At 30.0% G+C, this 57671-nt stretch carries 58 protein-coding genes (2 of these 58 running past the window's edge); 56 read left to right on the top strand and 2 right to left on the bottom strand.

The window, feature by feature from the left end:
* The 27 genes from flgK to pseG all read left to right on the top strand — a co-directional run.
* Positions 1-95: the end of a flagellar hook-associated protein FlgK gene (flgK, locus tag CA_RS11370; protein ID WP_010965510.1), read on the top strand. 1810 nt of this gene lie to the left of the window's left edge; the window shows 95 of its 1905 coding nt (coding positions 1811-1905); its start codon lies off the left edge, out of view; its stop codon occupies positions 93-95.
* A 14-nt stretch (positions 96-109) separates the two neighbouring features.
* Positions 110-1387, top strand: coding sequence for a flagellar hook-associated protein FlgL (gene flgL, locus CA_RS11365; protein ID WP_010965509.1), 1278 nt, complete (start codon positions 110-112; stop codon positions 1385-1387).
* Positions 1388-1403: 16 nt separating this feature from the next.
* Positions 1404-1829 carry a flagellar assembly protein FliW gene (gene fliW / locus CA_RS11360; protein ID WP_010965508.1) on the top strand — a complete coding sequence of 142 codons (426 nt, stop codon included), beginning with the start codon at positions 1404-1406 and terminating at the stop codon, positions 1827-1829.
* A 37-nt stretch (positions 1830-1866) separates the two neighbouring features.
* Positions 1867-2088 (top strand): carbon storage regulator CsrA, encoded by a 222-nt coding sequence (csrA, locus tag CA_RS11355; RefSeq protein ID WP_010965507.1) that lies wholly within the window; start codon positions 1867-1869, stop codon positions 2086-2088.
* A 24-nt stretch (positions 2089-2112) separates the two neighbouring features.
* Entirely contained in the window at positions 2113-2463 is a 351-nt protein-coding gene (locus CA_RS11350; protein WP_010965506.1) for a flagellar protein FlaG, read from the top strand.
* Positions 2464-2475: 12 nt separating this feature from the next.
* Positions 2476-2742 carry a hypothetical protein gene (locus tag CA_RS11345; RefSeq protein ID WP_010965505.1) on the top strand — a complete coding sequence of 89 codons (267 nt, stop codon included), beginning with the start codon at positions 2476-2478 and terminating at the stop codon, positions 2740-2742.
* Positions 2743-2753: 11 nt separating this feature from the next.
* Positions 2754-3134 carry a flagellar export chaperone FliS gene (gene fliS / locus CA_RS11340; RefSeq protein WP_010965504.1) on the top strand — a complete coding sequence of 127 codons (381 nt, stop codon included), beginning with the start codon at positions 2754-2756 and terminating at the stop codon, positions 3132-3134.
* 18 nt (positions 3135-3152) lie between these two features.
* Positions 3153-5069, top strand: a complete 1917-nt coding sequence (gene fliD, locus CA_RS11335) for a flagellar filament capping protein FliD (RefSeq protein ID WP_010965503.1) — start codon at positions 3153-3155, stop codon at positions 5067-5069.
* A gap of 59 nt (positions 5070-5128) precedes the next feature.
* Positions 5129-5473 (top strand): hypothetical protein, encoded by a 345-nt coding sequence (locus tag CA_RS11330; RefSeq protein WP_010965502.1) that lies wholly within the window; start codon positions 5129-5131, stop codon positions 5471-5473.
* Positions 5474-5598: 125 nt separating this feature from the next.
* Complete coding sequence (locus CA_RS11325) at positions 5599-6426, top strand: flagellin (RefSeq protein ID WP_010965501.1); 828 nt, start codon at positions 5599-5601, stop codon at positions 6424-6426.
* 112 nt (positions 6427-6538) lie between these two features.
* The gene (locus CA_RS11320; protein WP_010965500.1) at positions 6539-8317 is read left to right on the top strand and encodes a motility associated factor glycosyltransferase family protein; all 1779 of its coding nucleotides are present in this window, start codon (positions 6539-6541) and stop codon (positions 8315-8317) included.
* 78 nt (positions 8318-8395) lie between these two features.
* Positions 8396-8743 (top strand): hypothetical protein, encoded by a 348-nt coding sequence (locus CA_RS11315; protein WP_010965499.1) that lies wholly within the window; start codon positions 8396-8398, stop codon positions 8741-8743.
* Positions 8744-8753: 10 nt separating this feature from the next.
* Complete coding sequence (locus CA_RS11310; protein ID WP_010965498.1) at positions 8754-9971, top strand: motility associated factor glycosyltransferase family protein; 1218 nt, start codon at positions 8754-8756, stop codon at positions 9969-9971.
* Between the two features lie 51 nt (positions 9972-10022).
* Positions 10023-11777: an HAD-IIIC family phosphatase gene (locus CA_RS11305; protein ID WP_010965497.1), complete on the top strand. Its 1755-nt coding sequence runs from the start codon at positions 10023-10025 to the stop codon at positions 11775-11777.
* A 16-nt stretch (positions 11778-11793) separates the two neighbouring features.
* Entirely contained in the window at positions 11794-12015 is a 222-nt protein-coding gene (locus tag CA_RS11300) for an acyl carrier protein (protein WP_010965496.1), read from the top strand.
* Positions 12016-12030: 15 nt separating this feature from the next.
* A complete protein-coding gene (locus tag CA_RS11295) occupies positions 12031-12825 on the top strand; it encodes an AAC(3) family N-acetyltransferase (RefSeq protein ID WP_010965495.1) in 795 nt (264 codons plus the stop codon).
* Between the two features lie 50 nt (positions 12826-12875).
* On the top strand, positions 12876-14510 hold the full coding sequence (locus tag CA_RS11290) for a motility associated factor glycosyltransferase family protein (protein WP_010965494.1): 1635 nt from the start codon (positions 12876-12878) through the stop codon (positions 14508-14510).
* A gap of 16 nt (positions 14511-14526) precedes the next feature.
* Positions 14527-15831 carry a DUF4910 domain-containing protein gene (locus CA_RS11285; protein WP_010965493.1) on the top strand — a complete coding sequence of 435 codons (1305 nt, stop codon included), beginning with the start codon at positions 14527-14529 and terminating at the stop codon, positions 15829-15831.
* Positions 15832-15852: 21 nt separating this feature from the next.
* The gene (locus CA_RS11280) at positions 15853-16875 is read left to right on the top strand and encodes a UDP-N-acetylglucosamine 4,6-dehydratase family protein (protein WP_010965492.1); all 1023 of its coding nucleotides are present in this window, start codon (positions 15853-15855) and stop codon (positions 16873-16875) included.
* A gap of 13 nt (positions 16876-16888) precedes the next feature.
* Entirely contained in the window at positions 16889-18472 is a 1584-nt protein-coding gene (locus CA_RS11275) for a CgeB family protein (protein WP_010965491.1), read from the top strand.
* Positions 18473-18483: 11 nt separating this feature from the next.
* Positions 18484-18870, top strand: a complete 387-nt coding sequence (locus CA_RS11270) for a VOC family protein (protein ID WP_010965490.1) — start codon at positions 18484-18486, stop codon at positions 18868-18870.
* 12 nt (positions 18871-18882) lie between these two features.
* Entirely contained in the window at positions 18883-19554 is a 672-nt protein-coding gene (locus CA_RS11265) for an HAD family hydrolase (RefSeq protein ID WP_024026199.1), read from the top strand.
* 11 nt (positions 19555-19565) lie between these two features.
* Entirely contained in the window at positions 19566-20324 is a 759-nt protein-coding gene (locus CA_RS11260; RefSeq protein ID WP_010965489.1) for a cytidylyltransferase domain-containing protein, read from the top strand.
* Positions 20325-20339: 15 nt separating this feature from the next.
* On the top strand, positions 20340-21287 hold the full coding sequence (locus tag CA_RS11255; RefSeq protein ID WP_010965488.1) for an ATP-grasp domain-containing protein: 948 nt from the start codon (positions 20340-20342) through the stop codon (positions 21285-21287).
* 46 nt (positions 21288-21333) lie between these two features.
* The gene (locus CA_RS11250; RefSeq protein ID WP_014518963.1) at positions 21334-23505 is read left to right on the top strand and encodes a glycosyltransferase; all 2172 of its coding nucleotides are present in this window, start codon (positions 21334-21336) and stop codon (positions 23503-23505) included.
* A 19-nt stretch (positions 23506-23524) separates the two neighbouring features.
* Positions 23525-24577, top strand: coding sequence for a pseudaminic acid synthase (pseI, locus tag CA_RS11245; RefSeq protein WP_010965486.1), 1053 nt, complete (start codon positions 23525-23527; stop codon positions 24575-24577).
* 22 nt (positions 24578-24599) lie between these two features.
* The gene (gene pseG / locus CA_RS11240; protein WP_010965485.1) at positions 24600-25619 is read left to right on the top strand and encodes a UDP-2,4-diacetamido-2,4,6-trideoxy-beta-L-altropyranose hydrolase; all 1020 of its coding nucleotides are present in this window, start codon (positions 24600-24602) and stop codon (positions 25617-25619) included.
* 97 nt (positions 25620-25716) lie between these two features.
* Here the strand turns inward: pseG and CA_RS11235 are convergent, their stop codons facing one another.
* The gene (locus CA_RS11235) at positions 25717-26634 is read right to left on the bottom strand and encodes a DUF1919 domain-containing protein (protein ID WP_010965484.1); all 918 of its coding nucleotides are present in this window, start codon (positions 26632-26634) and stop codon (positions 25717-25719) included.
* 409 nt (positions 26635-27043) lie between these two features.
* Positions 27044-27961 (bottom strand): DUF1919 domain-containing protein, encoded by a 918-nt coding sequence (locus CA_RS11230; RefSeq protein ID WP_010965483.1) that lies wholly within the window; start codon positions 27959-27961, stop codon positions 27044-27046.
* A gap of 135 nt (positions 27962-28096) precedes the next feature.
* Between CA_RS11230 and CA_RS11225 the strand changes: the two genes are divergently transcribed.
* The 29 genes from CA_RS11225 to CA_RS11085 all read left to right on the top strand — a co-directional run.
* The gene (locus CA_RS11225; protein WP_010965482.1) at positions 28097-28270 is read left to right on the top strand and encodes a YjfB family protein; all 174 of its coding nucleotides are present in this window, start codon (positions 28097-28099) and stop codon (positions 28268-28270) included.
* Between the two features lie 531 nt (positions 28271-28801).
* Positions 28802-29050 (top strand): hypothetical protein, encoded by a 249-nt coding sequence (locus CA_RS11220; RefSeq protein WP_241393084.1) that lies wholly within the window; start codon positions 28802-28804, stop codon positions 29048-29050.
* 267 nt (positions 29051-29317) lie between these two features.
* A complete protein-coding gene (gmd, locus tag CA_RS11215) occupies positions 29318-30385 on the top strand; it encodes a GDP-mannose 4,6-dehydratase (protein WP_010965479.1) in 1068 nt (355 codons plus the stop codon).
* Between the two features lie 14 nt (positions 30386-30399).
* On the top strand, positions 30400-31329 hold the full coding sequence (locus CA_RS11210; RefSeq protein ID WP_010965478.1) for a GDP-L-fucose synthase family protein: 930 nt from the start codon (positions 30400-30402) through the stop codon (positions 31327-31329).
* A gap of 15 nt (positions 31330-31344) precedes the next feature.
* A complete protein-coding gene (locus CA_RS11205; protein WP_010965477.1) occupies positions 31345-32499 on the top strand; it encodes a DegT/DnrJ/EryC1/StrS family aminotransferase in 1155 nt (384 codons plus the stop codon).
* A 70-nt stretch (positions 32500-32569) separates the two neighbouring features.
* Positions 32570-33940 (top strand): CgeB family protein, encoded by a 1371-nt coding sequence (locus CA_RS11200; RefSeq protein ID WP_010965476.1) that lies wholly within the window; start codon positions 32570-32572, stop codon positions 33938-33940.
* Between the two features lie 251 nt (positions 33941-34191).
* Entirely contained in the window at positions 34192-37005 is a 2814-nt protein-coding gene (locus CA_RS11195; RefSeq protein WP_010965475.1) for a glycosyltransferase, read from the top strand.
* A 38-nt stretch (positions 37006-37043) separates the two neighbouring features.
* The gene (locus CA_RS11190; RefSeq protein WP_010965474.1) at positions 37044-38045 is read left to right on the top strand and encodes a glycosyltransferase; all 1002 of its coding nucleotides are present in this window, start codon (positions 37044-37046) and stop codon (positions 38043-38045) included.
* Between the two features lie 23 nt (positions 38046-38068).
* A complete protein-coding gene (locus CA_RS11185) occupies positions 38069-39079 on the top strand; it encodes a glycosyltransferase (RefSeq protein WP_010965473.1) in 1011 nt (336 codons plus the stop codon).
* A 50-nt stretch (positions 39080-39129) separates the two neighbouring features.
* Positions 39130-40131 carry a glycosyltransferase family 2 protein gene (locus tag CA_RS11180; protein WP_010965472.1) on the top strand — a complete coding sequence of 334 codons (1002 nt, stop codon included), beginning with the start codon at positions 39130-39132 and terminating at the stop codon, positions 40129-40131.
* 24 nt (positions 40132-40155) lie between these two features.
* Positions 40156-41505 carry a glycosyltransferase family 2 protein gene (locus CA_RS11175; RefSeq protein ID WP_010965471.1) on the top strand — a complete coding sequence of 450 codons (1350 nt, stop codon included), beginning with the start codon at positions 40156-40158 and terminating at the stop codon, positions 41503-41505.
* Positions 41506-41633: 128 nt separating this feature from the next.
* Positions 41634-42533, top strand: a complete 900-nt coding sequence (locus CA_RS11170) for a glycosyltransferase family 2 protein (protein ID WP_010965470.1) — start codon at positions 41634-41636, stop codon at positions 42531-42533.
* A gap of 22 nt (positions 42534-42555) precedes the next feature.
* Positions 42556-43041, top strand: coding sequence for a hypothetical protein (locus tag CA_RS11165; RefSeq protein ID WP_010965469.1), 486 nt, complete (start codon positions 42556-42558; stop codon positions 43039-43041).
* 46 nt (positions 43042-43087) lie between these two features.
* A complete protein-coding gene (glf, locus tag CA_RS11160) occupies positions 43088-44170 on the top strand; it encodes a UDP-galactopyranose mutase (protein WP_010965468.1) in 1083 nt (360 codons plus the stop codon).
* Between the two features lie 60 nt (positions 44171-44230).
* Positions 44231-45967 carry a motility associated factor glycosyltransferase family protein gene (locus CA_RS11155; protein WP_010965467.1) on the top strand — a complete coding sequence of 579 codons (1737 nt, stop codon included), beginning with the start codon at positions 44231-44233 and terminating at the stop codon, positions 45965-45967.
* Positions 45968-46074: 107 nt separating this feature from the next.
* A complete protein-coding gene (locus tag CA_RS11150; protein ID WP_010965466.1) occupies positions 46075-46926 on the top strand; it encodes a flagellin in 852 nt (283 codons plus the stop codon).
* A 131-nt stretch (positions 46927-47057) separates the two neighbouring features.
* Positions 47058-48056: a dTDP-glucose 4,6-dehydratase gene (locus CA_RS11145; protein ID WP_010965465.1), complete on the top strand. Its 999-nt coding sequence runs from the start codon at positions 47058-47060 to the stop codon at positions 48054-48056.
* Between the two features lie 214 nt (positions 48057-48270).
* Positions 48271-48675 carry a flagellar basal body rod protein FlgB gene (gene flgB / locus CA_RS11140; RefSeq protein ID WP_010965464.1) on the top strand — a complete coding sequence of 135 codons (405 nt, stop codon included), beginning with the start codon at positions 48271-48273 and terminating at the stop codon, positions 48673-48675.
* Between the two features lie 5 nt (positions 48676-48680).
* Entirely contained in the window at positions 48681-49112 is a 432-nt protein-coding gene (flgC, locus tag CA_RS11135; RefSeq protein ID WP_010965463.1) for a flagellar basal body rod protein FlgC, read from the top strand.
* A 13-nt stretch (positions 49113-49125) separates the two neighbouring features.
* Positions 49126-49461: a flagellar hook-basal body complex protein FliE gene (gene fliE / locus CA_RS11130; protein ID WP_010965462.1), complete on the top strand. Its 336-nt coding sequence runs from the start codon at positions 49126-49128 to the stop codon at positions 49459-49461.
* A 15-nt stretch (positions 49462-49476) separates the two neighbouring features.
* A complete protein-coding gene (gene fliF, locus CA_RS11125) occupies positions 49477-51111 on the top strand; it encodes a flagellar basal-body MS-ring/collar protein FliF (RefSeq protein ID WP_010965461.1) in 1635 nt (544 codons plus the stop codon).
* A 6-nt stretch (positions 51112-51117) separates the two neighbouring features.
* Positions 51118-52134, top strand: coding sequence for a flagellar motor switch protein FliG (gene fliG, locus CA_RS11120; protein WP_010965460.1), 1017 nt, complete (start codon positions 51118-51120; stop codon positions 52132-52134).
* A complete protein-coding gene (locus CA_RS11115) occupies positions 52118-52858 on the top strand; it encodes a FliH/SctL family protein (protein ID WP_010965459.1) in 741 nt (246 codons plus the stop codon). Before fliG ends, CA_RS11115 begins: the two co-directional genes overlap by 17 nt.
* A 13-nt stretch (positions 52859-52871) precedes the next feature.
* A complete protein-coding gene (fliI, locus tag CA_RS11110; RefSeq protein ID WP_010965458.1) occupies positions 52872-54188 on the top strand; it encodes a flagellar protein export ATPase FliI in 1317 nt (438 codons plus the stop codon).
* 12 nt (positions 54189-54200) lie between these two features.
* On the top strand, positions 54201-54638 hold the full coding sequence (gene fliJ / locus CA_RS11105; RefSeq protein ID WP_010965457.1) for a flagellar export protein FliJ: 438 nt from the start codon (positions 54201-54203) through the stop codon (positions 54636-54638).
* Between the two features lie 9 nt (positions 54639-54647).
* Positions 54648-56045 (top strand): flagellar hook-length control protein FliK, encoded by a 1398-nt coding sequence (locus CA_RS11100; RefSeq protein WP_010965456.1) that lies wholly within the window; start codon positions 54648-54650, stop codon positions 56043-56045.
* Between the two features lie 11 nt (positions 56046-56056).
* Positions 56057-56776 carry a flagellar hook assembly protein FlgD gene (locus tag CA_RS11095; protein ID WP_010965455.1) on the top strand — a complete coding sequence of 240 codons (720 nt, stop codon included), beginning with the start codon at positions 56057-56059 and terminating at the stop codon, positions 56774-56776.
* Positions 56777-56823: 47 nt separating this feature from the next.
* Complete coding sequence (locus CA_RS11090) at positions 56824-57222, top strand: TIGR02530 family flagellar biosynthesis protein (protein WP_010965454.1); 399 nt, start codon at positions 56824-56826, stop codon at positions 57220-57222.
* Positions 57223-57310: 88 nt separating this feature from the next.
* Positions 57311-57671, top strand: the 5' portion of a protein-coding gene (locus CA_RS11085; protein ID WP_010965453.1) for a flagellar hook-basal body complex protein. 911 nt of this gene lie beyond the right edge of the window; the window shows 361 of its 1272 coding nt (coding positions 1-361); its start codon is at positions 57311-57313; its stop codon lies beyond the right edge, outside the window.

The raw sequence follows: 57671 nt of genomic DNA, 5'->3' as shown, positions 1-57671 counted from the left end.
TAATACAGTATTCCCATGGGTATCAAGCAAGTGCTAAGATAATTTCAACAGTTGACCAGCTTTTAGATGTTGTTGTAAATAATCTTAAGAGGTAAAGGGTGGTATATAAATGAGAATAACAAATAGAATGCTTACAGATACTTTTTTGACTGATATGAATACTAATCTTCAAAATATGAGAGATATTCAAAGTCAGCTTACATCAGGAAAAAAGATCAGAAAGCCATCAGATAATCCATATGTAGCTACAAAATCTATGCAGCTTAATACGGATATAAGTATAAATAGTCAATATAATACCAATATTAACAATACTATATACTGGCTAAATCAAACAGATACAGCTTTGAATCAAGCGGGTAATATAGTTCAAAGGATTAAAGAACTTTTAATTTCTGCTGGAAATGGAGGATACACTCAAGATCAGAGGGATTCTATAAAAGCAGAACTTAATCAAAGAATTTCCGAATTTTCAAATGTAATAAATTCTAGCTTTAGTGGGCAATATTTATTTGGAGGAACTAGAGGAAATGAAAAACCTCTCGATATTATAAATAGTGCATCAGGAAATAAGTATTTGATGTACAGTAACCAAAGTATTGATTTGCCAGTAGCATCTGGAGCAAGTAATGTAGCATCTTTAGCAAGTGGCTGTGGAGATTTAGACATTAGGCTTGGAAGTGGATCCACAGTTCAGCTTCAAATAAATAACGGAGATTCAATACAAAATATACTTGATGGAATAAATTCTAAAATTGCTTCTAGTTCAAGTTTAAAAGGAAAGATTTCAGCAATATCTTATGTTAAAGGAAATCAAACCTATATAAGGGTAACAGCACTTAGTGACAAAGATATAACCATAACAAGTGGAACAAATATTACAGCATTAAGTAGCTTTAAAAATCAATATATAGGAGTAGATAAAATCAATCAGATAAGTAAAGATCTTTCTGTTGAGATATCACAAGGTGTTTTAACACAGTACAGTGTAAATGCTACCGAAATAATGAATTATAAGGGAGTATCAGCTAGTGGTATTGAAAAAAGCTATGATTTAAGGCAGGTATTTTCAGATATAGTAACAGATTTAAGCAGTAATTCGGGAGTATCAAATTTAAATACAAAGGATGCTGAGGCAGTAGATGCACTGCTTGAAAATATACTTGCTATACGTTCTACAGTTGGTGCTAGCCAAAACAGAATGGATAGTGCACAAAAAAATAATCAAGAAAATAACTATAACATGACATTAATATTATCCAATACTGAGGATACAGATATTACTGAATCTACAATGAACTATGCAGCACTTCAAACAGTTTATCTTGCATCACTTCAGACAAGTGCAAAAATAATTCAACCAACACTTATGGATTACATGTCATAAATTCGGAGGTTAACATATGAAACTTGAGACTCAATACCATGGAATTATAGAATATAACGAAAACAATATAATAAATCTTGTAAAGGGAATGTCTGGATTTGAAAATTTAAAAAAATTTATATTAGTTGGGATTGAGAATAACGAGGTATTCAGTTTGTTTCATTCTATGGAAGACAAGGAAACTGCTTTTATAGTATCGTCACCTTTTTATGTTAAGGCAGACTATGAAGTTAATCTAAGCGAAGAACTTGTTAAGGAACTTAAGATAGATAGTGAGAAGGATGTTCTTATTATAAATACAGTAAATCTTTCTAAAGATATAAAGAAAATGACGACTAATTTAGGTGCTCCTATAATTATAAATATAAATAAACATTTAGGGAAACAAATAATTATAAGCGATGATGAAAAAATGATAAAATATCCTATGATACATAGCTAAAATTTTTGTATACTAGGTATATAAAGGAGTGACTTAAATGTTAGTTATGGGAAGAAAAAAAGGCGAATCTATTTTAATAGGTGATGATATAGAAATAACTATTGTGAGTTTAGATGAAAATTCTGTTAAAATAGCTATTAATGCACCTAGAGAAGTAACTATTCTCAGAAAAGAATTATACAATAAGATTAAAGAAGAGAATAAAGAAGCCGTTATTAAGAGTAGTGAAGTTTTAAAGGAATTAACTCTAAAGAAATAAGTATAAAACGAGGTGTAAAATAATATGGATATTAATTTAGTATGTCAAGGAGGACAGTCGCTAGAAAATACACCTGTGGATAGTAAAAATATTAAGACTCAAAAAATAGAAATAGATGCAGTAAAAAATGTAGAGAATATTGAAATTAAGAATGAAAAAGAAACTAAGAATACAGGGAAAGACATTGATAAGCTCCTTAAGAAGGATAATACTCATGTGGAGTATTCGGTACACAAAGTCTTTGGTGATTTAATAATAAAAATTGTTGATAATGATACTAAAAAGGTAGTGGAAGAAATACCTCCTGAAAAAATTCTTGATATGGTAGCAAAACTTTGTCAAGCAGATGGTGTTTTGTTAGATAAGAAAGTTTAAGGAGGTAAAAAAATGGAGTTTCGTTTAAATAAAATAGAACCAGAAGTTCGAAAAAGGGTAAACGAAATAACCAAAGAAGGTAAGGTACACGATAAAACGAAGCAGGAGTTTAAAGTTAATCCCGAAAATCAAAAGAATAAGGAAAAAGGCAATTATAAGTTTTCTAAGAATGATAAAAAGATTTTGGTAAAAGCTGTGAAAGAAAAAAAAATAGAAGTAGAAGCTGTAAGAGATGATGAAACACAAACACTTGGAAAATTTCTAGATGTGAAAGAATAGGGGGTTCTATTATGTATGGTAGCAATGCATATAAGACATATAAAAATAACAGTGTAACTTATGCTTCTAAAGAGCAGCTATTGTTAATGCTTGTAGATGGCGCTGTAAAATTCGCTAAAATAGCAAGAAATTCAATGGAAGCTAAAGATATTAAAAAAACTCATGAGTATCTTATAAGAGTGGAAGATATCTTTACAGAATTAATGGCATGTTTAGACTTGTCAAAAGCAGGAGATTGGGGTGAGGATTTATTTAAACTATATAGTTTTATAAGTTCTCAGCTTGTTAAAGCAAATTTAAAAAAGGATATTAATATTTTAGATGAAACTATGCCACTTATTATAGAAGTTAGGGACATGTGGTATGAGGCATATAAGTTATCTAAAAGGTAGTTTGTAGGGAGGAATATTATGAGTAGTACAAGTGGTACAGGCAGTACATCCGCTTATAATTCACCAATGAGAATGACTGGATTGGCATCAGGATTGGATGTTGACAGTATAGTAAGTAAGCTTATGCAGCCTTATGAGATGAAGAGAGACACCATGAAGCAGGATGAAACTTATCTAGAGTGGAAAAGAGATGCGTATAGAGCAGTTACAACAAGTTCTGCTACACTCTCAAGCACATACTTTGATCAGTTAAATCAAGACAACTATATGTTAACACCCAATGCTTATGCTGATTATACAGGAATAAGTGATGACAATACAAATACAACAAGTGATGCAAGCAAGGATACTGGAGTAATTGCAAAAGGACATGAAGGAACTGCTGAAGGAAATTATTCAGTTACGGTAAATAGAGTTGGCACTACTGCTAGAAATGCTAATACGCTTACAGGACAAACTGTAACTGACGCAGGTGGAAAAACTTATACTCTTAGTGATTCAGGTTCCGCGGTTGCTGCTAATGGAGGAAATGATACATTAACTGTTGTTTTTAATGGTAAAACTCAAGATTTTAAATTGGGAAATATGTCAGTAGATGATACGCTTAAAAGTGTAGCAAGTTATTTTAATCTTACTGTAACTAGCAGTACGCTTGACGGTCAATATCATATAAGTGCAAATAGCAGTATTGGTGGAAATATCTTTCAATCAGGTACAACAGGAAAGGTAACATCAGGAGCTACTGTAGATAGTAGCGCTCCAGCAGATACTGTTGTTGGTGTAGGAGGTATAAGCGGAGGAAAAGGTGCTCTTGGTGCAGTAGATTATAATGCTAGTGGAAATAATTTTTTTAAAAATATATTTGGATTAAGTGGAACAAATACTAGTACAGCAGCTAGTGTTACAGCTATAGATGGGAATAGTAAAACTAAAACATTAAGTAATGTAACAGGTATTAATATGATAGATGGTGTTAATGCTAATGTTACTATAACAGAGCCTAATGGATCAAAGGGTACTGTAGAATCAATGAATAATGATTTTTCAGTAGATGGTGTTGAGTATGATATAAGTAAAATAAATTTAGCTGAGTCAGGTTCTGTATATACACCGCACAAAGCTAATATACAAATGACTCTTAATGTGGACAAGATATACAATAAAATAACGGGCTTTATTGACAAGTATAATGCTTATGTACAGCAGATCAATGATAAAATAAATGAAACTAAAACGTACAGCTATAAGCCGCTTACAGATGCTCAGAAAAAAGCAATGACCGATGATGAGGTGACTAAATGGGAGACACAGGCTAAACAAGGTATACTTGCAAATGATTCATATTTGCAGAGCATGGTTACAGAGTTTAGAAAGGCTTTTTATACTGGTGTTGATGGGGCAGGTTTTACCTTAACTGATTTAGGAATAAGTTCTTATAGTGGTGTTGGAGATGCTGTAAACAAGGCTGGACAAATGAAATATGATCCGGCTACGTTAAAAACTGCTATAAAGAAGTATGGGAGCAGTATATATAATATATTTGCAAAGCAATCTAAAGATGAGTCTTTATATATCAAAAATAATGATATTAATCAAAGCTCTGCTGATATAGCAAAAACTATGGCTAGAAGACAAACAAGATATTCTCAAGAAGGAATTTTTCAGAGAATAAACGATATTATGCAGGACTATACTAGAGTAAATACTTTTCCGCCAGGAACTTTAGTTCAGCTTGCAGGATCATCTACAAGTACAGATACTACAAGTACTTTAACTAAGCAAATAAAAGATAAGCTTCAAGCTATAAATGATTATGATTCTACATTATCAGATAAACAAGAACAGTTTTATCTGCAGTATTCAAAGCTTGAAAGTTATTTAGCACAAGCACAAAGTCAGCAGCAATCTCTTCAATCTCAATTATCAAAACTGTAGTATATAATTTAAGCTAATTGGTTATTTTTTAAAAATAATATATTAGAGGTAGTGAAATTATGAAAAGTTTAACTGAACTTTTAATGGAGTACAGGGATTTAACTATAAAATTATCTGATAAAATATACAAAGAAGAGTATGATGAAGATATCAGTGATTTTTTTAACAGAAGAGGAAATATAATAGAAGAGATTAAAAAAGAGAATTATGATTCAAAAGAGATTAGAAATACTTTTGAGAGCTTAAAACTATCTGATGAGGAAAAAAAGTTAGAACACGCTATAAGTTTAAAAAAGACTGAAGTCGAGAAATCAATAGTGGAATTACGTGGAGGCAAAAGCGCAAGAAGTACTTATGGAAAGAAATTCAGCGTAGGACCATTTTATGTAAGTAAAAAAATATAAAAAAAAATAAAGAAATATATAAAGTGATAAAGAAATGCTCCGATATATTTCTTGTAAGTTAATTAAACTTTAATAAAAAAATAAAGGCAAGGATGCCTAATTAAAAATCAGGGAGGAATTTTATTATGGTTATCAATCACAATTTAAATGCAATGAATGCATTAAGACAAATGAACATCAACAATGGTGAGGCAGCAAACTCTATCGAGAAATTATCATCAGGTTACAGAATAAACAAAGCTGGTGATGACGCAGCAGGACTTGCAATATCAGAAAAGATGAGAGCTCAGATAAATGGTCTTAACCAATCTACAAGAAATGCTCAAGACGGTATATCTTTAGTTCAAACTGCTGAAGGAAACTTAAATGAAAGCCAAGCTATACTTCAGAGAATGAGAGAGCTTGCAGTTCAATCAGCAACTGGTACTAACACAAGTACTGATAGAGCTAACCTTGAATTAGAGTTCAAACAACTTCAAAGTGAAGTTACAAGAATAGCTGTTCAATCAGAGTTCAACACTAAGAAATTATTAGATGGAAGTCTTACTGGAACTGCACAAATGACATTCCAGATAGGAGCTAATAGTGGACAGACTATATCTCTTTCAATAAACAACATGAGCGCAACTTCATTAGGAGTTAATACAACATCTGCTTCAATATCAACACAAACAGGAGCACAAGCTGCTATTACTTCAGTTCAAAAAGCAATAGATACAGTTTCAAGTGAAAGAGCTAAATTAGGTTCTGTTCAGAACAGACTTGAGCACACAATCAATAACTTAAACACAGATTCAGAAAACTTACAATCAGCTGAATCAAGAATCAGAGACGTTGATATGGCTAGTGAAATGATGAACTACACTAAGAGCAACGTGTTAGTTCAGGCTGCACAAGCAATGCTTTCACAAGCAAACCAAACACCAAACAACGTTCTTCAGTTATTAAGATAGTCTATTTAATAAAAGGATGCATAATGCATCCTTTTATTTTTTTAAAGAAATTTAGGGCCTTTTCGATAAATATACTAATACTAATATAAAAAATATATAAGGTGAGTGGAAAATGAATAATATAACACAAATTACTTTAAATAGTTTAGATAATAAAGAAGAGCAGTACTGTATAGAAAAAAGTACGGATAATAAAAATATTATAAAGGTTGAAAAAAATAAAAAAAATATATATTTAGGAAGTAAGTACAATGTAAAAAAAGATATAGATAAGTTTTTAAATGAAATGGGAGACTATAATAAGGAAAGCATTTTTGTATGCTTTGGACTTGGAGCAGGAGAACATATAAAGGAACTTCTTAAAATAACAGAAAACAATATTATAGTTGTAATTGAACAGGATAATAAAGTTATAAATACTCTTGTTAAAAATAAAGTAAATTTAGAAGTACTTCAAAGTGATAGAGTCATTTTAAGTAATTTTAGTGCAAACGATATAAAAGCTTTATTTCAATTACTTATTCCGAAAGAGGAAGTTAATAATACTAATTTTGCTTTTTATGCAAATTACAAAAGAGTCTATGAAAATGAAGCTCTTGAGACCTTAAAAGTTTATACAACTTTTTTGAGAAATGCATTGATTGAAGTAAATACGCTTATGGTTCATTCACAACATTTTTATAAATCATTTATGGGAAATTTAAAATATATATTAGACAGTGTTGCTGTAAATAAGCTAAAAAGTAACTACAATAAAGATATGCCTGTGGTGGTAGTTTCCGCAGGACCATCTCTTGAAAAAAATATTCGTTTTTTAAAAGATTGTCAGGATAAATGTATAATTATAACAGGAGGAAGAACTTTAAAAACTCTTTTAGATTTAGATATAAAACCTGATTATGTATGTGTTGTAGATCCAGATGTACCAGCCTATGATGTTATGAGGGGAACCTTTGATTGTACAGCACCTCTTTTGTTTTGCGAGTATACTTATTATGAAATACTTAGAGACTATAAGGGAGAAAAAATATTTTTTAATGATATAGGAATGCTTGGGTTACAAAAGGAATTTTTAAACTATGATGTTGATAACATATTCGAAGGTGGTTCTGTTGCTCATGTTTGCGCCGGTCTTGGAGTATATATTGGTGGTGATCCAATTATTTTTATAGGTCAGGATCTTGCCTATACTAATGACAAAGCTCATGCTGATTCAGCAGGTGATACAAATGTAGAAGGAGATAAAAAGATAGTATATGTTGAGGATATAAACGGAGATATTATAAAGTCAGATTCTGTTTTGAATTTTTATAGAATTAAACTTGAAGAAATGACACAGCTATTTAAAGAAAATAATTTTATAAATTCAACTGAGGGAGGAGCCAATATAAAAGGTACAAAAATAATTCCTCTTAAGGAAGTTCTTAAAAAATTTTGTTTAAATAAGAAAAAAGATTATACTTTGGGTGAAAATATAGGGAAATATGTGAGTAGAGAACAAGTAGTATGTAAGTTAATGGATGCTAAAAAAATAATGAATAAAGTAAAAAAAGAAATAGAAGCATCAATTGATTTATGCAGTGAATTTTTAGAGAAAGAGAATAGGTGGAATAAAACTATAATAGACAACATAAATAGAAAGCTTAGCAAAACTGATAAGCTTATAAACAGTAGCATTGGAGAAATGGAGTTTATGAGGAATTTAATTCTCCCTAATATATACGAATCGAGTATGAATAAAGAATATAAGCAAAAGTATAATGAAACTGAAAAAGAAAAGATAAAACGTGTTTATAAAAAAAACATATTGTTATATAATGGTATTAAAACATCAATAATGGAAGCTGGCCCTGAAATTGAAAAATGTATAAAAAGCTTGAAAGAATCATAAATATGTTTTCTTAAATTAAAGAAAATTTAAATAAATACGATATTATGTATAGAAAATGCTAACTTTAGGAGGATAAAGATGAGCGAAAAAATAGAAGCTTTAAGAACTGCGTTAGAGTATATACCTAAATTAAAAAAGGGAATAAAGGATATTTACGAATCATATGAAAGTGGAGAATATGAAAAGGGGGCAGAAATAATAACTGAAGCGTCAGATGGGTTTCAGTGGATAATAAATCTTATAGCGCTTACAAAAGATGTGCTAAAGGAAGAATTAGACGAAAGTGAACTTACAGAAAAGTTTTCAGAGGTTATAGAAGCCATGGAAAATGAAGACTATATATTAGTAGGTGATTTATTTCAATATGAAGTATACCCTATAATTGAAAACTATGAGAATGTAATAAGTAAAAGTCTTTTAAATTAGGAAAATGTATATGGAAAGAAAACTTGAAATTGTAAAAACCAAGACTGAAAATTATACCATAAAAGTAGACGGTGTATTCATTCACAGCAAATATGATCCTTTAAGGGAAGCAGAAACCTTTGCTATAAAAAATATAGAATTAATTAAAAATTCAAGGTACATTGTTATTTATGGTTTTGGCTTGGGATATCATATTGAGGCTGTGCTTAGGCACATGAACGAAGAAAGTATGCTTGCCGTTTTTGATGCGGATTTAGAAGTTATAAAGGAAGCTAAAAAACAAAGTTTGTATAAAAAACTAATTAAAAATCCTAGGCTTAAATGTTTTTTTGATTATGGTGATGAGTTTTTGAAGGAATTTTCAAAATCTCTTTCGCTAGCTAAAAATATTATTATATATAGACCTTCTCTTAAAGTACTTCCAGAGGAGTTTGGTCATATGGCAAGGTTACTTAAGGGTTATGAGCTTGCTAAAATAGAGATTGAGAAACATGGAAAATTAGCTGAGTATAACTATGATATGAATTTAAAGAAAACCCATAAAAAAATGCAGGATTTTTTAAGCTTTTATAGCTTTGGCTGTGAAAACATAGTTCTTGTTTCTTCAGGGCCATCGCTTGATTATAATATAGAAAGTTTAAAGAAAGTAAGAGATAGAGTAAAAATATTTTGTGCAGGTAGTGCTGCTGAATTTTTAATTAAGAATCATATCATTCCAGACATGATATGTATAATTGATCCTCAAGATATAGTCTATACTCAGCTTCAATCAATTCTAAATAAAAATATACCTCTTTGTTTTTTGTCTTCAGCATGTAGTAGAGTGGTTTCAGAGTGGAGTGGAGAGAAATTTCTATTCTTTAATGATTTTAACGCTGCAAGGGAAAATAACGATGTTGTGGTGGAAACAGGGAAATCTGTAGCTACTGCTATTTTAAGTATAGCTGTACTTAAGAAGCCTAAAAAAGTCATATTCATTGGTCAAGATTTAGCTTACTTAAATGGGAAGTCTCATCACGATAATTATGGAAGTTCACAAAGCAGCGGAATTAAAAAAGTAAGATCTGTTGATGGAGAATACCTTGAAACAAATGAGGGTTTTTTGTATTTTAAGAGTTGGATTGAACAAAAAATAATGAAATCTAAGGATATTGAATTTATAAATTGCAGTAGTGGTGCAGAGATAAAGGGAACAATAGCAAGCAAGCTTATAGATGCTATTAAATAATGAAGTATGCATTCTAAGAGTTTTAAATTACATTTTAATGGGGGTTAAGATATGACTACATCAGAATATATTAAAGAGTATAGGAAAATTAAAAATGACAGTTATAGTAAAACTATAAAAATTGCATATTTACCAGGGTCTACCCTTAGAGGTGTAAAAGAAACTCTAGGGGTTATGTGTGCTTATATGGGTATAAAAGCTCATACGTATATGAGTGAATACAATCAATATAGTCAGCAAATTTTAGATTATAGTAGTGACTTGTACAAATCAAATCCGGATGTAGTAATAATTGCAGTGGATTTAGAAACTGCAATTGGTGATGATTACTTTAAAGGTTTTACAATGGGAAGCGAGGAAAGAATAAAACTAAAGGATAAAATTTTAAAAGAATTTAAATTACTTATAAATACTATAAGAAAAAATTTAAATTGCAGTGTTATTGTACATAATTTTGAAGTGCCGTTTTATTCTCCTATGGGGATTTTGGAAAACAAACAGGAGTTTGGTTTTTCAGAAATGGTTGAAACTATCAATTTGGAATTAAGAAACCAATTTAAAAATGTTGATAGAGTGTATATATTTGATTATGATAAATTTTTAAGCAGAATTGGTAAAGGGATTGAAAGAGATTATAAGATGTACTATCTCGGAGATATGAAGCTTGATATGAAATATGTGCCAGAACTTTGTCGTGAATACATGAATTATGTAAAACCTATTATGTCATCTATAAAGAAATGTTTGGTTTTAGACTTGGATGGAACCCTTTGGGGTGGAGTTGTAGGGGAAGATGGCATTGAAGGGATAAAACTAGGTCCAACGGGGTCAGGAAAGCCTTTTTATGAATTCCAAAAATACATAAAGTCACTTTTTAAAAAGGGAGTAATTTTGGCTGTTAATAGTAAGAATAACTATGATGATGCCATGGAAGTAATAAGAAAACATCCATATATGGTGCTGAGAGAAGAGGATTTTGCAGATTTCGAGATAAACTGGCAGGATAAGGCATCAAATATGAGAGCAATAGCTAAAAAGCTAAACATAGGTATAGATAGCATGGTTTTCATGGACGATGATAAGCTTAATTGTGAAATAGTTAGAGAAAGCTTCAAAGGTGAGGTTAAGGTTGTAAATATGCCTTCGGACCCGTCGCTATATTTAAAGACAATTATGGATATAAGTGATGAATTCAACGTTTTATACTTAACCGATGAAGATAAGAAGAAGGGCCTTATGTATGCTCAAAACAGAAAAAGAGAAGAGTTAAAAGAAGAGATTAATAGTATAGATGAATACTTAAAAGCATTGAATATACGTGCAGAGGTAAAAATAGATGATGAGTTCAATATTTCTAGAGTAGCACAATTAACTCAAAAAACAAACCAATTTAATTTGACAACTAAAAGGTATTTTGAAAATGATATAGAGAATTTTATGAGGGATGAAAATTGTTTAGTTTTGTCTATTTCAGTTAAAGATAAATTTGGAGACAATGGTATTTGCGGGGTAGGCATAATAAAGAAAGAAAATAATATATGGGATATTGATACGCTACTTTTAAGCTGTAGAGTAATGGGGAGAAAAATAGAATATGCCATAATGAATTATATTGAGAGTAAGGCTTTAAATGAAGGGATTAATACCATAAGGGCAAGCTATGTTCCTACAAAAAAGAATATTCCTGTAAAAGATTTGTATGAAAGCATGGGGTTTAAGTGTATAAAAGAAGAAAATGGTACTAAATTTTATGAAAAGACAGCAGGAAATCAAGTTGATAAACCTGAATTTATAGATATAGTTTAATGAAAGGATGAAATATATGGATAAGTTAAAAGCAATATTTGCAGAGGTGCTAGATATAGATATTGAGGATGTTAAAGATAGCACAGAAAGAGATGTTATAGATGAGTGGGATTCTTTTAGTCACTTAATGCTTATAAATGAGCTTGAAAATAGATTGAAAATAAAATTTACAATGGATGAAGTTGAAAGTATTAAGACCTTTAAAGATCTTGAAAAGACTGTAAGTAAGAAATGTTAGAAGGTATGATATATTATGAATTTTCTTTATGAATTTAGCAATAAAAAAATAAGTAGCGAGGACTTTAAACTAGCATTTAAGAAATTAGGAATAAAAGAGGGAGATGTAGTATTTCTTCACAGTGATATAACTGTTTTTGGAAAGCTTATATTAACAGATAGAAAGAAATTTTTTAATGATATACTATCTTCAGTTAAGGATGTAGTTGGAAAAAAAGGTGTAGTTATAATGCCGACTTTTTCTTACAGCTTTTGTAATGGTGAAGTTTTTGATGTGAAGAAAACTAAGGGTACAGTTGGCGCACTAAATGAATTTTTTAGAAAAAGTGAAGATACAGTAAGAACTGTTCAGCCTATTTTCTCTTGCAGCGTATGGGGAGAAAGAAAAAATGAATTTCTAAATATTTCCCTGGATTCCTTCGGACAGGATTCCATTTTTGATAAATTGTTTAAAAGTAATGGTAAACTATTGTTCTTGGGAGCAGATTTTCACTCCTGTACCTATCTTCATTATATAGAGCAGAGTTTTGGTATTCCATATAGATATTTAAAGATTTTTAAGGGAAAGATAAAAGATGGGGAAAATGAATATCTTTCAGAATGTAAATTTTATGTTAGGTATCTAGACAAAAATGTTGTGCTAGAAACTGAAAGGTTAAAGAAGCATCTTTTAGAAGAAAAAATTATGAGTGAAACTTTAGTAGGTGATGGAAGTATTTTATCAGTTGATGCAAGAAAGCTTTATGATGAGGTATTTAAAATGCTTAAGAAGGATATATTTTATTTACTAAGGGAACCTGTGGAAATATAGTTTTAAAGCTTGTGTATATTTATTTTCCTAAGACTTTAGGAGGTAGGACAATGAATGAGATTACAAAAAATTCTATAGAAAAATCAAAAAAAGAAAATTTAGAAGTAAATTATGTTATAGAGAAAAGTAAAGACAACAAAAATGTATTAAAAGTAATTAAGGATGGAAAAAGTATGTATATGGGAAGCAAATATAATGCTTCTCGTGACATAGAAGATATATTTAACAAAATAGAAGATGGTCACAAAGACATAGCAGTTATTTTTGGTCTTGGTTCTGGAGAGTACATAAAACATATTTTACATATGAATAATAAATTAAAGAAGATTGTAGTAATTGAACCAGATTTCAATACTATAAAGGCTTTTACATTTACAGAATATTTTAATGAAATAGTAAACGATAAAAGATTTTACTTATGTCCTTTATTGAAGGATGAATTTTTTGTGAGTCTATCCAGCATATTAAAGGAAAACGAAGTGAGTGAAATAAATTATATTGTATTCCCAAATTACAATAGAATTTACGGTGATGAACTAAAATATTGTACCGAAATACTTCAGCATTATATAGACATATCTTTAAGTAATAAGGGCACTAATGAAAAGTTTTCTAAGTTGTGGTTTCAATGTTATGTTAAAAATTTAAGATACATAGTCAAAAGTACTCCAGTATACTATTTAAATAATTTATTTAAAGGTCTTCCTGCTGTAATTGTATCGGCTGGACCATCCCTTGAGAAAAATATATCTTATTTGAAAGAGTACCAAAATAAATGCGTAATAATTTCTGGAGGAAGAACATTAAAGCCTTTATTAGAACTTGGTATATCACCAGATTTTGTATGCATTATAGATCCAGCGGATATAGCCTATCAGCAGATTAAAGATTATGACTACAGCAGATTTCCTCTTGTATATTTTGAAAAAACAAATTGGAGGGTAGTAGAAAATCACAAAGGAAATAAGATAATAAATTCTTATGATGAAAATTTAAAGAGGTTACTTGGAACTGATGTTGGAGCACTTGACCATGGAGGTTCGGTTGCTCATAATTGTTTAGGCCTTGCAGTTAAACTTGGTTGTAATCCAATAATAATGATAGGTCAGGATTTTGCATATACAAATGATAAAACTCATGCAGGTATAGCTAGCTTAGAAAGTGAAATAGAGAGCAGTGAAGAGTTAGAGAATGAAATGTATGTTAAAGATGTATTTGGGGAAATGGTTAAAACGGATAGTGTTCTAAATATGTATAGAAAGACCATGGAAGAGATGATAAAAATTTATAGTGATAGAGAATACATAAATTGTACAGAAGGCGGGGCATACATAGAAGGAACAAAAATAGGGGAGTTAAAAAAAGTTCTTCATAATCACTGTAAATCAATTTTAAATAAAGATATATCAAGTGTATTTTTAAAAAGTAATAATGTTAAGGTAAGTGGTGTAATAAAAGAGTTAAAGAATACACTTAAAGAAGGCGAAAAAATAATTGAAAGCATAAAAGATATCAATAAAGAAGATAAAGGATATGAGAAAATTAGAAGTTATATTGAAAAGCATTTCCTTTTAAATTATGTGTGTGAAATAGGAGATGAAAACAAAAAAGACTATAGCAAATTATCTGAAGAATTGATGGAAGATTTAAAAATTATAGAAGATACTATTGAATTTATAAAATGACCGGGAGTGGTTTAACATGGAAGAAATAAATAAGTATATACAAAACAGTAGTGAGACTGGAGGAGAAATATATAATCTTATAGAAGAACTTTTTCCAATATGCAGGAGTATAACTGGAAATGGTGTCAGAAAAACTATGGATATTATAAGAAAGCATATACCTTTAGAAATACATGAAGTAAAGTCTGGAACAAAAGTGTTTGATTGGACGGTACCTAAGGAGTGGAATATAAAAGACGCTTATGTAAGAAATTCCAAAGGGGAAAAGGTAATTGACTTTAAAGAAAATAATCTTCATGTTATGAGTTATAGTGTTCCGGTACATAAAACTATGACACTTGATGAACTTAAACCTTATCTTCATACTATTCCAGGCAATAAAGATAGAATACCGTATTTAACATCTTATTATAAAGAAAATTGGGGTTTTTCGTTGACACAAAATAAATTTGATGAACTTTGTGATGACGATTATGAGGTGGTAATAGATTCGTCACTTGAAGATGGAAGTCTTACCTATGGTGAATACTATATTAGAGGTGAACTGGAAGAAGAGATACTATTAACAACCTATACCTGTCATCCATCTATGTGCAATGATAACCTAAGTGGTGTTGCTCTTATTACTTTTATAGCAAAAGCCTTAAGCAAGCTTAAGACAAAATATTCCTATAGATTTTTGTTTGCACCAGAAACTATAGGATCTATAACATGGCTTAGCAGAAATGAAGATAAGCTTAAAAATATAAAGATGGGTTTGGTTGCAACTTGTGTTGGTGATGCTGGAATAAAAAATTATAAAAGAACTAAATTTGGTGATGCTGAAATAGATAAAATAGTAGAGAAGGTTTTAATGCATTGTGGAAGTGAGTATTATGTAGCAGATTTCTTTCCATGGGGAAGTGATGAAAGGCAGTTTTCATCTCCAGGAATAAATTTGCCAGTAGGGTCTTTAATGAGATCATGCTATGGCTTTGATGGATATCATACATCAGCAGATAATCTTTGTTATATGAATAAAGATGGGCTGGCAGATTCTTATAAAACTTATCTTGAAGTTATATATACAATTGAAAATAATAGAACATATTTAAATCTAAATCCAAAGTGTGAACCTCAGCTCGGAAAGAGAGGGATTTACAGAATGATTGGAGGAGGAAGCGACTATCCTTTCGATGAATTTGCAATGTTTTGGGTATTAAATATGAGCGATGGAAAAAATTCATTACTAGATATAGCCTATAAATCAGGCATGGAGTTTAGGAGAATAAAATATGCTGCAGACGCTCTTTATAGGGTAGAACTTCTGAAATTGGTATAGAATACAAAGGAGGTATTGAAAATGGGATACTTTACAGGAAAAAATGTATTAATAGTTGGAGGAACAGGAACCATAGGGCATGGACTTATCAATGAACTTTTGAAAGAAAATCCAAAAGTAATAAGAATATTTAGCAGAGACGAGTATAAACAATTCTTAATGCAGAATGAATTTAGAGGGATTGCAGAAAAATTTAGATTTTTGATAGGTGATGTTAGAGATTATGATAGAGTAGAGAGGGCAATGAACGGCATTGATGTGGTATTTAACCTTGCTGCTATGAAACATGTACCAGCTTGCGAGTATAATCCAGAAGAAGCTATAAGAACTAATATAACAGGTATGGAGAATGTTATAAAAGCAGCAACATATCATAATGTGGAGTGTGTTGTTTTCACAAGTTCAGATAAAGCAATAAATCCTACTAATTCTTATGGAGCAACTAAGCTTTTAGCTGAAAAATTAGTGCAGGCAGCTAATTATAGTAAGGGAAATGTCAGAACAAAGTTTGTTGCAGTTAGATTTGGTAATGTAATGGGATCGAGAGGATCAGTAATACCCCTATTTAAAAAGCAAATTGAAGAGAATGCGGTTATAACAGTAACAGATCCTACTATGAGTAGATTTATGATGACATTAAGTCAAGCTGTAAAGCTTATAATGACAGCAGCAAAAGAGGCAACTGGAGGAGAGGTTTTCATACTTAAAATGCCTGTCATAAAGCTTATTGATTTGGCTAAGGTTGTAGTAGAAGAAACCTCAAGAAAATTGGATATAAATCCTGAAAGAATAAAAATAAAAGAAATAGGCTTGAGAGCAGGAGAAAGATGCTACGAGGAACTTATGACAAGAGAAGAATCTGTAAATGCGTATGATTTAGGGCATTCTTACGTTGTAATTCCATCAAGCTTTTATATAACAGATTATAAGTCTAAATATAGTAAATATAAGAAAGCAGAAATTGGAAGCTATAATTCCTCTAGTATTGAACCTATTACATTAGATGAAGTAAGACAACTTTTGAAAAACTGTGGACTTCTTTAATAGAGGTGATTTTGTGAACATTATTTTTGAGAAGGCTAAAAATGGCAATACTACTTGCAAAATTGAGGAAAGTAATAAAGCAAAATATCTTTATTCAAAATATTCTCCTGAGAAAGTAAGTATTAAAAAGAATTTCAATAGTAATAGTCTAATCATATTTGGATTAGGTCTTGGGTATGAGCTAAAGGAAATTTTAGATACATATTCAGGTGAAATATATGTTATAGAATGTGAAAAAAGTTTTGTTGAAGAAACAATGAGAAACAAAGCTACAGATCAGATTTTAGATAAAGAGAATGTACACCTGTATATAGGTGAACAATATAAGGATATTTGTAAAATAGAAAATTATTGTATTTTTTATAATGATAAAGTAACTGATTTGTATAAGGAATTTTATTATGAGGTGTTTAATTTTATACAGAATAAAAATAGAGACATAAAAAGTAAGAAAATAATGGTTTTTGACCATGTTACTATAGCGAGAGATTGTATGGAGGCATTTGAAAAGCTTGGATACAAGGTTATCAGACTTAAAAATATTAGAGAATATAAAGTTGAGGAGATTTTTAACTTCATAAGAGAATATCTGCCTGACTATGTTTTTACCATAAATTTTATATCAGCACTGTCAAATGTTTGCAGCAGTATAGGTGTAAAATATATATCCTGGACAGTAGACATACCTGATTATAGTTTTTATAAGGAAGAAGTTTTTAATAGTGTAAATTATCTGTTTCATTTTGATGAGGGAATAATCTCTGAAATAAAGAATCTTGGTGTGAAGAATGCGTATTATCTTCCTCAAGCGGCCAATACAAATAGACTTGATAATGTAAAGGCAGATGATAATGCTTTTCTAAAATACTCATGTGATGCAAGTTTTGTTGGAAATACCATAATGAAAAATGAATTTAATTCTATAGCAAATGATCTTAAAGATGAAGAGCTCAATACGATAGATGCTATTTTTAACTTACAGAAAAAATGTTTAAATCAGAATAAGATAGATGAAAATTTAAATGATGATTTAGTAGAAAAACTGAAAAAATTTTTTAGTAAGGAAAAAATGCCGCTTATGTCAGATAGAAGATTCATGTACTTTATATTGTCTAGAAAATTTGATGAACTTCAAAGAATAGGCATGGCAAAAGTGATTTCCGAAAAATTTGATTTTAAGGTTTATGGAGATTCATTGTGGGGAAGAGTATTTCATGATAACAAAGTTTACATTGGAAATGCAGAGCACTACTTAGAAATGCCTCTTGTATTTAAATTTTCAAAAGTAAATATAAACCTAATAAGATCTAGTTTTGAGTCAGGGCTTCCAATGAGAGTATTTGATATTATGGGAAGTAAAGGTTTTATGGCAAGCAGCTATAAAAAGGATTTAGAAAAATTTTTTGTAGATGGTAAGGACATGGTTGTATACAGGGATTTTAAGGACCTTAGTGATATAATTAAATATTATATATGCCATGAAGATGAAAGAGTGAGAATAGCTGAAAGCGGGTATGAAAAGGTAAAAAAATATCATAATTATGAAGTTCGATTAAAAGACATGATGAACATTGTTGAGAAAAATTCTTATAAGTAGGAGGCTTTAGAGTGAAAGTACACCATATAGGGTATGCTGTAAAGAATATAGATTCGGCACTTAAAAAGTTTAAAAGACTTGGATATGTTGAAGAGAGCGAAGTTGTCAGAGATGAAGTTAGAAAGGTGTATATACAATTTGTTATAAATGGTGGGTACAGGGTTGAACTAGTAGCTCCAGATGGAGAAGATTCACCAATCAATAAAACAATAAAAAAAGGAAGTACACCTTATCATATATGTTATGAAGTTGAGGACATACAAAAGTCTATTGAAGAAATGTCACAAATAGGATATACTCTTTTCAAAAAAGCAGAAATAGCTCCAGCCATTGATAATCGAAAGGTAGCCTTTCTATTTTCAACAGATATAGGGTTGATAGAATTATTAGAAAAGTAGGAGGCGTTTAAAATAATAAAGGCGGTTGTATTTGATTTAGATGATACTTTATATAACGAGATGGATTTTGTAAAGGAAGGTTTTAGGTGTGTTGCAACCTATATTTCAAATAAATACAATATGGATAAAGATAAACTTTTAAGTGAAATATTAGATATATTAAAAGCATATGGAAGAGGAAAGATATTTAATATTATTTGTGATAGGTATAAATTTAATGAAGATGTAGAAAGGCTAGTTGAAATATATAGGAATAGTAAGTCAAGGCTTACAGTTTACTCTGATGCTAAAGAAATATTAGATTGTTTTAAAGATAAATATAAACTGGGAATAATAACAGATGGAAAGGCATCAGTACAGTGGAACAAAATAAATAGTTTGGGAATCAAAAATTACTTTGATAAAATAATAGTAACAGATGATTTTGGATTTGAGTTCTGGAAGCCAAATGAGTTTGCTTTTAAAGAAATAATAAAAGCTCTTAAATGTGAGGCAAAAGAGGCTGTTTATGTTGGTGATAATCCTAACAAAGATTTTATAGGTGCAAGGAAGGTAGGGTTATATACTATAAGAATAATAAGAGAATTTGGTGACAATATGAGTTTAAATGCTAAAAAGGGATATGAAGCAGATACTTCTATTAAGAGTCTGCTGGAGCTTCCTAATATAATTAAGAATATATAGAGGGTGATAGTATGGGAAAAATCTTTTGCATAGTACAAGCTAGAATGGGTTCAGAAAGGCTTCAGGGAAAAGTTATAAAACCTATCTTAAAAAAGCCAATGGTTATATATACTCTTGATAGATTAAAGAAATCAAAATACATAGATAAAATTGTCCTTGCAACTTCATCGATGGAAAGGGAAACTCCTCTTGTTGAAAGCTGTGAAGAATATGGATATGATGTATTTAAAGGTTCAGAGGCAAATGTTTTAAAAAGGTACGAACAAGCAGCGGAAAAATACGGAGCGAATATTGAGGACGCAGTAATAAGGGTTACAGGAGATTGTCCTTTAATTGATCCTATAATAGTTGATAATGTAGTGACTAAGTTTTTAAGCAGTGATTACGATTATGTAAGGTTAGATGTTCCTAATACCTTTGTAAGGGGCTTTGATGTTGAAATCTTTTCAATGAAGGCACTTAAAACAGTAAATAGCTTAATAAATGGAGGGAAAATTCCAAAAGAAGAGGCAGACATGTATAAAGAACATGTAACGCTTTATATGTATAAGCATCCTAATGAATTTAAGGTTGGTTACGTAAAAGGAGACGAGTTTTATTCAAAGGATTATAGACTTTGTGTTGATACTAAAGAGGACTTTGAGTTAGTTAAAAATATATACGAGCATTTTAACGATGAATTTGTTTCTTCAAAAAATGTAATTAATTACCTTGATAGAAATAGTGAAATAGCACAAATTAATAATGATATAAAACAAAAAGAAGTTTAAATAGGAGAGTTTGAAATGAACATACTTTTGACAGCTGTTGGAAAGAGAGTACAGCTTATAAAATGTTTGAAAGAAAATGCAAAAATATATGGGTGTGATATTTCAAGTTTAGCGCCGGCATCTAAATTTGTGGATGGTTTTTATAAGGTAAAAAAATATAACGAGCCGGGATATATTGAAGATATTATAAGAATATGCAGAAATGAAAATATAGATTTTCTTATTCCTCTTTTTGAAAGGGAATTTCTAGATCTTTGTTCATATAGACAGGAGCTTAAAAAAGTTGGCACAGAGCTTCTATTAAGCGGAAAAACTATAATTGAGATTTGCAACGATAAGTGGAAATCCTATGAATTTTTTAAAGAAAATCAAGTAAAGTGTCCTATCACATATTTAAGAGATGAAATTCCAAGTGTAATAGAATATCCACTTATTGTAAAACCATTTGATGGTATGGGCAGCAGCAGTGTATTTAAGGTTAACAATAAAAGGCAGCTGGAATTTTTCCTTGAATACGTTGAAAATCCTGTAGTTCAGCAGTTTATAGAAGGGAAGGAATATACTATAGATACCCTTTGTGATCTTAAAGGAAATGTTATATTTGCAATACCAAGAGAAAGGTTAGAAGTACGTTCAGGTGAAGTTTCTAAAAGTAGAACGGTAAAGAATGAAAAAATTATAGAAGCAGTTAAGGATTTATGCAGTAAGCTCCAAAACACAGCTTCAAGAAATGGGGAAAATTTAATTGGACCACTTACTATACAATGTATTGTGGATAATCTAGGGGAGATATATTTTATAGAAATAAATCCTCGTTTTGGAGGAGGAGTACCGCTTTCCTTTAAAGCAGGAGGAGATTATGGAAGATATTTAAAAGATATTAGTAATGATTTAAAGGTAGAGCCGCTAGATGATTTTGAGGAGTTAACCATGTTAAGGTACGATGATGCTGTATATGTTTGAAAAATAGGGGAGTTGAAAACAATGCTGCTTGGCAGTGTTTAATATTATGAAAAATATATTATTGTGTTTTATTGAAGAAACAAAGGATGAAAAGTTTAATGCTTGTATTCAGAGTTTTGAAAAGGATGGTTTTGAGATACATGTTTTCAATGGTATAAATGAAAATAGTATAAAACCTCATAATGTTTTAAATGTTATGGATGTTTTCTTTGAAGATGATATTGAAGAAAACAGGTTTTATTTTTTATCCAATATAAAAGAACTTTTTATTTTAACATATAAATTATATAATAGGGTTTTCTCTAATTTTATATATTATGAAAGCAGTGAAGCTCGTTATAATGTTCAATTAGATGAGATATATTTAAATCTGCTTATAAATAAAAAAATAGATTATAAAATTTCAAAAAATATTTTCATAACTTCTAATGAAAATCCATTTATTGATGATATTTGTGGAGAAAATGTAAAAAAATTAGAGGATACAAAAGAAATATTAATAGAGGCCAAAGAAGATAAATTCCAAAGATATTACTATTTCAAGGATAAGTACTATATGTTTGAACCCTATGATGGAGAGAAGAACATAATAAGGTTAGATAATGGCAGTAAAAATGAAAAAATTAATTACTATAATACTATATTTATAAATAGCAATTTTGCTTTGGATAAATTTATAGAAGCTTTAAAAAATATATCGAAGTCAACAAAATGTTTTATGGAAAACTATGAGGCTTTTTTTAAGCTTGCGACTGATATAAAAGATGAGTATTTTAAGCTTAAACACTTTCAAAAAAAGTTCTATATAAAGCAATTAGAAAGTCTAACAGTATCCTTTGATGAATATGTTTACATTTTTGCTAATTCAATTATAATGAGAATGAATAGAAGTAATACCTATATAAATAATATATTGAAATGCGCTATTAATAGTAGAAAGCTTTCTTGTAACGAAAAATATTTTATTTTTTATCAACTTATTAGGCTTGAGTTTTTAAATGAAAGTAAAGGGGATAGTACTACATCAATTTTATTAAGAAAATTATATAGCAATATTTTAAGGGGATTTAAAGAAATAATTCCTTATAAGCTAAAACGCATTTATAAAAATGAGAGAAATAAAGATTTTGTAATAGTTACGGTTTCACAATTTCTTTCTTTAGGGCATGGACCAACAAAAACGGCGTTGGACAGATGCTATACATTAATAAAATCAATGAATAAAAGAGCTATACTAATAAATACTAAGGATATGCTTACTTATAAAGGTGTTATTCCGTTCTATGATATAAGCCCACCTAATATATTAAATGAGTATGATGGTGATAAGGAATTTCAGTATAAAGACTGTAAAATGAAGTTTTATCAATGTAGGGGCATAATGCCAGATTTGAACGAAATTATAAATATAATAGATTTTGTAAATAAAGAAAAGCCGTATTTTATTTTAAATATAGGAGGAGGAAACATAATATCTGATTTATGCAGCAAAATAGTTCCTGTAATAACTGAAGCAACAGTGATGGGGATACCAATAACTGAATCACAGTTCGCATTAATGGGAAAAAGGAAAACTGAAGAGGATATAAATCTTTTAAAGGTGCTTGGTAAAACTAATGAGCATGCTATAGAAAGTAATTTTACATTTGCATTTAAAGAGCAAAGTAAACATTATACTAGAGAAGATTTGAAGCTTCCACAGGATAAATTTCTAATTTTAATTGTAGGAGTAAGATTGGATTTAGAGATTACTGAAGAGTTTATTGACGCTTTAAAAGATGCAGTTAATTATGGAGGACATTTTGTGTTTGCAGGATATTTCAGTAAGTATTATGAAATTATCAAAAGAAATCAGTTGTTTTCTAAGCACTCTACATTTTTAGGCTTTCAAGAAGATATGCTTGCTGTGTGCGAAGTATGTGATTTATATGTAAATCCACCAAGGGTAGGCGGACAAACATCGGCAGCGGAGGCTATGTATAAGGGACTTCCAGTGATTTCGTTAAACTATGGAGACACCGCTGTGTGCGCAGGAGAAGAATTTTGCTCTTCAAATTTAAAAGAAATGGCCGATAATTTAGTAAAATTCATAAAAGATAAAAATTACTATAAGCTCATGTCTGAAAAAGCAAAAAATAGAGCAAACATGCTTTTAGATACACAAGCAGAACTTAAAAGAAACTTAGAAATTATAGAAAATAGTAAGCTGTTTTTTTAAAAGCTAAAGGAGGGAAAAAATGAATAAAGTCATAGACATTGGAGGAAAAAAAATAGGTGAAGGACAAAGAACTTTTATAATAGCAGAAATGTCTGCAAATCATAATCAGGATTTTGATAGAGCGGTAGAAATAATAAAAGCAGCTAAAAGGTCAGGAGCAGATGCTATAAAGCTTCAAACCTATACACCTGATACTATAACATTTGATTCAGATAATGAGTATTTTCAAATAAAGCAGGGAACCATATGGGACGGTACAACCCTTCACAAACTTTATGAAGAGGCATATACACCATGGCAGTGGCAACCTAAGTTAAAAGAGATAGCTGAAGAAGAGGGACTTATATGTTTTTCATCTCCTTTTGATAATACTTCTGTAGATTTTTTAGAAAAAATGGAGGTGCCAGCTTACAAGGTAGCTTCATTTGAGCTTACGGATATACCGTTTATTGAATATATAGCTTCAAAGGGTAAACCTGTTATAATGTCAACAGGAATTGCAGAAATGGGGGAAATTTACGAAGCTGTGGCCGCCTGCAGAAGGCAAGGAAATGAAAATGTTATACTGCTAAAGTGCAGCAGCTCATACCCATCTCCGTTAGAGGATATTAATCTTAAGACTATTCCCAATATGAGAGAAGCATTTAACTGCAGCGTAGGATTATCTGATCATACTATGGGATATTCTGTTGCTACAGCAGCTGTTGCATTAGGAGCAACTGTAATAGAAAAGCATTTTACACTTAAAAGAAGTGATGGAGGACCAGATTCTGCTTTCTCAATGGAGCCAGAAGAGTTTTCAGCCATGGTTAAAAGCATAAGGGAAGTAGAAAAGGCTTTAGGAAAAGTCACATATGAACTTACAGAAAAACAAAAAAACAGCAGACAACATTCAAGGTCTTTGTTTGTTGTAAAAGATATAAAAAAAGGCGAGACATTTACAAAAGAAAATGTTAAGAGTATAAGACCAGCATTTGGATTAAAAACAAAGTATATAGAAGAGGTAATTGGGAAAAAGGCCAGAGTAGATGTTAAAAAGGGTACACCTTTGGACTGGAACTTACTAGAATAATAATTAAAAAGGTGTGGTATAATTGAGGATTTTAATCAGAGCCGATGGAGGCAGGGATATAGGTATGGGTCATATTATGAGAACCCTTACCTTAGCAAGAGAACTTAATAAATATTTTGAGGTTATATATGTTTGTAAAACTGAAAATGAGGACAGGAAGACTAGTGTTAATGGAAAATATGCAAAGGGTATCCACAAAATTTTATCCAGTGGATTTAAGGTAAAGATTGTAAGAGAAAATAATATGGTGGAAGATTTATACGAAATTAAAGGCGATATATTAATAACGGACAGTTATGATGTAAATGAAGAATATTTTAAAAAAACTAGTGAAATGTTTCATAAGACCATATACATAGATGATATGTGCCTTTACGATTTTAAAGATGTTGACATGATTATAAATCAAAATATAAATGCTGATAATTTAAAGTATGATGCAGCAGGTAATAAGTCACTTCTTTTAGGGTGTAGATACGTAATGCTGAGAGATGAATTTAAAGATTTAGGAGCAAAAATAATAAGAAGAAAAGTTCGTGATGTAATGATTACAACCGGAGGTGCAGATCCATTTTTGTTGACGCTTAAGCTCCTTTATTATTTGAAACAGGAAAATTACAATTTTCATGTAGTTGTTGGTTCCTCTTTTGATGACATTTATGTAGAGAAATTAAAAACCTATGAGGAGTTAAAAAATATAAATTTTTATTATAATGCAAATATGAAGGAATTAATGAAAAAATGTGATGCATGTATATCAGCTGCAGGAAGTACACTATATGAGCTTTGTAGCGTAGGTGTTCCGTCTCTTTCGATTACGGTAGCTGAAAATCAAAGCAAGGCAGCAGAAAAATTTGATGCTCTTAAGATAATAAAAAATCTTGGTTGGCACAATGAATTAACAAGAGAAAAGGTACTAGAAGAAATAAATAGTTTAAGTAATGATTATAATAGAAGAAAAAATGTTTCCATGACTTCTCAATCGATTATTGATGGCATGGGAACTCAAAGAATAGTTGAGAAAATACTAGATATGGTGTAGGTACACAGTTTAATAGAGTCTAAATATAAAATCCACTGGTTTCACCAGTGGATTTTATATTACAAGTAAAAAATGGATTATTTAAATGTATAAGATTTTATTTCTCGCGAATAAAATCTTCTTCACCACAAAGCATTTTTAAAATATCACACGATTTTTCTAACCAACTCATATCCATTGTATATTGTTCCAAATTACTGTTTGATGTTCGCGCAGCATAATTTATGCACCTCCAAATGTAACGAGGAAAAAATGCAACTGATTTATATTTCATAGGCTTAGGATGAAAACAAACTTTATTTTTGTATGGTAAATTATCAAATCTTTTTACAAGTTTCTCATTATCGTCTTTTATCAACATTTTTACGAATAGATTTTTTTTATTTATTCTAGTTTTTCTTTCATCCCAATCGTTTTTTGCCTCTGCAAATGAAGCTTGATGGTTAAAGTTTAATATAATTTTGTTATCTCCTGTGCCTAAAGAACCTTTTGGCATAGTACATGAATATACGTTTCCTTCCTGCTCAACCTTTAATTCTTGTTCTAAATAGTAATCCATATTTTCTAAAAATTTTATATAATCATCGTTATGTATATAAAAATTAATAAAAGGAGAATTAAATTTAAATCCTAAATAGCTGCTTACAAGCCCTCCCCAACAGTCATCAGATATTATAGTAATGGGGTTTTCAATTAGTTTGCAATATCTTTTAAAATCAAAATTAGAAATGAAAAAAAACTTACCGTTTAATATTTTCCTTTCTGGTATGCCTAGTTCAAGAGCCTCATTTTTAATATCTGAGTATCTTTCTTTATTGAATATTATTATATAGTCAAATTCATAATTTGATATTTCTGTTTTATCTATTACTTCCTTTCCGTCAATATATTTAGCGTATTTATCTTTTGATATTAGTGCTTCAATGGATAAATTTCCTTTTGATATTTCAAATAATAGTTTGTCGTATGCCAATGTGTATTCATCATTAACTCCCCAAATTAAGCATTTGTACATTTTATCTCCTCCTACTTACAAAACTATTAATATTATCGAATAAATTTAATATATAATTATAGTATACGTGAAATAAACTTATGAATACTATAGAATAATTTTACATATAATCGTTAAATGAAATAAAATATTACTATTTAGATTAAAGCTTAAAATTTTATATGAAAGTGCAGTGAAAGGATTTGAAAGTAAAGGTAAATTAAGTTGCAAATCTTGCTGTATTTGAAATGGCAATGAGTAATTATAAGGAAAATATAAAATACGAAGGATATGATAGAAGCTATGAACCCGAGATAGGGTAAATAGTATTGATGTTAGAGTATAGAATTAAAAAGTTATTCCATTAATATAAAAAGTGGTGCTGCTCTAAGATTAGTGCAATACCACTTTTGTTTACATATATAATAGTTTATTTCTCACGAATAAAATCATCTTCACCACAAAGCATTTTTAAAATATCACATGATTTTTGTAACCAATTTGTATCCATCACAAAATAAACTAAGTCGTAATTCGATGTTTTTCTAGCCATATTTTTGCATTTCCAAATGTAACGAGGACAGAATACAATGGATTTATACTTCATAGGTCTAGGATAAAAACAAACTTTATTTTTATATGGTAAATTATCAAACCTTTTTACGAGTTCTTCATTATTTGCCGGTAGAGTCATTTTTATAAATAAATTTTTTCTATTTATTCTTTTTTTTCTTCTTTCCCAATCATTTTTTGCCTCTTCGAATGATGCATTATGATTAAAATTTATTATAATTTTGTTATCACCTGAGCCTAATGAGCCTTTGGGTATATCACATGAGTAGACATCTCCCTCATCGTCAACTTGTAATTCTTGATCTAAGTAATAATCCATATTCTCTAAAAATTTCATATAATCATCAAGTTCTAAGAATAAATTAATGAATGGTGAATTAAACTTTAATCCTAGATGATTACTTATTTTTCCACCCCAACAATTATTAGAAATAATAGTAATAGGGTTTTCGATTAATTTGCAGTATCTTTTAAAATCAAAATTAGAAGTAAAAAAAACCTTACCATTTAGTATTTTTCTTTCTGGTATACCTAGTTCAAGGGCCTCATTTTTAATATCTGAGTATCTCTCCTTATTAAAGATTATTATGTAGTCAAATTGATAATTTGATATTTCTGTTTTATCTATTACCTTCTTTCCGTCAATATATTCGGCGTATTTATCCTTTGATATTAGTGCTTCGATGGATAAATTTTTCTTTAATATTTCAAATAACAGTTTATCATACGCCATAGTGTATTCATCACTAACTCCCCAAATTAAACATTTATACATTGAATCTCCTCCTAAGTACAAAACTATTAATATTATCGAATAATTCAAACATATGATTATAGCATATGTGAAACAATTTGATTATAAAGATAAAATATGTTATAACGATAATTAAATTGTATAAGGAGGGATTTTATGGATATAGCGCTTTTGGCAACAATTAATAGTAATGAAAAGGTAAATGAAGCTGCAAATCTTGCTGTATTTAAAATGGCAATGAATAATTGTAAACAAAATGGAGAAAATACGGCAGATATGATAGAAGCTATGGATCCTAATAGGGGAAATAATATCGATATTAGAGTTTAACAACTAGCAAATTATTGTTATGGTATGCTAATGAAATATATTTTTATTAGCATGCTATGCTTAAGTTTCATATAGTAACTTGAGTCATAAATACTATATTATATATGGGTGCATGGATAATAGATATAATATGTAGAAATAAAAAAGATTCCAGATATAAATATAAACAATGATATTTTCACATGTTATGATTATGAAAAGAACAAACCTCTTATATTTAGCACAAAGTAACAGGTAAGAGATTTATATATTAAAAAGAAAAAAGCTAAGTTAAATAGCAATTATAATATATATATACGGATATCAATAATGGAAAGGAATAAGATGAACATAAAATTTTTATTGGTATGCATGTGTATAATGGTGAAAGCGTATAAAGTATGCTATAGAATCAATTATCAGGCGAACATATCAGAACTGGAGTCTTTTTATATCAGATAATAATTTTACTGATTCAACATATCAAAATAGAGAGATTTTATTTTAAAATATTTGATGAGGTTATGCAGGCTGTATATTACCGTAACTATATTGGAAAATAAAATACTTGAGCTTGAAAAAATTGAAGATAGATTTGAGAAACTAATTAGAGATAAAAAGGATATATTATATACTGATAGATTTTTTAATGTAATATTGTCTGAGAGTGATAGAGAATATGCATGTAATTATGATTATACATATAATTTACTGAAAAGCACATGGTATCCAGTTTTTAAAAGTAAAATAAACATGTTAAATGGTAAGTTAGGTCAGTATAAAAATCAAAAAAATAAATAATAAGGAAGCTGCTTATGACAAATTAAGGTGTCATAAGCAGCTTTTTTATTATTTATTTTACAGTCTATGAAAATGTAGAAGAGATATATAAATAAATTTTAGTAGCAATAACGTATATATAAAATTCATAATGTCCTAACTAAGAAAAAAGTTTTAAAATGCAGAAAAAAATACGCAATTTAAATTTTATAATAAATAAATACTAATTTGAAAATAATATTAACGCAAATAAATAAATTTATAAAGCTTAACTAAGGAGGAATTGATTTGAAAAAAGCTATTATAACCGGAATAACTGGGCAGGATGGGTCTTATTTAACAGAGTTTTTATTAAAAAAGGGTTATGAGGTTCATGGGATAATAAGACGTGCCAGCTCTTTTAATACCAAAAGAATAGATTATTTGTTTGAAGATCCAAAGATAGGTAATAAGTTATTATTTCTTCACCATGGAGATTTAACAGATTCAAGTAATATTAACAGGCTATTAGAGAAGGTTCAGCCAACTGAAATATACAATTTAGCTGCTCAAAGCCATGTTCAAGTTTCATTTGAGGTTCCTGAGTATACAGTAGAAACTGATGCAGTAGGGACTTTAAGATTTTTAGATGCCATAAAGGAATTAGGAATTAAGTGTAAGTTTTATCAAGCGTCTACATCAGAACTTTTTGGTGGAATGCCAGGAACAGCGCCTCAAAGTGAAAAAACTCCATTTTATCCTAGAAGCCCGTATGCAGCAGCTAAGCTTTATGCATATTGGATTACTGTAAATTATAGGGAAGCATATGGTATTTTCGCTTGCAATGGTGTTCTTTTTAATCATGAATCCCCAAGAAGAGGAGAAACTTTTGTAACAAGAAAGATAACTAGGGCGATTGCAAATATTATAGAAGGAAACCAAGATAAAGTTTCACTGGGAAACTTAAATGCTAAACGTGACTGGGGATATGCAGGTGATTATGTAGAAGCTATGTGGTTAATGCTTCAGAAAGACACACCTAAAGATTATGTAATTGCAACAGGGGAAACTCATACTGTACGTGAATTTGTAGAAAAAGCCTTTAAATTTGCAGGAATAAAGATAAAATGGATTGGGCAGGGAATTGAGGAAAAGGGAATAGACTTAAAAACAGGTAAAACACTTGTGGATGTAAACCCTAGATATTTCAGGCCAACTGAGGTTGAACTTCTTTTAGGAGATCCATCAATGGCTGAAAGGGAACTTGGGTGGAGGCGCAAAGTGAATTTTGAGGAACTTGTTTACATGATGGTTGAGGAGGACTTGAAGAAAACACGTATAACTAATGTAGATAGGGTGAGAGAACTGTTAACATAAGGAAGGAGCATAATATGAAGGAAGATAGCAAAATATATATAGCAGGTCATACTGGTTTTGTTGGTTCTGCCATATTAAGAAATTTAGAGCGTAGAGGATATAAAAATGTTGTAGTGAGAACTCATAAAGAACTTGATTTGATGCACCAAGAAAGTGTTAAGAAGTTCCTTGAAGAAGAAAAGCCTGATTATGTAGTATTATCAGCTGCAAAGGTTGGTGGAATACAAGCGAATATTTCGAATCCTGTGGACTTTCTTATGGATAACCTAATAATAGAATATAATGTGATAAAAAATTCTTTTGAGGTAGGAATTGAAAATTTACTATTTTTAGGGAGTTCTTGTATATATCCTAAAGAAGCACCACAGCCTTTGAAAGAAGAATATCTGCTTTCAGGATATTTGGAGCCAACTAATGAAGGTTATGCTATAGCTAAGATATCAGGGCTAAAGATGTGCGAATATTATAGTAAGCAGTATGGATTAAATTACATAAGTGCTATGCCTTCAAATTTGTATGGTATGAGAGATAATTTTGATTTGAAAACTTCTCATGTTATGGCGGCATTAATAAGAAGGTTTCATGAGGCAAAGGTTTCCGGGTCTCAGGAAATATCCATATGGGGAAGTGGAGAACAGTATAGAGAATTTACATATATAGAGGATTTGGCTGATGGAATTATTTTTCTGATGGAACATGGCGAAAAAGTGAAGGGTTTTTTAAATATAGGTTGTGGCAAGGATATTAAAATAAAAGATTTAGCTTATAAAATAAAAGATGTAGTTGGATTTAAAGGAAATATAATTTTTGATAAGAGTAAGCCAGATGGAATGTTTAGAAAGGTTATGGATGTTTCTAAAATTAATAGTTTAGGATGGCATTATAAAGTTGAACTTGATGAAGGAATTACAAAAACATATAGGTGGTATTTAAATAATTGTTAGATAGGAGCTGTTAATATGAAATGGAAACTTCAAGAAAATGCATTAGTAAAAGAAGAAATTGAAAGCTTAGCAGAATTTATTAAAACAGCAGATAGACTTACGCAGGGGAGTAAAGTAAAGGAATTTGAAGCTGAATGGTCAAAATGGCAGGGATGTAAGTACAGCGTTTTTGTTAATTCTGGAAGCTCAGCTAATTTAGTTCTTTTAAGTGCAGTTAAGGATTACTATAACTTAGATAATACGTCTGAAGTTATAGTACCTGCAGTTACTTGGGTTACAAATATATCACCCATACTTCAATGTGGATTGAAACCTGTATTTGTTGATGTAAACTTAGAGGATTTATCTTTTGATTATGAAGAACTTAAGAAGAAAATAACAGATAAAACAAAAGCTATTTTCATAACGCATTTATTGGGTTTTCCAGCTAATATGGAGAAAATAAAAAATGTAATTGGAGAAAAAGATATAGTAATACTTGAAGACTGCTGTGAGAGTCATGGAGCAAAATATAAAAACATTAAAGTTGGAAATTTTGGTTTAGGAGGTACCTTTAGTTTTTATTGGGGGCATCACATGACGACTATTGAGGGAGGAATGATTTCTACTAATAATGAAGAATTCTATAAGCTTTGTCTTCTTAAAAGATCACATGGTTTAGCTAGAGAACTTCCTATTAAATACCATGAATACTATAAAAATAAATATAAAGACATTGATTTTAAATTTTTATTTTTAACGGATGGTTTTAATGTTAGAAGTACAGAAATAAATGCATTTTTAGGGCTAAGACAAATAAAAAACTTAGATGCATTCATTGAAATTAGAGATAAAAATTACAATATGTTTTTTGATACATGCACAAAATATGAAGATAAATTAATTACCATAAAAGTTGAAGGGACTTCTTCATTAGCTTTGCCATTTATATTTAAGGAAAAAAGATTAAGGGAAATTGTTGAAAAAAAGCTAAATGAATTAGGTGTAGAAACAAGGCCTATAATTAGTGGTAATCTTTTACGACAGCCTTTTTTAAAAAAATATCATAATGAAAATGAATTTAAAAACGCTAATCTTATTCATGATAATGGATTTTACATAGGAAATAACCAATTTGTTGATGAAATTAGGTTGAAAAAATTAGAATCAATTCTTGATAAAATAATGTAAAACTCTTTATGAGAACAGAAACAGCAAAATTAGTTCTTATGGAAAGAGGAAATAGTTAGAAGGTGTGAAAGTGTTAAAAGTAATACTGACTTGTTTAAAATATGATTATAATGATAAATCACGTGGATATAGTTTTGAGTATGAAAATTTTTATAAAACGTTAATTAAGATGGATGGTATTGAGTTATTATTTTTTGATATTTGTGATTTTGGAGATAAGAAAAAAAGAGAGGATAATAATAATAATTTAATAAAATTAATTGAGAAAGAAAAGCCGGATATTTTACTTAATATATTGTATGAAGATCAGATAAAAAAAGAAACTTTTTTGTATATAAAAAACAACACCAAAACAATATTAGTAAATTGGTTTTGTGACGATCAATGGAGGTTTGAATCAACATCAATAAAATGGTGCTGGTGTTTTGATTACTGTGTTACTACTTATAAAAAGGCAATAGTTAAGTATAAAGAATTAGGATATGAAAATATAATTTTTTCTCAGTGGGCTTGTAATCAATACAACTATTTTAAAAGAGATATACCGTTTAAATATGATGTATCCTTTGTAGGACAGCCACATAGTAATAGGCGAGAAATAATTAATAAACTAAAACAAAAAGGAATAGAAGTAGCATGTTTTGGATATGGATGGAATGAGAAGGATCCAAATAGTTCAAGAATATCTCAAGATTCAATGATTGATGTTTTTAATAGTAGTAAAATCAACTTGAACTTATCAAACTCATCACATTTAGATGCACCACAGCAAATTAAAGGAAGAAATTTTGAGGTCCCAGCCTGTGGGGCATTTATTTTGACTAGTGATGTGGAAGGGCTCAGTCACTATTATGAAATAGGTAAAGAGGTAGTTGTATATTCTTCTTTTGATGATATGGTTGATAAAATAAAGTATTTTCTAATTAATGAGGAAAAAAGAAGAACTATAGCAAATGCTGGATATATTAGAACTATAAAAGAGCATACATATGAAAACAGGTTAAATGATATATTTAAAATTGTATTGAAGGATGGAAAAGATACAAACAAGAAAATGGATGATCTCTTTTATAGATTTAATTATAAGGAGAAAGCGGATGTTTTATCAGTAATTTTTAAGAATGCTGTGGGAAAAAATATAGGAATATATGGTTCAGGCGATCACACTACAAACTTAATAAAATACTATAAAAAATTAATAGGAGATATAAAGTTTAATACATATTATTTTGATTCTAACTCTTTAAAGTGGGGGACAGAGTATTTAGGAGGCATTATACATTCACCAAAGGAAATAGATGAGCTTAATTTAGATAGGATTATAATTTCTAGCTATGAATATGAGGAAGATATATTCAAGTATTTAAATGAGATTACATCGGGAATCAATATTGTGAAAATATACAATGGTGATAAAAAGGAGAATTTGTTTACAGATTAAAGGCTAATAATGTTTTTTATAGACTGTTCATAGATATGAAGTATTATGAATAGTCTTTTTTTTATTATTTATTTATAATAATACATTAAAAGACATATAAATAAACATATATGCGTAACGATAATATACATATTGAATAAATTTGCCATAATTTAATAAAAAAATGTCTTATAACATGCAAGAGTATTTTATCAATAATTGATTAAAGCATATGTTAGAGTAAGACGGTTCAAAATAAGGAGAGCTATTTGATGATAAAGGTAAAAGATTTTGTAAGTGATTTTTCTATAGAAAGGTCAAGGAATTTAATAGAGAGTCCTAATGTAAGTATTATTTTATGCCTTATAAATATAAAAGATTACAATAAACTGGATAAATCTATAAGTCTCATATTAAATCAAGAATATAGGAATTTTGAATTAATAGTAGTTGATGACGGTCAGGATGATGAGTTACTTTATACAAAGATAAAAGATTATATTAATAAAGATAATAGAATAGTTTATGTACATAATAATAATCGGTCAGGTTTGGCAGCTCTTCGTATTAATCAAGCACTAAACTATGTTAGAGGAGAATACATAACATATCAATTTAATGAATCCTATGTAGATAGTAGTTACTTAAAAGAACTTATTAAAGAAATTGAAAAATACCATGGTGAGTGTTTGGTTTACGGAAAAAGTGAGCTTCAAAATGGTAAAGATAGTAACTATGTCATGGGAAATTCATTTAAATACAGTGATTTAATTTATGGTGATAATATTATTCCCAATAATGCAATTTTGCATAATGCTAGTATTATAAAAAAATATGAAATTATGGATTGCAGTGTGATGCTTAAACAAACTTTTTTTTGGGATTTTTTATTGAGATTAGCTTCTAAAATAAAATTCATTTATGTAGATAAGGTTGTGGTAACAAATGAAAGCTTTTCAAAAGTTTATAATAATATCTACATAGATAATTTTAATTTAAGAGTATTTAGAAATGTACAATATGTAAATAAGAGTGATTGCCTAAAGTTAGATAAAGTTAATGATTATATAGTTGATGATATAGGAATAATAAATGGTGAAAATTTCAGACAAGAAATATTAACAAAGTGCATATTGCCTTGGTATAAGAATATAAAAAGAGATTATGATAAAGAAACATCAGTGTCAAAATTGAAGAAAAACTTATTAGTTGTAAAAGGTGAATTTGATACATCGTTAGATATTATGATTACTAATTTTATCAAGATATTGAATGATGAATACAATATGATTTATATACCATCTTCACAATTAAAAGAAGAATTTTTGGAAAATATTGATGCTGCAATTTTTCATAGAACATATGATTTTGCAACTAATCATTTTTTAGTAAAGCTTAAGAAAATGAATATACCTGTATCATATTGGATAGATGATGATTTATTAAATTTTTATAAGCTCAAAGATGAATATAAGGATCTATCTTCAGCTGAAGCATCAAACAAAAAATTTGAGCTTTCAGTACCAGGAACATCTATTTATAAGGAATTAGAGTATCAACTAAAAAATGCAGATGCTGTAGTAAGCTATAGTCCTCAAATTTCTGATTCAGTGAGATTATATAATGATAGGATAATGGAGCTGAAGCTCACCGTCATGACTAGATATATAAAAAGATATATTTCTAAAAATGATAGTGTTTTTAAAATAGCATTTATCGGTACAGATTCAAGAAGAGCGGAGATAAAGTTTTTTTGGGAAGACTTTTTAGAGATATCAAATGAATTTAGAGAAAAAGTAGAATTCTATTTTTGGGGGTATATACCTGAGGAAATAAGCGGTATCAAGCATAGTAAAGTATACACGGAAGGTTTCACAACAAGTTATTATGAATACATGAATAGGTTAAGTGAAGAAAACTTTGATATAGTTGTATCTCCTTTATTCAATGTAGGGCCTAAATTGGCAAAAGGACTAACTAAATACATTGAGGCTGCTGTGTGTGGAGCGATTGGTGTGTATTCTAATGTAAAGCCATATGAAACTATAGAAGATGGTGTAAACGGATTTAAATTTAAAAATGAAAAAGGTGAATTAGCTAAAAAAATAAGGAAGATAATAGGCATGAATATTAATGAAAGAGAATTAATATTTAATAATGCAAAAGAACAAATAATGAAAAAACATTCTACAGAATCTCAAATATATAAATTCAAATCAGTAATAGAAGCTTTAAGGATTCATGCTTTTCTTCAAAAGGAAACTATAGGTTTTATACTTTCACGTGATTTTAGATATAGGAAAAGTGACATTTTAAGGTACGCTCTTCTAATGAAAAACTATGGTTTTAAACTTAATGTATATATATTAGGTCTAAATAGAGATGAATTTAAAGATGTATACGAGATATGCTCACAGAATGACATAAATGTAGATTTTATTAAATATGATGGCGTAAGTAACAAAAATGAAGAATTTAATAATACAGTGATGAAAAGCAATGTTAGAATATTTCATTCAGAGAGTAAGATACCTTTAGTTGATGATACTGCTTTAAGCTTAAAGATACCATACCTTTATAGTACTTTAAAAGATGATACTAGTAATGGTGAAAAAATTGCATGCATGATTTTTGAGAGATACAACAAAAGCATCAATGAATTTATGGTGGAAAAAACATATTCCTTAGATTCTAATAGTGAGTTTTGGGATAAAGTACATGAAAATATAGTAAAAAAAATTAATATTTATGATTATATAGTTTTTGAAAAATTTTTTGTAGGAGTTAAGGAGCAAATTAATACTCTATTGAATAATGAAAATTCCATGAATTATGCTATTTGGGGAGCTAGTAATGCTGGAAAAATTGCTAAGCTAATTATAGATGAAGCACTGCCTAAATTTAATTTAGTGGCTTTTATAGATAAATATAAAAAAGGTAAATTTGATGGATATGACATACACACTTCGGAAGATTTAAAAGAACTTAACGTAGATTATGTTTTTGTTGCTACCTCTCCAGGAAGATATGAGGCTGAGCAATTTTTATCAAAAAATCATTTAAGTTATTTAGTTTTATTTCCATAATTTTATTTAAAGATTCACAAGCGAAGGAGTTGAAGTAATTGATAAGTGTTATAATGCCTGTTTACAATTGTGAAAAATATTTAGAAGAATCTATAGAAAGCATACTAAAACAAACGTATAGAGATTTTGAATTTATTATTGTAAATGATGGTTCAAATGATAAATCAATAGATATAATAAATAAATATGCAAATGACGATAATAGAATAGTTGTAGTATCAAGGGACAACAACATGGGAATGGTGTATTCTCTAAATGAGGGAATCGATAGAGCAAAAGGAAGTTATGTAGCAAGAATGGATGCGGACGATATAGCTCTTCCTGAAAGGTTTGAAAGACAAATAGAATATCTTAATAAAAATAAAGATGTAGATATACTAGCGTGCAAGGTAGAAGCTTTTGGAGATGTTAGTAGAGAACAAAAACTTGAAAGAGAGCACTGGTACAATGTTGACTTAAATAATTCTGAAAGCATTGAAAGCTTATTTTTGGAGAATTGTTATATTGCACATCCTTCAGTTATGATGAAAATGAGTGTTCTTAAGGCTCTAGGTGGGTATAACTTAAACTATAAAAGAACCGAAGATTATAATTTATGGCTAAGGGCTATAGCTAAGGGATATAAAATAGCTATGTTAGAAGAAAAACTTATGAAAATTCGTTTGCATAATGATTCTAAGATACATAGGGATGCTGAAGGTTTTAGTAGTATAAGAGATATAATTCAATCCAGGCTTGAGTATGTAAAGGAAAAACTTAAGCTTAAAGATTTTAGTTATGTTATTTGGGGAGCCAGCAATGGGGGCAAAATAGCATATGAGAAGATAAAAGAAGTTTTTCCAAATGCTAAGCTAAATGGATATATTGATAAGTTTAAAACAGGAAAATTTGAGGGTGTAGATATATTTTATCCAGAAGATTTGAGTAAAATGAAAGTTGATTATGTATTCATAGCTACTTTACCAGGATGTAAAGAAGCTAAAGGAATCTTGACAAAGAATAATTTTGTTCCAATAAAAGATTTTTTAGTATTATGCTAAAGAATATTAAGGAGAGTGTTTAGATGAAGGTGTATCCTAAAGTATCAATAGTAATGCCAGTATATAATAGTGAGAGGTATTTAGCAGAAGCTATAGAAAGTATTTTAGATCAGACCTATAATGATTTTGAGTTTATAATAGTTGATGATGGTTCTACTGATGAATCTTATAACATAATATCTAGCTACGCTAATAAAGACAACAGAATTATTGTGATTTCAAGAGAACATAGGGGACTTGTCGATTCATTAAATGAAGGTATAAACATAGCTAGAGGAAAATACATAGCAAGAATGGATGCGGATGATATATCCATTAATAATAGAATCGAAAAACAATTTGAGTTTTTAGAATTAAACAAAGATGTAGATATATTAGGTACTAGAATAGAGGCTTTTGGAGATATAGATGAGAAGCAAAAAACAATTTATAATAGTGCATTTTCAATAAAATTTGATTCACAAAATATAGAACAGGTTTTTTTAACTTCATGTGCTATACCTCATCCTTCAGTCATGTTTAAAAAGGATAGTATCGTAAAATTAAGAGGATATAGAAAAGAATATGATACTGCAGAGGATTATGATTTGTGGTTAAGGGCTATAAGAAATGGATATAAGATAGTGAGAATGGATGAATGCTTAATTAAATATAGGGTTCACAATAAATCTAAAACAGCAGTGGAAATGTTTAATCCTAAGATGGTTGAATATACTATGAAAGCAAAGATAGATTATATAAATGATACCAATAAAAAAGACAAAGTTGATTACTTAATTTGGGGAGCTAGTACGGGAGGAAAACTTGTAAAAAAGGTTGTTGAGAGCACAACTGATAAATTTAATTTAATTGGATTTATTGATAAATATAAAGAAGGAGAGGTTGATGAATGTAGGATTTATAAGCCAGAGGATTTAATGAAATTACATAGTGATTATGTCTTCATTGCCACATTGCCAGGTAAAGAAGAGGCTGATGAGTTCTTAAAAAATTGTGGACTTAAAAAATTCAAGGAATATATAAGTCTAGTATAAAAGCTAAGCTGTGAAGTAAACACGATATGTATTCGGGGTGATATTAAAGTATGGCCAAGGTAAGCGTTGTAATGCCAGTTTATAATAGTGAAAAATATCTGAAAGAGTCCATAGAAAGTATTTTAAATCAATCATACAGTGATTTGGAATTTATAATAATAAATGATGGCTCTACAGATAACTCTTTTAAAATAATTAAGGAATATGCCAAATTAGATAAAAGAATAAATGTGATTTCAAGAGAAAATAAAGGAATTGTGTACTCGTTAAATGAAGCTATACGATTGGCAAAAGGAGAATATATAGCAAGGATGGATGCTGATGATATTTCCGCACCCAAAAGAATAGAAAAACAAATTTCTTTTCTAAAAAGCCACAGAGATATAGATATACTGGGAACACAGGTAAAAGTGGTGGGCAATATTTCTAATGATATAAAAGAAAAAAATGAAAATAAGCTAAATATAGAATTTGATATTTATGATGATAATAGAGAAAAAATATTAAATTATTGGTATTGTTTAGCACATCCTTCAGTAATGTTTAGGAAAGATATATTGAGAGAGCTAAAAGGATACAATGATTTTAAATCAGAGGATTTAGATTTATGGCTAAGAGCTATAGAAAGCGGATTTAAAATATATAAGCTAAAGGAAGAACTTATATATTTTAGGATGCACGAGGAGTCAAAGACTAGAGTAGATAATCAAAATTATGAAGGTTTAAAAGATGGAATAAAAATAAAATTAATAGATGTTTTTAAGAGAGAGTTCAAGAAAGACTTTAAATACATAGTATGGGGTGCAAGTAATGGAGGCAAAATTACAAAAGAGGTTTTAGACGAATTTTTTGAGAAATCTCAATGTATTGCATTTGTAGATAAATTTAAAACAGGTGAATTTGAAAAAATTAGAATTCTTCATCCAAAAGATATAAATCATATTAAATTTGATTATGTTTTTATTGCAACTGAACCGGGAAAAGAGGAAGCGATGAGCAGTTTGAAAAGCATGGGTTTGAAATGTATAAAGGACTTTTTGAGTACTGTATAATGCTGCAGATAGGAGTAATAAAAAATGAAAGAATTATCTATAGTAATTTGTAATTACAATAAAAAGGAATATGTATTAAACTGTATAGACTCAGTTCTAAATTCATCATATAGGGATTTAGATATTTATGTGGTGGATAATGCATCAGAAGACGGCTCAGTAGAAGCTATAAAAGATAAATTTAAGGATAAAGTAATGTTGATTAGTAATACTGAAAACTTAGGCGGATCTGGTGGATTTAATACAGGAATAAGGGAAGTATTGAAGAAGGACTATAAGTATGTCATGCTTTTAGACAATGACGTTATTTTAGATAAAGAGGCTATAAACAATTCATATAGATATTTAGAAAAAAATGACGACACTGCTGTAGTAGGTTCAAAAATATATTCAATGGATAACAGAGATAAGATTCAAGAAATGGGAGCGAAAATTGATTTTGAAAATTTTTATATTAACCCATTTTACAAAGGTTACATTGATTTTATTGAACTTCCAGAAGTGGTTGAGTGTGATTATGTACCGGCTTGTTCTATGATGGTAAGGATTGAAGCCCTAAGAAGAGTTGGCATAATGGATGAAGATAATTTTATATATTGGGATGATATAGAATGGGGATATAGATTTAAAAAAGCTGGATACAAGGTTGTGACCTATGGAAAATCAAAAGTATGGCATAAAATGGGGGTAGCTCAGAAAACAAATACTTTTGGAACATATTATTTTTGGCGCAATAGGATTCGCTTTTTTGCTAAGTATATTGAAGAAAATAGAATTAAGGATTTTTGTCTCAGAATATTTGATGAAATTTTTCAGGCGATTTATTCCTGTAATTATATTGGTAAATACAGCAGTGCTAGAACTATAATTGCAGCAGTAGAAGATGCATTAAATGACGTTAGAGGAAAGGCTAGTCAGGATAAAATATTAGAAATTGAAAAGGTTAAAGATAGGTTTGGAGAGTTAATTGAAAATAAAAATAAAATAGCTCTTACAGGAGATTCTAATATAGAAGTACTTAGAAATATTGTAAATAAGATTAAAGCGACAAACAGTGAAACTGAAATAAATTTGATTTCAGGTAATGTAAAGAATATTAAGCAGCAGTTTGAGGAATATAAAGTACTAAGTTTAAAAAGTGAAAGCTTAAAAAAATATGAGACAGTAATTAAAATTTGCAATCATATATTTGATATGAGAAATGAGCTTTCAAATAATTTGATTTATGTGGATAAATTCTTTAATGTAATAGTTTCAGGGGATGATAGAAAATACATAGAAAACTATGATAATACATATAGTTTGATGAAGAATATATGGTATCCTAATTTGTTAAGTAAAATGAGAGTATTAAACAGAAAATTGAATAAGTAGATAAAGGAAGTTTGCGCTTAATAACAGCTCAAACTTTTTATAATATAAGGTTGGTTGTGTTTGGTATCAATTTTCAATTTACTTATACGATAAAATAATATAGTATATTTAATATCGGGAGGTAAAAAATGGAGACTCCATTAGTTAGTATTGTAAGTATTTGTTGGAATAGAAAAGATGAAATATGTGAAAGTCTTAATAATATAAGAAAAATAGATTATGAGTCTTTAGAGATAATAGTTGTTGATAATGGATCTACGGATGGAACTGTAGAAAAAATAGAGGAAGATTTTAAAGAGGTAAAGCTTATAAAAATGCCTAAAAACGCAGGAATAGAGGCATATAATGTTGGATTTAAAAGTGCTGCGGGAGAGTACATAGTAATACTTGATGATGATTCCTTCCCTGAAAAAAATTCTATTAAAAGAATGGTCAAAAAGTTTCAAAAGGATGATAAGCTTGGTATGGTGGCCTTTGATGTGAGAAATTACTATAATTATGATGAGGTTAAGAAAATTGATACAGAAGAAACTAGTAATGATACAGCAGCTGAATCTGATGAGTATATTATGGCTTTTAATGGAGCTGGAGCAGGTGTTAGAACTGAAGTACTTAAAAAAGCGGGTTTTTATCCAGAGGAATTTTTTCTATACTGGAATGAACAGGATACAGCTTTTAGAATATTAGATATGGGATATAAAATAAAGTTTTTTGCTGATGTTATAGCGTATCATAAGTATTCACCTAAAAATAGAGCTTCCTGGAGGGCGCCTTTTTATTATACAAGAAATGCTTTTTTTCTTGTATGGAAAAATTATTCTACAAAAGCAGCTTTAAAGAAAACTATAGAACTTATATATGATTGTTTTTATTATTCAATGGAGCAAAAAACTAATATATATTTAAAGGCAATGTGGAATGCTTTCATGAATTTTAATAAAATAAAGGGAAAAAGGAAGGTTGTTGATAAGTACATTGAGGAAAATCTAAGGATTCCCTTAAATGTTTCATTTACCTTTTATAAATAACCTTAAGTGAGGAAGGTGCAGCATGAAAAAATTACTTATAGTTCGCTCAGCAAGCTTTCAGCAGTTGGATTTAAATTTAAAAGCTATAGAGAAGAAGTATAAAGACTATGAAATAGATATACTAACTCATGAACATGGAGTAAAATTAGCTGAAAAGTATAATAATATACATAACATATATGTCTATCCGTATAAGGAATCCTTTAAAAAGGGAAACAAAGTTAAAGAAATTGAGAACATAAAATTTGATGTAGTAATTGTTCCTGTTACCAATATATCAGGAGCAGGTTTTTTTAATGTTTTTAAGTATGCATTATCTATTAATAGTGATAAAATTATAATGTGTAATGTTATTTCTGAATTTAAAGATAGAGATAGGCTCTCAATATACATTATGGAGCTTTCGAGTTTTGTTTTTAAAATACTATCAGGATTTTTTACCTGCTTATTTGGAATTGTATCAGTACCTTTTTTGATTTTTAAATTAAGAGCAGCTAAGAAAAAATGAAGTTTTTTAAGTGCGTATATTTAAATGAATTTTATAGGAGGAAATTATGTTTGATTATTTAATAGTTGGTTGTGGATTTTCAGGGGCTGTTTCTGCAAGGCTTTTAGCTGAAAAGGGAAAAAAAATTTTAATTGTGGATAAAAGAAATCATATAGGTGGGAATGCCTATGATTATTATGATGATAATGGCATACTCGTACATAAATATGGCCCTCATATTTTTCACACAAATAGCAAAAGGGTATGGGAGTTCTTATCTAGATTTACTAAATGGTATCTTTATCAGCATAAGGTTTTATCTTATGTAGATGGAAGACTTGTACCTATGCCAATTAATGTGGATACTGTAAACCAGCTTTATGGTACAAATTATTCTAATGATACTATTAGTGAGTTTTTTGATAAAGTAAGAGAAAAGGATATTGAAATAAATAATGCTAGAGATATGGTAGTGACTAAGGTTGGGTCTCAGCTTTATAAAATGTTCTTTGAAGGCTACACAAAAAAGCAGTGGGGAATTATGCCGGAAGAGCTAGAAAAAGAAGTTACAGCTAGAATTCCTATAAGAACAAATAGAGATGACAGATATTTTACTAATGTATATCAGGGGCTGCCACTTGATGGGTATACAAAGATGTTTGAAAATATGCTTAATCATGAAAATATACATATAATGCTTAATACAGATTATAAATTTATAAAAAGTGAAATTCAGTATAAAAGTCTTATATATACTGGATGTGCAGATGAGTTTTTTGATTATAAATTTGGAAGACTGCCTTATAGATCAATAAACTTTGAATTTGAAACTCTAAACCAAGATTATTATCAAAAGGTTGGTACGGTTAACTATCCTAATGATTATGATTTTACTAGAATAACAGAATTTAAACATCTTACAGGGCAAAAATGTTATAACACTACTATAGTAAGAGAATATTCATGTTCTGATGGTGAACCTTATTATCCAGTACCTCAGAGTAAAAATCAAAAGCTTTATTTAGAATATAAGAAGCAAGTAGAGAATCTAGAAAATGCTTATTTTTTAGGAAGGCTTGGGCAATATAGATATATGAATATGGATGTAGTTGTAGATGAAGCCATAAAGCTTGTTGATAAGCTTAAATAGCAATTTATAAAGCGGGAGAAGTCCTGCTTTTTTTTAACTATTTAGTATGGAGGGGTTTTGATGAATATAATAACGTTTAATACTGTAATGGGATGTAGAGACATTTCAGAAATTAATGCAGTTATTGAAGAAAGCTTGGATAATAAAAATATACTTAAGTTAGATAATAAGTATATTGGAAATAGAGAAAACGTTCAGGAAGACATAAATTCATTTATAAAAAAATTAAATATAGAAAATACAGAAAGTGACTTTGTAATATTTGGACTTGGATGCGGAGAACATATTTTAAAGCTTATAAATATGAACTTGAAAAAAATGAGAATTTTGATTGTAGAACCAAGAGAAGATGTTATATCGAGATTTTTAAAATTAAATTATGCGAACAAGATAATAGATGATGATAGAATTTATTTGTACTTATATAATGAAGAAGATTTAAATGGAATACTTAGTTTGTTTCTAGATGAATTCAATATATCGAATACAAAGTGTGGTGTTTTTGCTAATTATGCAGATACATACTATGAAGAAATATCTAATCTTTATAAAAGTTATATAGACATTCAAAATAGTTTACTTGTAAATATGGGAACACATATAGTTCATTCAAGACATTTTTTTAGTTCCTATATGAATAATTTAAAGTTCATTCAGAAAAGTACAATAATAAATCATTTTAAAAATATTTATAAGGGTATGCCGGCAGTTATTGTTTCAGCAGGCCCCTCACTTTCTAAAAATATAGATTTACTGAAGGATTATCAAAGTAAGTTTATCGTTATAACGGGAGGAAGGACGCTTAAGCTTTTATTAGATAAGGGAATAAGGCCTGATTTTGTGTGCGTTATAGATCCTGATGAACCTGCGTTTGAAATTATGAAGGATGCCCTTGATTGTACAGTACCCATAATTTACTCTGAATTTACAAATTACAAGGTAATTAAGAACTATAAGGGAGATAAAATTTTTTTCACGGATACGGGGGTCAATGATGCCTCTAAAGATTTTTTTGAGAAGGATATAGATAACTTGTATGAAGGGGGATCTGTTGCACATGTGTGTGCTTCTTTAGCAGAATATATTGGCTGTAATAGGATAATATTTGTAGGTCAAGATTTTGCGTATACTAATGATGTAACTTGTGATTTGAATGTTGGTGGAAATAGTAACATAAAAAATTTCTTCTATGTTGATGATGTGTATGGGGGAAAGGTAAAAACCGATAGAACACTTTATTTTTATAAGAAGGCAATGGAGGAATTTATACAAGTAAAAAAACATGTGGACTTCATAAATTGTACAGAGGGTGGAGCAAATATAGAAGGAGCACCACTTATTAAATTTAAGGATGCACTAGAAAAATTCGGCGAAAGTATAAAGAATACAGAAGCTGTAAGTAATATAATAAAAAGTAATAATGTGCTTATGGATGATGATAATATGCGCATTAAACTGGATGGAATTAGACAAAATATAAAAGTAATAAGCAGTATGTGCACTTCTGCAGTAGAACAGTATAATAGTTATTTGGCATTTGGAGGAAAAAGTGAGAGTGATAAGGATTTTTTAGCACATAATTTTAATCTGACGAATGAGTGTATATTTAGTATGGCTAGCAGCTTTAAATTTATAAATGTGCTTTTGTCTCCGGCAATAATAAATATACTTGGTAATCCTAATTTTAGAGAAAAAAAAGGTATGAAAAGTGAAGAAAAACTTAAAATAAAATTTGAAAGAAATCTTATACTATATAATAATATAATAGAGGCTGCAAAGGAGTTTATGAAATATTGAAATATACTTTCTAAAGGCTAGAAAAAATATAACGATAATAAAATCGATAGCATAATTTTGAGGAAGTTTTTTCAAGATTTTATAAAAATTTTGGGAGTTGATATATAGTGAGGATAAATCATAATATGGCGGCATTGTCGCTTTTCTATGAACAAAAAAGTGTTGAAGGGCAGCAGGCTACTTCTCTAGAAAGAATTAGTTCAGGACTAAAAATAAATAGTGCAAAAGACGGTCCAGCAGCTTTAGAAAAAAGTGAAAAAATGAGAATGCAAATTAGAGGAATGCAAATGGCAGCTAGAAATGTTCAAGATGGCATTAGCATGTTTCAGACAGCAGAAGGTGGAATGAGTAATGTATCAGATATGCTTCAAAGAATGAGAGATCTTGTTCTTGAATCTGGAGATTCTAGCAAAACTGATTCAGACAAAAAGAATATACAGCTTGAAATTGACGAAATAAAAAATGGAATAAACGATATTACTAAAAATACTAACTTTAATGGCAAACCTCTTTTGGCTTCTAATGAAAAAAGTGAAATTACTATAGGAAATAATGTAGGAGAGACTGTACAGTTTTCTTTTTATGATTTAAGTTCTGAAAGTTTAGGGCAGAAGGATGCAAATGGAAATGTAACAAGTAGTATTAGGAATGTAAATCTCCAAGCAGATTCTCTAAATGCTAATCTTGCTACAATTGATAGTGCTCTTTCAACTGTTTTAGATGCAAGAGCTCAGTATGGCGCTATCGAAAATAGATTTGAAGATACCTATAATAACTTAAATAGCTTTTCAGAGGGAGTTCAACAAGCAGAAAGCGATATTAGAGATTCAGATGTTGCGGATGAAATGATTACATATACTAAAACGGGTGTTCTTATGAACGCTGGTGACGCAATGCTTGCTCAAGCAAATCAACTTCCGAAAGACATCTTAAATATATTAAGTAGTATTAGGAAGTAAATAATGTTATTACTCATAATCTGATTAGGCATAAATGCCTAATCAGATTATGTTTATGAGTGATACTTTTCATTAATTACAATATTGAGTAAAAATAACCAAAAATAAAATTTGAATAGGAGATGAGTAGGGTGAATATACTTGTAACTGGAGGCGCAGGATTTATTGGAAGATGGGTTGTTAAGAAGCTTTTAGATGATGGGAATACGGTTACAGCATTAGATAATCTATCTAATGGAAGTATTGAAAACATTGAGGAATTTAAAGGTGAAAATTTTAAATTTATCGAAGGAGATATAAAAAATAAAGATGATTTAGATAGAATTTTCGAGGATAAGTATGATATAATTTATCATCTTGCAGCATCTATTGTAGTGCAAGAGAGTATTGATGATCCAGAGAAAACTTTTTTTAACGATACAGTGGGTACCTTTAACATCCTTGAGAGAGCTAAAAAACAAATGTTTGGACAGCATGGGAAAATGAATGGAAGTATATGGAATATAGATGAAAACGATGAAGTTTACCCATGCAAGGTTGTATTTATGAGTACTTGCATGGTTTATGACATTTCAGGAGAAACTGGAATTGATGAACAGCACAGCGTAAAACCCGTATCACCTTATGGAGGAAGTAAGATAGCAGCTGAAAACATGGTGCTTTCTTATTTTAATGCGTATAAGCTTCCGGCTGTGGTTATAAGACCGTTTAATACATATGGACCATTTCAAAAATCGAATGGTGAAGGAGGAGTTGTATCTATATTCCTGAAGAATTTCATTGACAATAAGCCTATAAATATTTATGGATCTGGAAAGCAAACAAGAGATCTTTTGTTTGTAAAAGACTGTGCTGATTTTGTAGTTAATGCAGGATATAAAAGTGAAGTTGATGGAGAAATAATAAATGCAGGCACAGGAAATGATATAACTATAAATGAGCTTGCTAACCTTATAGCTGGTAAAAAAGTTTCTGTTAACCATGTAGAGCATATTCATCCTCAAAGTGAAATTATGAAGTTGAAATGTAACTATTCTAAAGCAAAGAATTTAATGGGATGGGAACCTCATTATACATTGGAAGAAGGAATAGCTGAAACCAAGTCTTGGCTTGCTTCGACAATTAAATAGCAAATTGTGTTTAGTTTGCTATTTAATTTATCTAAAAATTTTTATAAAACCTTTTAGAATGTTCTGAAATATAGTATAATGATTTCATGTGTTAAATTTTTTTTTACACGTTTTTATAAAACGACTTAATTTTTAAATTCTAAAAGGAATTTGAAAAAATTTGTCCAATTAAATAATAAAGGGTATAAAAGTCTATAAAAGAGAGGAGAGAATTATGATGGATGTGAGCAGTATATCAAGTAACCAATATACTTACGGTTTACTTAGTAAGGGACTTGATGCAACATCAGAGAGAGGTAAAGCAATATCAAATAATATAGCAAATGTAAACACTAAAGATTACAAGAGATATTATGTTAGTTTTGAAGATAATTTGAAGAATTCAATGGATAATCTTGGGATGGAAAGAACAGATTCTAGACATATAAATGATGGAGCGTCTTTTGGAGATATTCAGTTAAAGCAAGATACAGCAAGTAGTGTAAATGAAGATGGAAATAATGTTGATATTGATTCAGAAATGTCAAATGATGCACAGAATACACTTGAATATTACACACTTATAAATCAGATAAGCAGCAGAATTAACATGGAGAGAAATGTTATAAATGGGAGGTAATCTTTATGAGTTCTTTTAGTTCACTCAATATAAGTTCAAGTGGTCTTTCGGCAGAAAGATTAAGAATGGATACTATATCTTCTAATATAGCTAATATTTCCACCACAAGAACAGCTGATGGGGGACCATATAGAAGAAAAGTAGCAGTTTTTCAAGATAATTTTGAGAATTTATTTAATAAAGAAACTGGTAAATATGAGAATAAACCTTTAGGTGTTAGAGCTGTTAAAATAGACGAGGATAAATCCCCATTTAGGATGGAATATGATCCTGGTAATCCTGATGCAAATGCTGATGGATATGTTGCGATGCCTAATGTTAATATTTTAAATGAGATGGCGGATATGATGGCTTCTACAAGAGCGTATGAGGCTAATGTAACTGCAATGAATGATGAAAAGGGAATGTATACAAAAGCTTTAGAAATTGGTAAATAAGGAGTAAATATTTATGAGAGTTGATGAATTTATACCAGATAGTATGAAAAGTATTTTGACTAAGAATACGTCAAATACTAATGTTATTAATGAAAACCAGACAAGCGGTGATGCTAATGGTACAAACAGTGTGGATTTTGGCAATATACTAAATGAGAAGTTACAAGAGGTAAATGATAAACAAATAGATGCTGATAACACTACCAATGCTTTTATCCAGGGAGACGACGTTGATGTTCATAAAGTGATGTTGTCAACAGAAGAAGCTAAGTTGTCACTAGAACTTGCGGTTCAAATGCGAAATAAGCTAGTTGACGCATATCAGGAGTTAAATAGAACGCAGTTATAGTTGGGAGTGCTGGTGATGAAAAAACTATTGGAAAGTTTAAAAAACTTGCGGAATAAATGGGGCGAAATTAGTAAGAGAAAGAAGATAGTTTTTCTGATAATTGTTGTGGCTATTATAGCGTCATTAGTAGTCTTTTTAGTGTCTACAACTAGAACTAAATATGCTGTTTTATTTTCAAAATTGGATTCAAGTGATGCAGCAACAGTTATTAGTAAACTTGACAGTGATAAGATTGCGCATAAAGAAGATTCTTCTACAAATACTATTTACGTTCCGGCAGCAGATGTTGACAAACTTAGACTTCAGTATGCCACAAATTTAAAGGGTGGAAGTACTGGATTTGAACTTTTTGACAATAGTGCTAATAAATTTGGAACAACGGATTCTGAATTTAATGTCGAGTATCAAAGAGCTCTTCAAGGTGAACTTGAGAGAACAATAAAGAACTTTGATGAAATTAGCGACGCTAGAGTTCATTTAGTTATGTCTGAGGATTCTGCATTTGTTAAAGATTCAACCCCAGCAAGTGCTTCTGTAACAGTTAAGATGAAAGCTGGGGAAACTTTAAGTAAAGACCAAGTAAAAGCAATAATATCTTTAGTTTCTGGAAGTGTTAAAAATCTACCTAAGGAAAATGTACAAGTTGTTGATGATAAGATGGCACTTCTTAGTAAGGATTTATATAATAGTAAAGGAAAAGATGACAGCAGTGATACTACAGATTCTGCGGAAAATAGAAATAAAATGGAATCTAATGTAGAAAGTGAGCTTGAAAAAAAGGCTTTGGATTCTCTTGAAAGTATTTATGGTAAGGGAAAAGTTAAGGTTAAGATTAATGCTGATTTGAATTTTGATGCACAGGAGACTAATAGTCAAACTTATTATGATAATAAGGGTAATCCTAATGATCCTAAAAATCCTACTATAGTTAGTCAACATAGTCAGGAAAGCACTAATTCTCAGCCTCAAAGTACTTCTTCAAGCCCATTAGACAATAATACTAATTCTAACACTATTGCTAATAATAATAGTAACTCTACTTCTAGTAGTAAGGATGTTACAACTAATTATGATGTTAGTAGTGAGACTAACAAAACAGTTAAGGCTCCAGGAGATGTAAGGAGACTTACAATATCAGTTATTGTGGATGGTAAGATCAATGGAGATACTCAGTCTACTCTTACTAATGTAGTAAGTAATGCTGTTGGTTATAATCAACAAAGAGGAGATACTATAAGTGTTGAAGGTTTACCTTTTGATAACACAGCAGAAACTGAGGCTAAAAAAGCTCTTAAAGAGATGCAAGATGCTCAAAATGCTGCAAATAAGCAGAAAATGTACATGGCAATAGCAATAGGAGCTGGAGTTCTTGCTTTAGCGATAATTACTTTTGTTGTAATTATGATAAGAAGAAGAAAACAAGCAGCTGATGAAGAAGAATTTGATGAAGATTTAGATAGTACTCAAAATCTTGATGTAGTAGTTGGGGATGAAATTAAAAAGTCAAAAACTAAGTTTGCACCAATTGATTTTGAGGGTGAGGAAGATGAACAGACTCACATTGAGAAAGAAATCAAAAAGTATGCTTCAACTAAGCCAGAACAAGTGGTTGATATTGTAAAAGCTTGGTTAACTAATGAGGAGAGGTGATAGTATATGGCTGGTAAGGAACAAAAATTAACCGGGGTTCAAAAGGCTGCCATACTATTCATTACTCTTGGACCGGAAGCTTCAGCTAGTATAATAAAGAAACTACCAGAAAGAGAAATTCAAAGAATAACTTATGAGATAGCAAATATTTCTGGTGTCAAAAATCAATATAAACAAGAAGTTCTTCAAGAGTTTATAGAAATGAACAAGGCCAAAGATTATATAGTAGAGGGTGGAATAGATTATGCAAGAGAACTTCTTGCTAAAGCTTTAGGTAACCAAAGGGCAAAAGAAATTCTTGAAAAAGTGGCAGAAGAAACTGAACAGTATAGACCGTTTGCAATTGCTAGAAAGGCAGATGCTCATCAGCTTTTGAATGTCATAATGAATGAGCATCCTCAGACAATTTCGCTCATATTATGTTATCTTCAAGCAGATAAAGCTGCTCAAATAATGTCTTCCCTTCCAGAGGAAGTTCAAAATGACGTGGCTTATAGGATTGCAAATATGAGCAATACTTCACCTATGGTGATAAAGGAAATAGAAAAGGTTCTTAACAGTAAATTATCTTCAGTAGTAAGATCAGATCTTACTGTTATAGGAGGAGTTAAGACTCTTGTTGATATATTAAATCAAGTTGATAGAACTACAGAAAAGAACATTACAGAAGGTTTGGAAAAGGAAAATCCAGAACTTGCAGAAAAAGTCAAAGAATCTATGTTTGTATTCGAAGATGTTATTACCCTTGATGATGCAGCAATTCAGAGAGTTCTTAGAGAGGTTGATAATAAAGATCTTGGAATGGCACTTAAAGGATGTTCTGAAGAAGTTGCAGAAGCTATTTATAGAAACCAATCTAAGAGAGCTTCAGCTGCACTTAAGGAGGATATAGAATTCTTAGGACCTGTAAGACTTGTAGATGTTGAAAAGGCTCAACAAAAGATCGTCTCTGTTATAAGAAGACTTGATGATGCTGGTGAAATCGTAATTTCAAGAGGTGGAGAAGATGCAATTATTCTCTAATATTATAAATAATGATAGAGTACTTGATGAAAAGAAAAAGCAGGTTATTACTGTAGCTAATTTTAAGGTTGAAAGGACTTCTAAAGGTGAAAGAGCTGAATCTGAAAGCTATAATGTTATTGGAGAAGCAATTATAAAAAAGGCAAGACATGAAGCAGAATATATCAAAAATAAAGCACTTGAGGAATCAAGAGAGTTTTATAAAAAGGCCTATGATGAGGGGCTTGAAGAGGGCAGAAAAAAGGGATATGAAGATGCTTATAATGAAACAGTTGTTAAGGGAAATATGGAGATTGAAAATCTAAAGTCCCTTGCAGAACAGAATGTAGCAAATATGATTAAGAGTGCTAAATTTGAAGTTCAAGAATACTTTAATGATATGGAAGCAAAAATAAAGAGTCTTTCCATCGAAATTGCTCAGCATATACTCAAAGAAAGAATTAAAGAAGCGGATGGCATAGATAATATGATTTATGAAGCTTTGGAGATATGTAAAAAGAGCAAAACAATAATAATTAAGTGTAGTAGTAACCATTCTGAAGGCATTAGAAAGTCACTTGATAATTGGAAAAGTACTCTTCCATATAGAGGAGATTTCTTTGTAGTTGATGATGGATATATGGATGAAGGTTCAGCTATAATTGAAAGTGATAGTGGTAAAGTTAAAGTTAGTATTGACGACGCTCTTGAAAAGATAAAGGAAGTTTTATTAAAAACTGAATAGTTCAGGTGATTATATGATAGATATTAATTTCGACAAAGTCATAAGTCAAATAAGGGAGTGTAAGACTGAATATGTTGAAGGAATTGTAAATAAAGTTGTAGGTCTTACAATCGAAGTTGATGGAATAAAGGCATTTGTTGGTGAAGTATGCATAATATATAATGAAAGAAATAGGCCAATAAAATGCGAAGTTGTAGGCTTTAACGAGGGGCGTGTAATATTGATGCCACTTGGTGAGCTTGAAGGAATATCTCCTGGATGTAGAGTTGTTCAAACAGGAATTCCTCTCTCTGTCAAATGTTCTGATGAGCTTTTAGGTAAGGTTTTAGATGGTTTAGGCGCTCCATTAAGAGGAGAAGAAGTAAAAAGTGGAGTTCTTTATCAACTTGATAGAGAACCACCTGATCCACTTAAAAGGCGCAGAATTAAAAATTCTATTGAGACTGGTGTAAGAGCAATAGATGGGTTTTTGACTTGTGGAGAAGGACAGAGAATTGGAATATTTGCAGGAAGTGGTGTTGGTAAGAGTACAACACTAGGTATGATTGCAAGAGAGGCAAAGGCTGATGTAAATGTAATAGCGCTTATAGGGGAAAGAGGAAGAGAAGTTCTAGATTTTATAGAAAAAGATCTAGGAGAAGAAGGCATGAAAAGATCAGTAATAGTATGTGCTACTTCTGATAAACCGGCGCTTGTAAGACTTAAAGGTGCATTTACAGCTACAGCTATTGCAGAATATTTTAGAGACAAAGGCAAAAAAGTAATTTTAATGATGGATTCTGTAACAAGATTTGCTATGGCACAAAGAGAAGTTGGACTAGCTACAGGGGAACCACCAGCAACTAAAGGATATACACCTTCTGTTTTTGCTATGCTCCCAAGACTAATGGAACGTTCGGGAATGGCGGAGACTGGCTCAATTACAGCTTTTTATACGGTGCTTGTTGATGGTGATGATTTCAATGAACCTATAGCGGATGCGGTTAGAAGTATACTTGATGGACATATTGTTCTTTCAAGAAATTTGGCAGCACAAAATCACTATCCGGCTATAGATGTTTTAAGTAGTGTTAGCAGACTTATGTCAGAAATTGCTGATAGTGATCATAAAAAAGCAGCAGGGCTTGCAAGGGATCTTCTTGCAGAATATAAGAAAAATGAAGACCTTATAAATATAGGAGCCTATGTAAAAGGTACTAATAATAAGGTTGATGCAGCTATAAATTATAATGATAGAATAATTAGCTATCTAAAACAGGGTATAGAAGAAAAATCATCTTTTGAGGAAAGTATAAATTCACTAAAAAGTATGTTTAATATAACACAGTAGAGGAAGTGAATTATGGCTGGATTTGGTTTTAGACTTCAAAAACTTTTGGATCTAAGGATTCAAAAGGAAGAGGAGAGTAAAATAGAGTTTAAAAAATCTCAGGATGTAAAAAAGGAAATTGAGAAGAACTTACTAAGTATGACTGAAAATTATCATGAATATTCCCTTAAAAGATTATCTGGTACAGTAATAGAACAAAAGATAACACAAAATTATCTAAATGCATTAAATGTTCTTATTGACGAAGCTAGTGATAATCTTGAAAAACAGAAAAAAGTAGTTGAAGATAAAAGAAATGTTCTTATAAAAAAGCAGGTCGAAAGAAAAACTGTAGAAGTTTTAAAAGACAAGCAAAAGTTAGAATTTGAGAAAAATGAGAATTTAAAAGAGCAGAGAGTTAATGATGAATTAGCTTTATATAGCTTTATTAGGAACATTGAAAGGGGGTGAGGATAGAGAATGGTTATGGTTAATGTTAAAGGTATTGGGATTTCAGAAAAAGATTCGTATGAATTCAAATCTAAAGATAGTAGCAATTCAAAAAATACATCTTTTGAAGATGTTTTAAAAGTTAAATCTCTACAAAATAATGATGATACAAAAAATGTTAATCAAAAAGATACTGATTCCGATAATGAATCTGATAATGATAGGTATTCAAACAGAAATTTAAGCAGCGATAAAACTTCAAAATCAGATAAAACAAGCACTGCTTCTAATAAGCATAGTAATGTATCGGAGGCAAATGATGCTGATGAAAAAGAAATTAAGAAGATAGTGTCTAAGCTTAATGGCGATTTAGAGGATTTGTTAAAGGATATTAAAGATGGTAAAACTGATATGTCACTTATTCAGCAGATGCTTGAAATGTTGATTAAAGGTAATGGCGCTTGTAGTGACGATGAATTAAAAAAAGCTATGAAAGCACTTGGTATTTCAGATGAAGTGCAGGATAAGCTAATGAAGGTAATGCATGATATTAAAGAACTACTAAAAAATAATTCTGGTAAAGATTTATTAAAAACTCTTGATAGTGCATTAAGTGGAACAGACAATTCATCTTTAGCTGAGAAAGAAAAATTAATAAGAGACATTATTGATTCATTAAAGAAAAAACTAAATGGTAGTGATGCTCTAAATTCTAGCTCTTCTAAATTTGATAATGATTTTGAAGATAAAGGAACGTTGGATCAGGCTGGCAGTAGTGTTTTAGGAAGCAATAAGGAAAATACAAAGGCTTCTTATGATTCAGATAGTACAAATGAACAAGCTAAGAGTGGAGATTCTAGCGAAAATTTTCTTAAAAACCTTATATCAAAGGATGACAACACTGAAAGTCAATTTTCAAAGGTTACTGCTTTTATGAATCAATTTTCTAGTAGTGCAGTTGAAGTTCAAGGAGATGCAAAGGTAATGACTGCAAATAGGGTTACTTTTGTAGAGGATATGATAAAATCAGTTAAGTTTATGGAGAATAATAACATCAAAGAGTTAACTGTAAAAATTAATCCTAAAGAACTTGGAGAAGTTATTATAAAGCTAACTTCTGAGGCTGGAGTTATGAAGGCAGAGCTTACAACTTCAAATAAAGATGCTTATAATCTTTTAAATTCAAATCTCAATGAAATGAATAAAAACTTAAATGAACAAAATATAAAAATACAAGCTTTTTCTGTGAATGTGTATAATGATGATACTACTTTTTTCTCTGGACAAGATAAAGAATCTAACGAGAAAAATAAAGAAAATCAGAAAAATAACAGTAATAAGAATATAAAAATAGATACTGAAAGTGATGACGCAATAAATAATTCATCAGACAATAGTTCTCTTAATAAATTAAATATGCTTGCATAGGAGGTGTTTTAATGGCAAATACTACTAATCCGCTTAATGACTTAAGTACAGTCACTATTACGGAAAATAGTAAAACTGCTGGTGGAACCCAAATAGTTCGTAATGCGGGTAATACATTAGGGCAAGATGCATTTTTAAAAATACTTATTGCGGAAATGTCTCACCAGGACCCTACAAGTCAGCAGGATTCAACACAGTATATAGCTCAGTTAGCTCAATTTTCAAACTTAGAACAAATGACTAATTTGAACAGAACCATGACCTTTAGTGGTGCATCATCACTTATGGGAGGAACGGTTACTTTAAAACAGTATGACCCTGATGGCGTGCCATATAGAGGAGAAGTTCAAAAGGTAACTAAAAATGGGGATACCATTCAAATATATGTTAAATTAATTGATAGTAATGGTAATTATGTTCGTCAAGAAAAAGTTGATGGAAATGGAAATGTAGTTAGAGACTCAAAGGGAAACATTGAGTATGAAACAGAAACGGTACCACAAACAGATTCAAATGGAAATGTTGTTAAGGATTCAAATGGCAACATTATGTATAAAACTCAAGATGTATATAAGGTAATAGCTTTTGATTATAGTCAGGTTAATAGCGTTTCTGCTCTTAAGGATAATATATATGATACAACTCAAAAGCAAATAGATGACCAAGTTGCATCAAAGAGCGATACCTCAAGTTCATCGAGTACTACAAGTAATACTTCTTCTTCGACATAAGGGTATACTAGATTATCTATGAAGAGCTTAAGTGCAGGTGATTATATATGAGTTATAGAGTTGTAAATGGAAAGTTGTTTCAAACACAAGATATAGCTAATTATTATGTGAATAATACTTCGAACATAAAAGCTTCAAATAACTCTTTAAATGACTTTGAAAGTATTTTAGATAGCAGTATTAAAAAGCAGAATGAATTTACTATTTCACATCATGCTGCTGAAAGACTAAAATCTAGGAATATTGATTTTACTGAAGCTGATATGAAAAAGATAAATGATGGAATCAATAAGGCACACGATAAAGGAGCAAAGGACTGTTTGATTTTTTACAAGGATGTGGCGTTGGTTGCTAGCATAAAAAATAGAACTATAGTTACTGCTGTAGACAAAGGCAGTAGTAAAGGGAATGTATTTACTAATATAGATAGCGTGGTTTTATTATAGCTGGACCTTTATAGGGGGCTTGTTTTGTGGAATGAAGGAAGCAAAACTAAAGCTATGCTTATCATATAAAAATTAGGAGGTAGAATTTATGTTAAGAGCAATGACTTCAGGTATAAGTGGTCTTAAAGTTAACCAAAATAAATTAGATATAGTAGGTAGTAATATAGCAAACTCAAGTACAACAGCCTACAAAAGTCAGTCAATTAATTTTTCAGATGCAATTAGTGAAACTATAAAGGGAGCTTCAGGAGCAACAGCAAACTATGGTGGTGTTAATCCAGAGCAGATTACCCTTGGAGTTAATTCTTCAGCAATAATCACTAATACAGCTTCTGGAAGCGTTAATACAACAGGTAGAAATTTGGATGTTGCAATCACGGATGGAGATGGGTACTTCATGGTTGCTTCTGGTGCAAATATGGCTGATGAATCAGAATGCATTAACGTTT

Origin of the sequence: Clostridium acetobutylicum ATCC 824 (assembly GCF_000008765.1) — a bacterium.
Lineage (GTDB): Bacteria > Bacillota > Clostridia > Clostridiales > Clostridiaceae > Clostridium_S > Clostridium_S acetobutylicum.
Note: the sequence above shows the minus strand (reverse complement) of the source record. Positions and strands in the feature narration are given on the sequence as shown.

Coding starts and splice junctions, on each gene's coding strand:
- flgL (WP_010965509.1), top strand. CDS start 110: ATGAGAATAACAAATAGAATGCTTACAGATACTTTTTTGACTGATATG.
- fliW (WP_010965508.1), top strand. CDS start 1,404: ATGAAACTTGAGACTCAATACCATGGAATTATAGAATATAACGAAAAC.
- csrA (WP_010965507.1), top strand. CDS start 1,867: ATGTTAGTTATGGGAAGAAAAAAAGGCGAATCTATTTTAATAGGTGAT.
- CA_RS11350 (WP_010965506.1), top strand. CDS start 2,113: ATGGATATTAATTTAGTATGTCAAGGAGGACAGTCGCTAGAAAATACA.
- CA_RS11345 (WP_010965505.1), top strand. CDS start 2,476: ATGGAGTTTCGTTTAAATAAAATAGAACCAGAAGTTCGAAAAAGGGTA.
- fliS (WP_010965504.1), top strand. CDS start 2,754: ATGTATGGTAGCAATGCATATAAGACATATAAAAATAACAGTGTAACT.
- fliD (WP_010965503.1), top strand. CDS start 3,153: ATGAGTAGTACAAGTGGTACAGGCAGTACATCCGCTTATAATTCACCA.
- CA_RS11330 (WP_010965502.1), top strand. CDS start 5,129: ATGAAAAGTTTAACTGAACTTTTAATGGAGTACAGGGATTTAACTATA.
- CA_RS11325 (WP_010965501.1), top strand. CDS start 5,599: ATGGTTATCAATCACAATTTAAATGCAATGAATGCATTAAGACAAATG.
- CA_RS11320 (WP_010965500.1), top strand. CDS start 6,539: ATGAATAATATAACACAAATTACTTTAAATAGTTTAGATAATAAAGAA.
- CA_RS11315 (WP_010965499.1), top strand. CDS start 8,396: ATGAGCGAAAAAATAGAAGCTTTAAGAACTGCGTTAGAGTATATACCT.
- CA_RS11310 (WP_010965498.1), top strand. CDS start 8,754: ATGGAAAGAAAACTTGAAATTGTAAAAACCAAGACTGAAAATTATACC.
- CA_RS11305 (WP_010965497.1), top strand. CDS start 10,023: ATGACTACATCAGAATATATTAAAGAGTATAGGAAAATTAAAAATGAC.
- CA_RS11300 (WP_010965496.1), top strand. CDS start 11,794: ATGGATAAGTTAAAAGCAATATTTGCAGAGGTGCTAGATATAGATATT.
- CA_RS11295 (WP_010965495.1), top strand. CDS start 12,031: ATGAATTTTCTTTATGAATTTAGCAATAAAAAAATAAGTAGCGAGGAC.
- CA_RS11290 (WP_010965494.1), top strand. CDS start 12,876: ATGAATGAGATTACAAAAAATTCTATAGAAAAATCAAAAAAAGAAAAT.
- CA_RS11285 (WP_010965493.1), top strand. CDS start 14,527: ATGGAAGAAATAAATAAGTATATACAAAACAGTAGTGAGACTGGAGGA.
- CA_RS11280 (WP_010965492.1), top strand. CDS start 15,853: ATGGGATACTTTACAGGAAAAAATGTATTAATAGTTGGAGGAACAGGA.
- CA_RS11260 (WP_010965489.1), top strand. CDS start 19,566: ATGGGAAAAATCTTTTGCATAGTACAAGCTAGAATGGGTTCAGAAAGG.
- CA_RS11255 (WP_010965488.1), top strand. CDS start 20,340: ATGAACATACTTTTGACAGCTGTTGGAAAGAGAGTACAGCTTATAAAA.
- CA_RS11250 (WP_014518963.1), top strand. CDS start 21,334: ATGAAAAATATATTATTGTGTTTTATTGAAGAAACAAAGGATGAAAAG.
- pseI (WP_010965486.1), top strand. CDS start 23,525: ATGAATAAAGTCATAGACATTGGAGGAAAAAAAATAGGTGAAGGACAA.
- CA_RS11235 (WP_010965484.1), bottom strand. CDS start 26,634: ATGTACAAATGCTTAATTTGGGGAGTTAATGATGAATACACATTGGCA.
- CA_RS11230 (WP_010965483.1), bottom strand. CDS start 27,961: ATGTATAAATGTTTAATTTGGGGAGTTAGTGATGAATACACTATGGCG.
- CA_RS11225 (WP_010965482.1), top strand. CDS start 28,097: ATGGATATAGCGCTTTTGGCAACAATTAATAGTAATGAAAAGGTAAAT.
- CA_RS11210 (WP_010965478.1), top strand. CDS start 30,400: ATGAAGGAAGATAGCAAAATATATATAGCAGGTCATACTGGTTTTGTT.
- CA_RS11205 (WP_010965477.1), top strand. CDS start 31,345: ATGAAATGGAAACTTCAAGAAAATGCATTAGTAAAAGAAGAAATTGAA.
- CA_RS11195 (WP_010965475.1), top strand. CDS start 34,192: ATGATAAAGGTAAAAGATTTTGTAAGTGATTTTTCTATAGAAAGGTCA.
- CA_RS11185 (WP_010965473.1), top strand. CDS start 38,069: ATGAAGGTGTATCCTAAAGTATCAATAGTAATGCCAGTATATAATAGT.
- CA_RS11180 (WP_010965472.1), top strand. CDS start 39,130: ATGGCCAAGGTAAGCGTTGTAATGCCAGTTTATAATAGTGAAAAATAT.
- CA_RS11175 (WP_010965471.1), top strand. CDS start 40,156: ATGAAAGAATTATCTATAGTAATTTGTAATTACAATAAAAAGGAATAT.
- CA_RS11170 (WP_010965470.1), top strand. CDS start 41,634: ATGGAGACTCCATTAGTTAGTATTGTAAGTATTTGTTGGAATAGAAAA.
- CA_RS11165 (WP_010965469.1), top strand. CDS start 42,556: ATGAAAAAATTACTTATAGTTCGCTCAGCAAGCTTTCAGCAGTTGGAT.
- glf (WP_010965468.1), top strand. CDS start 43,088: ATGTTTGATTATTTAATAGTTGGTTGTGGATTTTCAGGGGCTGTTTCT.
- CA_RS11155 (WP_010965467.1), top strand. CDS start 44,231: ATGAATATAATAACGTTTAATACTGTAATGGGATGTAGAGACATTTCA.
- flgB (WP_010965464.1), top strand. CDS start 48,271: ATGATGGATGTGAGCAGTATATCAAGTAACCAATATACTTACGGTTTA.
- flgC (WP_010965463.1), top strand. CDS start 48,681: ATGAGTTCTTTTAGTTCACTCAATATAAGTTCAAGTGGTCTTTCGGCA.
- fliE (WP_010965462.1), top strand. CDS start 49,126: ATGAGAGTTGATGAATTTATACCAGATAGTATGAAAAGTATTTTGACT.
- fliF (WP_010965461.1), top strand. CDS start 49,477: ATGAAAAAACTATTGGAAAGTTTAAAAAACTTGCGGAATAAATGGGGC.
- fliG (WP_010965460.1), top strand. CDS start 51,118: ATGGCTGGTAAGGAACAAAAATTAACCGGGGTTCAAAAGGCTGCCATA.
- CA_RS11115 (WP_010965459.1), top strand. CDS start 52,118: ATGCAATTATTCTCTAATATTATAAATAATGATAGAGTACTTGATGAA.
- fliI (WP_010965458.1), top strand. CDS start 52,872: ATGATAGATATTAATTTCGACAAAGTCATAAGTCAAATAAGGGAGTGT.
- fliJ (WP_010965457.1), top strand. CDS start 54,201: ATGGCTGGATTTGGTTTTAGACTTCAAAAACTTTTGGATCTAAGGATT.
- CA_RS11100 (WP_010965456.1), top strand. CDS start 54,648: ATGGTTATGGTTAATGTTAAAGGTATTGGGATTTCAGAAAAAGATTCG.
- CA_RS11095 (WP_010965455.1), top strand. CDS start 56,057: ATGGCAAATACTACTAATCCGCTTAATGACTTAAGTACAGTCACTATT.
- CA_RS11090 (WP_010965454.1), top strand. CDS start 56,824: ATGAGTTATAGAGTTGTAAATGGAAAGTTGTTTCAAACACAAGATATA.